At 59.4% G+C, this 57,671-nt stretch carries 40 protein-coding genes, 1 tRNA gene and 4 pseudogenes (1 of these 45 running past the window's edge); 25 read left to right on the top strand and 20 right to left on the bottom strand.

All coding sequences use genetic code 11. The features are described from left to right. Positions 1–2,612 carry the 5' portion of a DUF1549 and DUF1553 domain-containing protein gene (locus JIN78_RS03160; protein ID WP_200390480.1) on the bottom strand. Its footprint begins 136 nt before the window's first position, so only the first 2,612 of its 2,748 coding nucleotides appear in the window; it begins with the start codon at positions 2,610–2,612; its stop codon lies beyond the left edge, outside the window. Positions 2,613–2,785: 173 nt separating this feature from the next. Here JIN78_RS03160 and JIN78_RS03155 point away from each other — a divergent pair, with 173 nt between their 5' ends. From JIN78_RS03155 to JIN78_RS03135, 6 genes and pseudogenes are all read left to right on the top strand, one after another. Next, positions 2,786–3,202 carry a restriction endonuclease subunit S domain-containing protein gene (locus JIN78_RS03155; protein ID WP_200390479.1) on the top strand — a complete coding sequence of 139 codons (417 nt, stop codon included), beginning with the start codon at positions 2,786–2,788 and terminating at the stop codon, positions 3,200–3,202. Further along, on the top strand, positions 3,199–5,664 hold the full coding sequence (locus JIN78_RS03150; RefSeq protein WP_200390478.1) for an AAA family ATPase: 2,466 nt from the start codon (positions 3,199–3,201) through the stop codon (positions 5,662–5,664). The genes JIN78_RS03155 and JIN78_RS03150 overlap by 4 nt, the downstream gene beginning before the upstream one ends. Before the next feature lie 99 nt (positions 5,665–5,763). Continuing rightward, positions 5,764–6,039 (top strand): annotated as a pseudogene (locus tag JIN78_RS17920) (AlbA family DNA-binding domain-containing protein); the annotation flags it as partial. Between the two features lie 602 nt (positions 6,040–6,641). Then, positions 6,642–6,806: pseudogene (locus JIN78_RS17915) on the top strand (ATP-binding protein); the annotation flags it as partial. Between the two features lie 99 nt (positions 6,807–6,905). Next, on the top strand, positions 6,906–7,166 hold the full coding sequence (locus JIN78_RS03140; protein ID WP_200390586.1) for a winged helix-turn-helix domain-containing protein: 261 nt from the start codon (positions 6,906–6,908) through the stop codon (positions 7,164–7,166). A gap of 6 nt (positions 7,167–7,172) precedes the next feature. Further along, positions 7,173–8,296 (top strand): annotated as a pseudogene (locus JIN78_RS03135) (virulence RhuM family protein). 89 nt (positions 8,297–8,385) lie between these two features. Here JIN78_RS03135 and JIN78_RS03130 read toward each other — a convergent pair. Beyond that, on the bottom strand, positions 8,386–9,648 hold the full coding sequence (locus JIN78_RS03130) for a Glu/Leu/Phe/Val family dehydrogenase (protein WP_200390476.1): 1,263 nt from the start codon (positions 9,646–9,648) through the stop codon (positions 8,386–8,388). A gap of 153 nt (positions 9,649–9,801) precedes the next feature. Here JIN78_RS03130 and JIN78_RS17675 point away from each other — a divergent pair, with 153 nt between their 5' ends. Next, the gene (locus tag JIN78_RS17675; RefSeq protein WP_200390475.1) at positions 9,802–11,586 is read left to right on the top strand and encodes a transglutaminase-like domain-containing protein; all 1,785 of its coding nucleotides are present in this window, start codon (positions 9,802–9,804) and stop codon (positions 11,584–11,586) included. A gap of 148 nt (positions 11,587–11,734) precedes the next feature. Here JIN78_RS17675 and JIN78_RS18025 read toward each other — a convergent pair. Next, positions 11,735–11,800, bottom strand: a pseudogene (locus JIN78_RS18025) (hypothetical protein); the annotation flags it as partial. A 237-nt stretch (positions 11,801–12,037) separates the two neighbouring features. Between JIN78_RS18025 and JIN78_RS03120 the strand changes: the two are divergent. From JIN78_RS03120 to JIN78_RS03080, 9 genes are all read left to right on the top strand, one after another. Next, positions 12,038–12,202, top strand: coding sequence for a hypothetical protein (locus JIN78_RS03120; protein WP_200390474.1), 165 nt, complete (start codon positions 12,038–12,040; stop codon positions 12,200–12,202). Positions 12,203–12,890: 688 nt separating this feature from the next. Continuing rightward, on the top strand, positions 12,891–13,982 hold the full coding sequence (locus tag JIN78_RS03115) for a ribonucleotide-diphosphate reductase subunit beta (RefSeq protein ID WP_200390473.1): 1,092 nt from the start codon (positions 12,891–12,893) through the stop codon (positions 13,980–13,982). Positions 13,983–14,078: 96 nt separating this feature from the next. Further along, complete coding sequence (locus JIN78_RS03110) at positions 14,079–14,447, top strand: four helix bundle protein (RefSeq protein ID WP_200390472.1); 369 nt, start codon at positions 14,079–14,081, stop codon at positions 14,445–14,447. Between the two features lie 129 nt (positions 14,448–14,576). Continuing rightward, positions 14,577–17,828 carry a ribonucleoside-diphosphate reductase subunit alpha gene (locus tag JIN78_RS03105; RefSeq protein ID WP_200390471.1) on the top strand — a complete coding sequence of 1,084 codons (3,252 nt, stop codon included), beginning with the start codon at positions 14,577–14,579 and terminating at the stop codon, positions 17,826–17,828. Positions 17,829–18,083: 255 nt separating this feature from the next. After that, on the top strand, positions 18,084–19,709 hold the full coding sequence (locus tag JIN78_RS03100; protein ID WP_200390470.1) for a hypothetical protein: 1,626 nt from the start codon (positions 18,084–18,086) through the stop codon (positions 19,707–19,709). Between the two features lie 147 nt (positions 19,710–19,856). Beyond that, positions 19,857–20,819 carry a DNA cytosine methyltransferase gene (locus JIN78_RS03095; protein ID WP_200390469.1) on the top strand — a complete coding sequence of 321 codons (963 nt, stop codon included), beginning with the start codon at positions 19,857–19,859 and terminating at the stop codon, positions 20,817–20,819. Positions 20,820–20,823: 4 nt separating this feature from the next. Then, positions 20,824–21,402: an HNH endonuclease gene (locus tag JIN78_RS03090; protein ID WP_200390468.1), complete on the top strand. Its 579-nt coding sequence runs from the start codon at positions 20,824–20,826 to the stop codon at positions 21,400–21,402. A gap of 155 nt (positions 21,403–21,557) precedes the next feature. Then, positions 21,558–22,679: a transposase gene (locus tag JIN78_RS03085; RefSeq protein ID WP_267907003.1), complete on the top strand. Its 1,122-nt coding sequence runs from the start codon at positions 21,558–21,560 to the stop codon at positions 22,677–22,679. A 525-nt stretch (positions 22,680–23,204) separates the two neighbouring features. Further along, complete coding sequence (locus JIN78_RS03080; protein ID WP_200390466.1) at positions 23,205–25,781, top strand: right-handed parallel beta-helix repeat-containing protein; 2,577 nt, start codon at positions 23,205–23,207, stop codon at positions 25,779–25,781. A gap of 136 nt (positions 25,782–25,917) precedes the next feature. On the opposite strand, the gene rpsI is transcribed toward JIN78_RS03080, so the two are convergent. Both rpsI and rplM read right to left on the bottom strand, forming a co-directional pair. Next, entirely contained in the window at positions 25,918–26,313 is a 396-nt protein-coding gene (gene rpsI / locus JIN78_RS03075) for a 30S ribosomal protein S9 (protein ID WP_200390465.1), read from the bottom strand. Positions 26,314–26,348: 35 nt separating this feature from the next. After that, positions 26,349–26,780 (bottom strand): 50S ribosomal protein L13, encoded by a 432-nt coding sequence (rplM, locus tag JIN78_RS03070; RefSeq protein WP_200390464.1) that lies wholly within the window; start codon positions 26,778–26,780, stop codon positions 26,349–26,351. Between the two features lie 268 nt (positions 26,781–27,048). Between rplM and pyk the strand changes: the two genes are divergently transcribed. Beyond that, positions 27,049–28,461 (top strand): pyruvate kinase, encoded by a 1,413-nt coding sequence (pyk, locus tag JIN78_RS03065; protein WP_234037759.1) that lies wholly within the window; start codon positions 27,049–27,051, stop codon positions 28,459–28,461. Between the two features lie 84 nt (positions 28,462–28,545). On the opposite strand, the gene JIN78_RS03060 is transcribed toward pyk, so the two are convergent. The 4 genes from JIN78_RS03060 to JIN78_RS03045 form a co-directional block, all read right to left on the bottom strand. After that, positions 28,546–29,877: a sugar porter family MFS transporter gene (locus tag JIN78_RS03060; RefSeq protein ID WP_200390463.1), complete on the bottom strand. Its 1,332-nt coding sequence runs from the start codon at positions 29,875–29,877 to the stop codon at positions 28,546–28,548. An 84-nt stretch (positions 29,878–29,961) separates the two neighbouring features. After that, complete coding sequence (locus tag JIN78_RS03055; RefSeq protein WP_200390462.1) at positions 29,962–30,624, bottom strand: FAD:protein FMN transferase; 663 nt, start codon at positions 30,622–30,624, stop codon at positions 29,962–29,964. 71 nt (positions 30,625–30,695) lie between these two features. Further along, a complete protein-coding gene (locus JIN78_RS03050; RefSeq protein ID WP_200390461.1) occupies positions 30,696–32,360 on the bottom strand; it encodes an FMN-binding protein in 1,665 nt (554 codons plus the stop codon). A gap of 18 nt (positions 32,361–32,378) precedes the next feature. Then, complete coding sequence (locus JIN78_RS03045) at positions 32,379–34,265, bottom strand: FAD-dependent oxidoreductase (protein WP_200390460.1); 1,887 nt, start codon at positions 34,263–34,265, stop codon at positions 32,379–32,381. A gap of 55 nt (positions 34,266–34,320) precedes the next feature. Between JIN78_RS03045 and JIN78_RS03040 the strand changes: the two genes are divergently transcribed. Continuing rightward, on the top strand, positions 34,321–34,881 hold the full coding sequence (locus JIN78_RS03040; protein WP_200390459.1) for a 3'-5' exonuclease: 561 nt from the start codon (positions 34,321–34,323) through the stop codon (positions 34,879–34,881). 117 nt (positions 34,882–34,998) lie between these two features. Here JIN78_RS03040 and JIN78_RS03035 read toward each other — a convergent pair whose 3' ends face one another. Continuing rightward, the gene (locus tag JIN78_RS03035) at positions 34,999–35,262 is read right to left on the bottom strand and encodes a Txe/YoeB family addiction module toxin (protein WP_200390458.1); all 264 of its coding nucleotides are present in this window, start codon (positions 35,260–35,262) and stop codon (positions 34,999–35,001) included. Beyond that, entirely contained in the window at positions 35,259–35,501 is a 243-nt protein-coding gene (locus tag JIN78_RS03030; RefSeq protein WP_200390582.1) for a type II toxin-antitoxin system Phd/YefM family antitoxin, read from the bottom strand. Before JIN78_RS03030 ends, JIN78_RS03035 begins: the two co-directional genes overlap by 4 nt. Before the next feature lie 112 nt (positions 35,502–35,613). On the opposite strand from JIN78_RS03030, the gene JIN78_RS17180 reads away from it, so the two are divergent. Both JIN78_RS17180 and JIN78_RS17495 read left to right on the top strand, forming a co-directional pair. After that, on the top strand, positions 35,614–38,505 hold the full coding sequence (locus tag JIN78_RS17180; RefSeq protein WP_234037758.1) for a PD-(D/E)XK nuclease family protein: 2,892 nt from the start codon (positions 35,614–35,616) through the stop codon (positions 38,503–38,505). Beyond that, the gene (locus JIN78_RS17495) at positions 38,498–41,761 is read left to right on the top strand and encodes a UvrD-helicase domain-containing protein (RefSeq protein WP_267907001.1); all 3,264 of its coding nucleotides are present in this window, start codon (positions 38,498–38,500) and stop codon (positions 41,759–41,761) included. Before JIN78_RS17180 ends, JIN78_RS17495 begins: the two co-directional genes overlap by 8 nt. Positions 41,762–41,978: 217 nt before the next feature. Here JIN78_RS17495 and JIN78_RS03020 read toward each other — a convergent pair whose 3' ends face one another. The 3 genes from JIN78_RS03020 to JIN78_RS03010 all read right to left on the bottom strand — a co-directional run bounded on the left by JIN78_RS03020 (position 41,979) and on the right by JIN78_RS03010 (position 45,487). After that, positions 41,979–42,941: an alpha/beta hydrolase gene (locus JIN78_RS03020; protein ID WP_200390456.1), complete on the bottom strand. Its 963-nt coding sequence runs from the start codon at positions 42,939–42,941 to the stop codon at positions 41,979–41,981. Further along, entirely contained in the window at positions 42,935–45,076 is a 2,142-nt protein-coding gene (locus JIN78_RS03015) for a TonB-dependent siderophore receptor (RefSeq protein WP_200390455.1), read from the bottom strand. Before JIN78_RS03015 ends, JIN78_RS03020 begins: the two co-directional genes overlap by 7 nt. 334 nt (positions 45,077–45,410) lie before the next feature. Beyond that, a tRNA-Thr gene (locus JIN78_RS03010) sits at positions 45,411–45,487 on the bottom strand. Between the two features lie 159 nt (positions 45,488–45,646). Here JIN78_RS03010 and JIN78_RS03005 point away from each other — a divergent pair. The 4 genes from JIN78_RS03005 (at position 45,647) to JIN78_RS02990 (ending at position 50,961) form a co-directional block, all read left to right on the top strand. After that, positions 45,647–46,339 (top strand): hypothetical protein, encoded by a 693-nt coding sequence (locus tag JIN78_RS03005; RefSeq protein WP_200390454.1) that lies wholly within the window; start codon positions 45,647–45,649, stop codon positions 46,337–46,339. Between the two features lie 126 nt (positions 46,340–46,465). Further along, positions 46,466–49,819 carry a PVC-type heme-binding CxxCH protein gene (locus tag JIN78_RS03000; protein ID WP_200390453.1) on the top strand — a complete coding sequence of 1,118 codons (3,354 nt, stop codon included), beginning with the start codon at positions 46,466–46,468 and terminating at the stop codon, positions 49,817–49,819. Positions 49,820–49,888: 69 nt separating this feature from the next. After that, positions 49,889–50,536, top strand: a complete 648-nt coding sequence (locus JIN78_RS02995) for a histidine phosphatase family protein (protein ID WP_200390452.1) — start codon at positions 49,889–49,891, stop codon at positions 50,534–50,536. Continuing rightward, a complete protein-coding gene (locus JIN78_RS02990; protein ID WP_200390451.1) occupies positions 50,536–50,961 on the top strand; it encodes a YchJ family protein in 426 nt (141 codons plus the stop codon). The genes JIN78_RS02995 and JIN78_RS02990 overlap by 1 nt, the downstream gene beginning before the upstream one ends. 2 nt (positions 50,962–50,963) lie before the next feature. Here the strand turns inward: JIN78_RS02990 and JIN78_RS02985 are convergent, their stop codons facing one another. From JIN78_RS02985 to rpsN, 4 genes are all read right to left on the bottom strand, one after another. Beyond that, positions 50,964–52,955, bottom strand: a complete 1,992-nt coding sequence (locus JIN78_RS02985) for a sulfatase-like hydrolase/transferase (RefSeq protein ID WP_200390450.1) — start codon at positions 52,953–52,955, stop codon at positions 50,964–50,966. Positions 52,956–53,110: 155 nt separating this feature from the next. Then, a complete protein-coding gene (locus JIN78_RS02980) occupies positions 53,111–54,514 on the bottom strand; it encodes a hemolysin family protein (protein WP_200390449.1) in 1,404 nt (467 codons plus the stop codon). Continuing rightward, positions 54,511–54,771, bottom strand: coding sequence for an FmdB family zinc ribbon protein (locus tag JIN78_RS02975; protein ID WP_200390448.1), 261 nt, complete (start codon positions 54,769–54,771; stop codon positions 54,511–54,513). Before JIN78_RS02975 ends, JIN78_RS02980 begins: the two co-directional genes overlap by 4 nt. 65 nt (positions 54,772–54,836) lie before the next feature. After that, on the bottom strand, positions 54,837–55,106 hold the full coding sequence (gene rpsN / locus JIN78_RS02970) for a 30S ribosomal protein S14 (RefSeq protein ID WP_200390447.1): 270 nt from the start codon (positions 55,104–55,106) through the stop codon (positions 54,837–54,839). Positions 55,107–55,238: 132 nt separating this feature from the next. Here rpsN and JIN78_RS02965 point away from each other — a divergent pair, with 132 nt between their 5' ends. Continuing rightward, on the top strand, positions 55,239–55,658 hold the full coding sequence (locus tag JIN78_RS02965) for a DUF5069 domain-containing protein (protein ID WP_200390446.1): 420 nt from the start codon (positions 55,239–55,241) through the stop codon (positions 55,656–55,658). 9 nt (positions 55,659–55,667) lie between these two features. Here the strand turns inward: JIN78_RS02965 and JIN78_RS02960 are convergent, their stop codons facing one another. Both JIN78_RS02960 and JIN78_RS02955 read right to left on the bottom strand, forming a co-directional pair. Beyond that, entirely contained in the window at positions 55,668–57,059 is a 1,392-nt protein-coding gene (locus JIN78_RS02960) for a PP2C family protein-serine/threonine phosphatase (RefSeq protein ID WP_234037763.1), read from the bottom strand. 14 nt (positions 57,060–57,073) lie between these two features. After that, complete coding sequence (locus JIN78_RS02955; RefSeq protein WP_200390444.1) at positions 57,074–57,622, bottom strand: STAS domain-containing protein; 549 nt, start codon at positions 57,620–57,622, stop codon at positions 57,074–57,076. Positions 57,623–57,671 lie beyond the last annotated feature (49 nt).

The raw sequence follows: 57,671 nt of genomic DNA, 5'->3' as shown, positions 1-57,671 counted from the left end.
TCCTCCCCCTCCCGCTGCCGTCCCTCAACCGCAAAATCCCAACTGGTATGCCCCGAGTTCTGGCCCTCGGGAGCCAGGAGGAGAAAGGAAATCGCCTCCCCGCTTTTCACCGGGACCGCTTCATGCTGAAAACTCCGCTTAGCCCCTGGAGGAAGATCGCCCCCGGCCAGGTGGCGCCCGTCATTTCCCCGGATTTCCCACGCCAGGGTATCTCCGGTTGCCGAGCTGCGGCGAAGATTCCCCCGCAGCCGAATCTCCCCCGCAGCGGTCGCCCGAAAGCGCAGAATGAGAGCATAATCGCGCAAGGGATGACCGCTCTGCGCCCCCGCATGCAACCACCGCAACGGAGCCTTCGACAGCCCCGGTCCCGTCTTCCAGACTCCGTCGGCAAACAAGGGGAACGACTTTTCCTCCCCCAGCTCCCCTTCCTTCATTGGCGCATAGCGCACCTCCCAATAACCACTCAGGGGCGGCAAATAGTGCTCTTCCTCCGCCGACTGCAACCACTCAACCGCCCTTCGCCTTTCTCCCGCACTCGGGGACCGTTGGAAAATCCGCTCGTATATCCAGTCCACTTGCGCCCCCGCCTCCGCCAGCGCCGCGAGCTCTGGAGCCGCCGCCAGATGCCGGGCCGCCGCCATCACCCCCTCTCCGTTGAGAAGATAAAGGGACTGCTGAGGCACAATCGTTTCCACCCGCCTCGCCGCATGTAAATCAGGGTGCGGCAAATCAAAGGCCACAAAGTCGGAATCGAGCTGATAGCGGTCCACAAACGCATACAAAGTGCGCCGGGTAGCCATCCCCTCCTCCCCCAAGCGGGCGGCCGGACCTCCCCGCTGGGCCAGATTCAACCTCCCCGCTGTCACCAACATCCGATCCCGCATAACCTCAAAGTCGAGCCGTTGCGGCTGCCAACGCCAATAGAACCGATTCCCCTCATCGCGCTCCCGGTTCCGCGCAGAACTCATTGCCGACAACCGGAAAGCGCGAGAGGAGAGAAGATGGCGGTGCAAAGCCTTGCTCGAATACCCCTGCTCTTGAAAGTAAAGAGCCAGATAGTCGAGCAAAGGCAAAAGCGGAGGCTCGGGCACCTCATAACCATAGTCACTGGGCTCGGTCAATGCCTGGCCAAAGTGCCAGTTCCACACCCGGTTCACATACACCCTAGCAGTCAGCGGATTGCCCACTTCCGTTATCTTTTCCGCCAGCGAAAGACGAGGACTCTTCCCCTCCCCAAACTTTTCTCCCCCCAAGAAAGACAACCAATGACGCTCGAAGGCCTCACTGCGATTATTGGGGTCACCACGCAAATAAACTTGGGCCGGAAGCCAGTCCTTGCGATCCCGCACCACCATCGCACGCGGCGGCGAGCCCGCATGCTCCATCTGCAGGGCCGCCCGCTCACTGCGGAAACGCGCGTTCTCCTGATTATCCTTGGTGTCATAGAATTGACGCACCTTCTGCTCATCGTAGGACAAGGGACAGGACGACTCCCCGCGCAATCGCGCCAAGTCCCCCTCCTCGGCCTCCGCCCATTCCCTGGCCAAGGCCAGCGCTGCCTCCGCTCGCTCTGCCGGCTTCGCCATCGCCTCCTGCCAAGCCTGCAACCGAGCCACTCCCGCGCCCTGATCGCGCAGGAAATCTCGCCAGCGAATCACCGCCTTGGGCCGATACCGACCCCGCTTGAAAGCCTCCCCGGTCGCCTTCCCTTCATCCCAATCCTCCTGCCCGGCCTGCCAGGCAAGCTCCAGATACACCGCCAGGGACTCCGGCTCACGCAACTGCGCCACAAACTCTCGCCGGTAATTCAGATCATTCTCATCAATCGCCGCCATCTGCTGCTGAAAGTCCTCAAAGGCGGCCTGGTCATCAGGTTGACCAATGACGGGCTTCTCCTCAGGCTCCCGCAGGTTCTCAAAGATGGAAAAGAGCGAATAATAATCCTCCGTCGTGATGGGATCGAACTTGTGCTCATGGCAACGCGCACAGGAAACCGTCGTGCCTAGAAAGCCCCGCGTGACCACATCCACCCGATCATCAATGGTCTCCACCCGCCCCGCCCGCTGCCCCACGGTCAGAAAACCCAACGCAGCCAGATTGGGGTCCTCCTCCTTCTCCGTCAAGTGGTCCCCCGCTATCTGCCAATGAACAAACTCATCAAAAGGCAAATCCTCATTAAAGGCCTGCACCAGCCAATCGCGATAAGTGTAAGCAAAAGGATAGCGATTATCGCGGTCAAAATTATACCCCTGCGTATCCGCATAACGAGCCACATCCATCCAATTGCGCGCCCAGCGCTCGCCATAAGCCGGAGAATCCAAAAGCTCCTCCACCAATTGGAGATACCCTTCCTCGCTTGGCTCTGCGGCCAATTTTCGCAGTTGCGCCGCCGACGGCGGCAGTCCCGTCAAAGTATAAGCCGCCCGCTCCAGCCACTCCCGGGGAGTCGCTAACTCATTCACCGCCAGCCCTTCTTCCTTCCGTGCGATCGCCAGCAACTCATCAATGGGATGCCCCTCGCCCTGCAAGACCGGGGCCTGCGGAGGCTCATAGGCCCAGTGGCCTTGCCCCCACAAAGGCAGACAGAACAAAAGGAGAACCAGGACAATCATAACGAGCAAGAGACAGAACGTCGCTTCCCCCGCCCACATTTCAAGAAGCCACCCCAGGAGGAAGAAGAAACCTCCCCTCCTCAAGCCCTCAAATAAATCTCCCTTCCCCCTTCCCTCTCTCGCTCAACTCTTGTTAACCTCTGGCAACCACTCGCCTACCCCCCACTCCGTCCATGCCCTCCCTCAACAAATCCACCCCCAAGCACATCGCCAAACCCGAAGCCGCCGCATTTCAAGAAATCAAAGTGCTCGGCTGGATTCCTGGGCGGATGGGAAACAAGCGGCTATCATCAGAATACATTCGACAGTGGACTGAATCAAAAATGGACGACATTAAACGAGCAGCAGGCAGAAGCACATTTGCAGAAAACAGCAAAAAGGCCTTCCGACCTTTCGAGATTGTCGCTCTGAGCCAATCTGTTGCAGCTGCTTACACGGAGACAACTGGAGCGATCTACGACAAGATCTTAGATGGCGTGTCGGTGTCACAATCCCTCACAAAACTCCGCGACACCATCCTCCCAAAACTCATCTCCGGCGAGCTTGGCATCTTCGACAGCAAACAACTTACCAAGGAGACATTGACATGATTAAGAAGTTTCGGCGAATCACTAACCTCGGAGTTTTCGGAGCCTTCCAATGGGATCAGGAAGTAGTAAACGCCAACGGACAACCCCAATGCTTCCAGCATATCAATGTAATCTACGGCAGAAACTACTCTGGTAAGACGACACTCTCTCGCCTCCTAAGGGCGCTTGAAACCCAGTTCCTTTCAGAGAAGTTTGAGGGCCGGGAATTCGAAATTGTCTTTGATGATGGCTCGGTAACAACTCACGAAAACTTCAATGCTTACGTCGGAAAAATTCGCGTTTTTAACGAAGACTTTGTTCGAGACAACCTCCGCTTCATTAATAACCCAGACGAAGCGGTCGAGCCATTTGCGCTGATCGGTGACGACAATGTCGCCATCCAAGAGCAAATCGAAGCAATTGAAGCAGAGATTGGATCGAACGAGGAAGGCCAAGAGACAGGCCTCTTCGCGAAGTTGAAATTGAAACGTGCAGCCAAAACACAAGCTACCAATTCCCACCAGACCGCGCAGAACACTCTGGAGTCGCAACTGCGAACGAAGGCCACGGCTGGAAATGAGAGCATTAAATACAATTCAGACAAGTTCGGCGACCAGAACTACACAATATCAAAACTTCGAAATGAAATAGACCAGGTTCTCAAAGAGGAATTCGATCCGATTTCAGATGAGAAGATTGCTTCCAACGAAGAACTTCTAAAGGAGGAGGTAAACGATGATGTCGCTGCACTGGAATACCCGTCATTGTCATGGGATCAACTCGTGACAGAGACCGAAGAACTTGTCACAAAAGCAGTAGCCCAATCAGATAAGATCGAAGAGCTGGCAGCTAAAGCCGTCTTGAATCGATGGGTAAAAGAAGGACGGGATCACCATCGATCAAAACGCAAGACCTGTGCATTCTGCGGAAACGAGATTCAAGAATCACGTTGGGAGCAGTTAGATAAACACTTTGATGAAGAGTCCGAAAAGCTCGAAGAAGCGATTGATCAGCTCCTTGAGTCCATCGCAAATGAAAAGGTCAAGTTGGAAGGAGTTTTTGAGATTGATGAGAAGACCTTCTACTCGAAGTTCAGAAGTCGCCTGACCGAAATCAAAGAGGCACACCAAGAAGCTGTCGCCAAATACTCGGACTCGCTAGAAGAACTAGCCAAGCAGCTACAAGCGAGAAAGGACGACATAATCCACTCGAAGGATTTCCAAGGTCAGGATGACCACTGCGATCTGATTCGCGCAGCCCTCAGCGACTATGAGACTCTTCGAAAGGAAGCCAATGAATACAGCAGCTCTCTAGGAGAGGATCAGGCAACTGCCCGCACAGAGCTTCGCTTAAAGACCGTTCATGAGTTCGCTGTCAACGTCAACTACAGCGATCAGAAAGCCGAGATTGATCGGCTCGCCACGCTCCAGCAGGAGGCCTCAGACGCGGCGTCTGGTGTTGAGCAGACTATCTCGCAGAAAAAGCAGGAGATCGAAGTGAAGCGTCGTGAGATGAACGACGAAGAGAAGGGTGCAATAAAGGTAAATGAATACCTCAACGACCACTTTGGCCACAGCTTCTTGACTCTCGAGGCTCAAGAGAATCAAGAGGATGAGCTTGGCGAAATAAGTGTGCGCTTTGTGGTAATGCGAGATGGCGAAAAAGCACACCATCTAAGCGAAGGAGAAATAAGCCTTCTAGCATTCTGCTACTTCATGGCCAAGCTGGATGATGTTGAGACCCGTGGAACCAATCCAATTATCTGGATCGATGATCCGATCTCCAGCCTCGATTCAAATCACATATTTTTTATCTTCAGTCTGATTCAGACAGAAATTGTTCTTGAGAACCGATTCGAACAGCTCTTCGTGTCGACCCACAATCTCGACTTCCTCAAGTATCTAAAAAGGCTTCGAGGATCATTTGTAAACCACCATCAAAACAAACAGCCATATGAATGTCGTTTTTTTGTGGTGGAGCGTCATCTGAGAGTGTCGAAAATTATCGTAATGCCTGAATACCTTCGGGAATACGTGACCGAATTTAACTATCTCTTTCACCAAATATACCTCTGCTCAAAGATTGAGAGTGTGACCGACGATAACTACTCGATCATTTACAACTTTGGAAACAACGCTCGGAAGTTTTTGGAGATCTTTCTCTACTACAAATACCCCCATGGATCGAGAGATCGAAGCGGAGAGATTCATCTGGAGAGCATGAGGAAGTTCTTCGAGGGGCACAGCATTCCGACAATTCTTACGACACGAGTTAGCAACGAATACTCTCACCTAGCTGGATCATTTGAGCGCGGATCAACGCCTGTTGATGCGAGTGAGATACAGGAGGTGGCTCGGTTAATGGTTGAACGGTTAAGACAAGATCGTGATCAATATGATGCATTTTTGGCGAGTATCGGCGAGCAGCCTGAGAGTGAGGCAAACGAGCAAGAAACCGAAGCAGCAGGAAGTGCCACCTCATGAAGTTCACCGAAGCCCAACCCTGCGCGCTACGCACGAATGCTGAATGCTGAGTTATGAGTAGCGAAAAGAAAGACATCACGGCATCAACAGATCATTAAAATGAACCCACACTCCAAAGAATCCCAAAACACCGAATGGAAGGAGTCATGGCATGACGACTACCTGAAGTGGATTTGTGGCTTTGCCAATGCGGAGGGTGGTCGGATTTTCATCGGCAAGGATGATGCGGGTAAGGTGGTCGGGCTGCCCAAGGCGGAGAAAATGCTGGAAGACTTGCCCAACAAGATCCGTGACAAGCTGGGGCTGATGCCGAAGGTCGACCTGCAGGAGGAGAATGGCAAAGCCTACCTCGAAATCACGGTGGCCCCCTCTTCGGTTCCGATCTCGCTGCGCGGGGTGTATTACTGGCGTTCCGGTAGCGTCAAACAGGAGCTGAGAGGTGCCGCACTCAATGACTTTCTGCTCAAGAAAATGGGGCTGACCTGGGATCGAGTCATTGAACCTCAGGCGACACCAGAGGACATCGATCCTGCAGCCATGGACCGCTTCAAGCGCGACGCGGCCAAGGCGGGCCGTCTGCCAGACTTATCCGATTTATCTGATCAGAAGATCCTGAAAAAACTGCGTCTCACCACCCGCGAAGGCCTCACCCGAGCCGCGCTGGTGCTTTTTGGCAAGGACCCGGGCGAGTTCTACCCCAACCTCTTTGTCAAAATCGGCCGCTTTGGCGACAGCGAAGCAGACCTCAGGTTTCAGGAAGTCAGCGAGGGCAACCTCGTATCCATGTTTCCCGACATTCTCGAGCAATTGGAGCGAAAGTTCCTCACCAAGCCGGTGCGGTTTGAAGGCATCCACCGCATCGAAGAACTGGAATACCCGGTCGAGGCTCTGCGGGAAATGCTGCTCAATGCCCTCGTCCACCGCAACTACCTTGGCAGCATGACCCAGATGAAGGCCTACGACGACCCTCTCACATTATGGAACGATGGAACGCCGGGAGCCTGCCCGAAGAACTCAGCATCGAGCAGCTCTTCCAAGCCCACGAATCCATCCCCCGCAATCCCCTCTTCGCCGAGGCCTGCTACAAAGCAGGCTACGTCGATTCCTGGGGGCGGGGCGTCGAAAAGATCAGTGAAGCCTGTAAAGCCGCAGGACTCGCGGAGCCGGTATTCCAAGAACGCTCCGGCGGTGTTTTGGTAGAGCTTTTCCGAATGCCGGAGAAAAGTTCGGAAAAGAGTTCAGTGAAAACGCCGGTGAAAACGCCGGTGAAAACGCCGGTGAAAACGCCCGATGCTGTGATCGAGATTCTTAGAAAAGATTCAACTCTCACCCTCCAAGAGGTCGCTATTTTGATCGACAAGTCACTGAGCGCAGTGGAACGAGCGGCAAGAAAGCTACGTGAAGAGGGAAAGCTTAAATACAAAGGTCCACAGAAGGGCGGTTACTGGGAGGTCCTCGACTCAGGAAATTCACCGAAGCCCGAGAGCCCAAACGATGAATGATCCCTTATGAATGAAGAATCCCCAGACACGCCCAGCGGCGAGTTCCTGCTCTACACCACCGAGGACGGGAAAGCGGGGGTCGAGTGCCGTTTCGAGAACGAGACGATCTGGCTTTCACAAGCCTTGATGGGCGAGCTCTACGATCGCTCGAAAAAGACCATCAGCGAGCATCTGAAAAACCTTTTCGAGGAAGGCGAATTGGGGGCCGATTCAGTTGTCCGGAATTTCCGGACAACTGCCGCCGACGGCAAAGCCTACGATGTCCAGCATTACAATCTGGAAGCCATCCTCGCCGTCGGCTTTCGGGTCAAATCGCCCCGTGGCACTCAGTTCCGCCGCTGGGCAAATACTCGCCTGCAGGAATACCTCGTCAAGGGGTTCGCCATGGATGACGAGCGGCTCAAGAATCCGGACATTTCCGGGACCTCCGCCGTTCCAGACTACTTCGACGAGCTCCTCGCCCGCATCCAGGACATCCGGGCCAGCGAGCGACGCATGTATCTGCGCGTGCGCGAGATCTTCGCTCTCGCTGCGGACTACGAGCCCTCCCGCAAGGAATCGGTGAGGTTTTTCCAGATCATCCAGAACAAGCTACACTTCGCCGCGACGGGCCACACTGCGGCCGAACTCATCGCCGAGCGCGCGGATGCCTCGCAACCGAACATGGGGCTGACGGTCTGGAAGGGCGAGATCGTCCGCAAAACGGATGTCACCGTGGCGAAGAACTACCTGCACGAAGACGAAAAACACCGAAGGCTTGTAGGTGTTTTGGACGGAAGGCGCTTTGCGCCTGGAGCCCGTAGGGTGAGAAGCCGTGAGGGGCTTCGAATCAAATCGACGAGCTGAACCGCATCGTCGTGATGTGGCTGGACTTCGCCTTTAATCAGGCCAAACGGCGCAAACAGATTTTCCTCCGGGATTGGCAGACGAAGCTCGATGAATTCCTCCGGTTCAACGAGCGGGACGTGCTCGACCACGCGGGCAAAGTCACCAAGCAAGAAGCCGACGAGTCCGCGAAATCACAATACGATGGCTTCGCCAAGCGCCGCCGCATCGCCAGGGAGGAACGCGAAGCGTCTGAATCAATCAAAGCCCTGGAAGCTCTCAGCAAGGAGGAAAAGCCGGAATGAAATTCACCCAGGTCCTCACTCGCACCCACCATCGGCGAGCGTTCCGAGACTGAAAATGCCCCCCCCATGCCGCAGTGAGTTGGTCTCCCTCACGGATACAGGCCACGGGTCTTTTTCACGTCGGCCACTTCTTTGATTCCCAGGGCAAGGGCGGCGACGCGGTGACCACATTTGCGGGCCTCGGCAAAGGAGACGAGACGATCAAAGGTGGTCGCCATCTGGGTCTCAAGCTTGGAGATGACCTCGCGCTCGGTCCACGAGAAGCGCTGCAGGTTCTGCACCCACTCGAAGTAGCTCACCGTCACGCCACCGGCATTGCACATGACATCGGGGATGAGAAAGATATCGCCACGCTCTTCGATGACGGTATCCGCTGCGGTGGTGGTGGGGCCATTCGCGCCCTCCGCCAGGACGCGGCATTGGAGCTCGGCGGCCATTTTCTCGTCAATGGCCCGCTCCAGGGCACAGGGGGCGAGGACGTCGACTTTCTGAACCATCATTTCCCAAGGATCGATGGGCTCCGATTCGGGGAAGTCGACCACGGTGCCATTCTCGGCGGCATACTTCCGCAGGCGACAGATATCGAGTCCCTCATCATTCCAAATCGCGCCTGAGGCATCGGAAACCCCCTTCACCTTCACCCCATCAAAGAGCAGGGTCTCGGCGGCATAGCTGCCGACGTTGCCAAAGCCCTGCACCACGGCCGACGCGCCTTCGCAGTCGATGCCCAGTCGGGAGAGGGCGCGAGTGGCGGTAAAGGCGACGCCGTGACCGGTGGCTTGGGTGCGCCCGGCCGAGCCCTGGAGCTCGAGGGGCTTGCCCGTCACGACCCCGGGGGTGAAGTGCCCGGCCTGGGTGGAAGCGGTATCGACAATCCAGGCCATGGTTTGGGCATTGGTGCCGACATCAGGCGCGGGGATATCAATATCTTCTCCAATGAAAGGCAACATTTCCTGGGCAAAGCGGCGGGTGAGGCGCTCTTGTTCCCCCAGCGACATCTGGTGCGGATCGCAGGCGATGCCGCCCTTGGCTCCCCCGAAGGGCAAGCGCATGAGGGCGCACTTCCAGTTCATCCACATCGCCAGGGCGGCGACTTCGCCAAGCTCGACATCGGGGTGGTAGCGGATGCCGCCCTTCACCGGTCCCCGCGAGAGGTGGTGCTGCACGCGATGGCCAAAGAAGACCTCGGTGCGCCCATCGTCCATCTTGACCGGCATGGAGAAGGACAGGAGGCGCTTGGGCCACTTGCAACGCTCGGCCACGGCCTCGTCCAGCTCCAAAAATTCCGCTGTTCGATCGAATTGGCGGGCGGCCTGACCAAAGGTGCTGTTCGCGAGCAAAATCTCTTTCATTCCCCCCACTCTAGGACCAAAAGGACGGTGGGGTAAAAGAAATTGTGAGACAACTCCCCGGCGAGGGAGAGCGACTACGGGCCCCGGGGCCAAGGTCGCCCCCGGAGGACTCCCTGCCTTGCCACCACTCTCTCTTTCTGCTATTTCCAGACCGTGAAAAGAACGCTCGTTTTCCTCGCCAGCCTCTGCGCGCTGGGCAGCTCGCCCCTCCCCGCCGCCACTCTGCCCCCGCTGGTGGAACAGGAAATCCTGGGCGAACAATTGCTCTCCTATCGCTACGACCTCCTGCGGGAGAGCCTGCGACAGGATGCCGACTCTCTGGTGGAAAATCTATCGGCCCGCGCGCTCTCTGCCGCCCTGGAGGAGGATGAAGTGCGCACTCGTCTCCTTCTGCTCAGCATTCTCAACAAGCTCCCGGCCGAAGCGATCAGTGACCGCGACTGGACGGCGGAGAATCGCGGCTTCCTCGGCTGGCTCTTCCTCTCCCCCGATCGTCTCGGCATGTTGCTCAACGAATTGCGCCCGGAGGACGATGCCCTCGCCGTGCTCACCAACTGGGCCGAACTCTGGCGCCGCGAAGAAAACCTCACTTACCGCGAGCAATACGCCCCGCTCGCCCTTGCCCTGGCCCTCATCTACGACCAGCCCGGGAGTGTCCGCACCAGCAGCGACCACACCTACCAATCACTCGACCGCGACGAGCGCTACCGCTACTTCGTCAAGGCCTCCGAAGGCAACGATCTCGATACCTCCTGCGCCCGCATGACTCCCCGGGAGCTCGTCCGCGTGGTGGACCTCAAGATTTCCCGTTTCGAAATCGACTGGTCCCTAAAGAAGATGCGGGAATCCCGCAAAAACTGGGGCTCCACCTACGGCGAGGTGGAATACCTGATGGAGCGCGCGGTCAACGGCGAGAATCCCTACGACTACTACATCCTACCCGAGATTCTCGAAAAAGGGGGCATTTGCCACGACCAAGCCAACTTTGCCAGTGAGTCCGGGAAAGCCCGCGGCATCCCCGCAGTCTATGTCCACGGCACCGGCAACCGGGGAGCCCACGCTTGGGTGGAATACATGCCCGATGACGAGAGCTGGCAATCCTACGGCAGCCAGGGAATCGTCAACGGCTTTGTCTACGACACCCAGCGAGGCAAGAGCGTCTCCTCCCGGCTCATCTGGCTGGAGAGCAGCGAGGACTACCGGGCGGAGAAACGGGTGCCCATCCTCCTGATGCTGGAGCTGGCCCGCAGCGCCCGCGAGCAAGGCAAGTGGGAGAGCGCACAAACCCTCTTGCAGGAAGCACGCCGCATGGCCTCTCTCGTCGTCGACATCTGGCTGGAAGAAGTGGAGCTGACCAAGGCCCGGGAAGGACAGGCTGAGGACTGGAAAAACCTCCTCGCCGACATGGAGCGCAACTACGACGAGCACTCCAACATTCTGGAAGACATTGCCTCCATCCGTAAGGAACACCTCCTCCCCACCCTCGATGAGAACGAGATGATCAAGGCCCTCGAAAGCGAGATTCGCAGCGTGGCTCGCAAGAATGGCAGCGAGGGAGACCTTGTCTCCGATGCCGTGGCCTCGCTGGCAGAAATCCTCGTCGCCAATGAGTCCGGCGAGGCCCTGCGCAAACTCTACGCCAGCTCTTTCCGCCGTTACGGGGAGGACTTGGAGCTCTTTGAAAAGCTGATGAAGAGCTACCAGAGCTACGGACGCCGCCTTCCCCTCGTCGCGCCGGAAATCCCCGCCGACCTTGAAAAATATTACAAGCGGATGGCCGAGACCAGCTCCAAGGAATACTTCCGCGGCGAGATGGAGCTGAAGCTCTACCAACAAGTCGGCAATGCCTACCGCCAGGCCGGCAATGAAGAAGAAGCGGACTCCATCGCCAAGAAAATCGAACGCCGCCGCAGCCGTCTCGAGCGCAGCGCCCTCTGAATGACCACCGCCCGCCCAATCCCTTTAGCCTCCCGCCTCAGGCTCATCCTCGCGCTGGGCCTGGTGGCCTGCGGTTGTTTTGAATTCGCGCTCAGCCCCACCCCTTCAATCACTCTTTGGCCGTTCCTTCATTCCGCGTCTCATCCCTTCATTCTAATGATTCTGGCGGGACTTGTCCGTCCCCTTCGGCCTCACCCATACCCAGAAACCTCCCGTGAACAAATCATCCCAGCCAAAGCCGAGCTGAAAGACCTTTGCTGGTGGAGGAGGGTCCCGCCTCTTCTCTTCTCCATTGCCGTAGTGGCCCTGCTCATTACTAGGGAAGGCTCGGACTCTCCAGCCACAATCCACACAACCAAGCTCGTCACAGCCCTCGCATTCCTCTCTTTTTACTCCTGCCTTTTCTACCGCGACTACCTGAGGCTTCTTCGCGATTGACGTTTCGCACCGCATGATTGACCTCTGCGCCGGAACCTGTCAGCGTGCCCTCATGCTCAAGCTCCTCGTCGCCGCCGTCGCCGCCAGCCTCCTCCTCTCTTCCTGTGCGCTCCTCAGCAATGCCCTCAAGGTCCCTGGCCGCACCGTGCAGTCCGTAGGCCGCACCTTCGGCTTCTGATTCCTCCCGTTCCTCACTCCTCTCTTTCCCACCCGGTCCTCGCACCGGGTTTTTTTGCGCCTTGCGCAAGCGAAATCAGCGAACAAAATTTTTCCCCTTTTCCCTCATCTTTCAGCAAAAATGCCCTTTCTCTCCCCCGCGCTTGTGTCATACTGACTCATTCACTACTCACCAGAACAAAAAAACCAACACAAAACGAATCCCTGTATTTCCGGGCATTGCAGAATTTCGCCCAAAAAGTCAAGTTCCTTTGGCCAGCACCCGAATTCATAATTTTATCCTGACAATCAATGACAGGCGTGATTTTTCTAAGAAGAACAAGTCACCGCCCAAGAACTTTTTAGAAAAACAGCGCAAGCAAGTGGAGCCGCGCGTTCCACGCAACTTTTCCCGCCCCTAGCCCCCGGGGTCGATTCTGTTAGAAAAGGCCCGCAAACCCTCACCGAGTCAATCATTGCGCCCCTTTGCACGAAATGCGACAAATGCGGCAGAACCGTAAAACCACCACATGTAGTATGTGAATAATTTGTGGACTACTAGATAAGCAAAATCGCGTTGACCCTCAATCCCCTTTTCCGCTAGTCTGACGGTGCTTCTGCGAAGGCGACCCAAGTCACCCAACCCCTTCCCCAAGCAAGAAAGAAATCCCCCACCCCGTTCCCCCCCAATTCCTCACACAGCTAGAAAAATGTCCGCTCACACCACTACCTACACCGTTGGCAACCGCTCCTTCGTTCTCGACCGCGACAAAGCCGAAGCCGCCATTGCCGCCAAAGCTGTCATCAATGGTCGTGACACCATGTTCTTCAACATCCTCCCCCTGAAATACCAGTGGGCCTACGACCTCTACAAAACGATGAAGAGCAATCACTGGGAGCCGGAGGACATCCAGATGCAGACCGACATCCAGCAGTGGCGGGGCAGCGAAATCACCGACGAGGAGCGCTGGATTATCAAGATGGGCATCGGCTATTTCTCCGCCGCCGAAGGCATCGTGGGCGACAACATCCTCCACGTCGTGCGCGAGCTGGTCACCGCCCCGGAGCTCAAGCTCGTGCTCGGCCGCCACGCCCATGAGGAAAACATTCACGCCGACAGCCTCGTCTACATGATCTCCTCCCTCGGCATCAATCCCCACGAATGCGAAGCGATGTTCGAGGACGTGCCCACTATCAAGGCCAAGAACTCTTTCGTCGTCAGCAACTCCCGCTCCTTGCGCCGCGATGTCGACCTCACCGTGCTGGAAAACAAGCAAGCCCTCGCCAAGAACATTTTCCTGTTCGGCCAGGTGATGGAGGGCACCCAGTTCTACGGCCTCTTCGGCATGATCCTCAGCCTCTATCGCCAGAACAAATTCCCCGGCATCGGCCAGATGTTCCGCTACACCCTGCGCGACGAGTCCAACCACATCGAGGTCTTCCGCAATCTCCTCAACACCCTCATCACCGAGAACCCCGACATTTGGACCGCCGAATTCCAGGCCGACCTCCGCAACACCATGGCCGAGGGCATCCGCCTCGAGAAAGAATTCATCCGCGACTGCCTCCCCGTCTCCGCCGTCGGACTCAGCGCCGAGGAGTTCGAGCAATACATCGACTACATCGCCGATCGCCGCCTCCTCAACTGCCGCCTCGAGCCCCTCAAGCCCGGCACCGAAAACCCCTTCCCCTGGCTCTCTGAGTCCATGGACCTCAAGAAAGAGCAAAACTTCTTCGAGGGCAAAGTGACCGAATACCAAAAGTCCAGCTCCCTCCTGGCCGCAGATGATGATGAGCTTTAAGAGTTTGCGAGTGTGGCAGTTTTTCAGTTTGTCAGGGATTTGCGCTGGCACTGACTGCCGAACGACAGCCTGAAAAAGAGCGAAAGAAAGAACACCATGCCCCTGAAGACCTTTGAGAACTTGGAAATCTGGAAACGTGGTTGCCGGCTTGCCGTCGACACCTATCTGGCAACCGAGGGCTCGCAGGACTTCCGCCTCAACGGGCAGATGCAAGCGGCAGCGGTCTCCATCTCCTCAAACATCGCCGAAGGAGCCGAACGTGACAGCGACAAGGACTTTGCCCGTTTTCTGCGTTATGCCAAAGGCTCCTGCGCCGAACTCCGCACCCAACTCTTCATTGCCCAACGCGTTCGCAAAGAACTGGGCAGACCCGAGCTTCTCAATGCGACCCACCTCATCCAAGAGACCCGCGAACTCGCCTCCATGATTCAAAGCCTCATCAACACCCTCCAATCCCGCCCCTAAAAAACCCCACCCACACAACTCCACCCACACAGCCCTCGTCCCCTCAAAGCCCTGACAAACTGAAACACTGACAAACTCGCAAACTTTCCCGCCTCCCAACCATCAACAACCCCCACCACGCCAAAAACAATGTATCGCTCCATCACCCTCGAAGAAGACATCGCCCTCAAGGAAGTCATCTCCAACCGCTTCCAAAACACCAACAGCGACTTCCGCAGCTACAGCTGGCGCGAAACGCTGCCCTCTTCGGAGCGAACGCCGGTCCCGCAGATCACCGTCACCAAGGGCAACGCCGAAGAGCACTTTTCCCTCGCCGATGTCGCCGATGCCATTGGGGAATCCCTCACCGACCTCCTCATCGCCCGCCGCACCCCCGAGGACAGCATTTTTAACGAAGAAAACCGCACCTTCGTCTCGGCCGTCGCCAATAGCGTATCCAAGAGCCTGATGGCGCAGGTGCAAAAGGGCAATTCCCTCAAGCTCTCCCAAAACGACCTCTACCTCCTCATTGAGAAAGCCCTCATCGAGAACGACGCCCACGACGTGGCCAAGTCCCTCGTCTTCAAGCGCAATATGGAAAACAACGGACAAATCGACCTCGAAGGCGAGCCCCAGACCATGCCCGTGCGCCTGATCCGCCGCAGCGGCAACGTCGTGCCCTGGTCGGAGAGCAAGATCGAGTCCGCCGTGCGCAACGCCTTTCTTTCCTCCAAGGAAGACCCCACCCCCGCCGGGAGCGTGGCGCGAGCCGTCACCCAGATTGCCCGCCAAGGTGACCAGGCCTTCGTCCACATCGAGGACGTGCAGGACATGGTGCAGAACGAGCTCATGCGCCAGGGCTACTACAAGGTGGCCGAGAGCTACATCCTCTACCGCGCCGAGCGCTCCCGCCTGCGCGAACTGCAGGGAGCCCCCGAGGAGGACCCCAACCAGGGATCCTTCGTCACCGTGGTGCGCGATGGCAGCGCGGAATTCTGGGACGGTCTGGAGCTGAAAAAGCGCATCCAGTTCGCCTGCATCGGCCTCAATCTCACCCTCAGCGAAGACGACCTCGAGCGCGAACTGCGCCGCTCCATCGGAGCCGAAATCACCGCCGAGAACCTCCAGAAAACCATCGTGCTCAATGCCCGCGCCCTCATCGAGCGCGACGCCGACATGGCCAAATTCGCCGGTCGCGTCCTCCTCACCTACATCTATGAAGAGGTGCTCGACTGGTCCATCATGCGCGACGGCATCGAAGGCCTCAAGGAAGCACACCAGACCGCCTTCAAGGCCTACCTCAAGCACGGGGTCAAAATCAAACGCCTCAGCCCCGACCTCATCGACGGCCGCTACGATCTCAAGAAACTCGCCGAAGCCCTCGACCCCTCCGCCGACCTCGACTTCGACTACCTCGGCATTCAGACCCTCTACGATCGCTACCTCATCGTCGACAAAACCGGCGAAAAGCCCCGCCGCATGGAGACACCCCAGTTCTTCTGGATGCGCGTCGCGATGGGCCTCTTCAAAGAAGAAAAAAGCGAGCGCGAAGACTGGGTGACCCGCCTTTACCAGCTCTACAAAGGCCGCCGCTTCTGCTCCAGCACTCCCACCCTCTTCAACTCCGGCACCCTCCACAGCCAGCTCTCCAGCTGCTACCTCTACAAAGTCGACGACAGCATCGAGTCCATCATGCAGCGCGGCATCGCCGACAATGCCTACCTCTCCAAGTGGGCCGGCGGACTGGGCGGCTCCTGGACCGCCGTGCGCGGAACGGGCGGCTACATCCAGGGCACCAATGGCGAGTCCCAGGGCGTCATCCCCTTCCTCAAACTCCATAACGACCAACTCATTGCCGTCAACCAAGGCGGCAAACGCCGCGGCTCCGGCTGCGCCTACCTTGAGACCTGGCACAACGACATCGAGGACTTCCTCGAGCTGCGCAAAAACACCGGGGACGACCGCCGCCGCACCCACGACATGAACACCGCGAACTGGATTCCGGACCTCTTCATGAAGCGTATGGAAGCCCGCCAGGACTGGACCCTCTTCCGCGCCAACGAAACCCCCGACCTCCACGACCTCTACGGCCGCGCCTTCGAACTCCGTTACAAGGACTACGAAAAACAAGCCGCCGAAGGCAAAATCTGGAGCCGCCAAATCCCCGCCATCGAGCTTTGGAAAAAAATGCTCTCCATGGTCTTCGAGACCGGCCACCCCTGGATCACCTTCAAGGACCCCTGCAACGTGCGCAGCCCCCAGGACCACGCCGGCGTCATCCACAGCTCCAACCTTTGCACCGAGATCACCCTCAACACCAGCGAGGAAGAAACCGCCGTCTGCAACCTCGGCTCCGTCGTGCTCGATAGCCACCTCACCGACGATGGCGCCCTCGACCACGAGATGCTGCGCGAGACCATCACCGTGGCCATCCGCGCCCTCGACAACGTCATCGACATCAACTTCTACCCCACCCAAGCGGCCGCCACCGCCAACAGCCGCCACCGCCCCATCGGACTCGGCGTCATGGGCTTGCAGAATGCCCTCTACAAAAAAGGCTACTCCTTCGCCAGCGAGCAAGCGGTGGAATTCAATGACGAGTTCATGGAAGCCATCTCCTACTACGCCTACGGAGCCTCCAGCGACCTCGCCGGCGAGCGCGGCACCTACCAGAGCTATCAGGGCAGCAAATGGGATCGCGGCCTCCTCCCCCAGGACACCCTCGACCTCCTGCAAGAAGAACGCGGCCAACACCTCGACGTCCCCCGCGGTGGCAAAATGGACTGGCAGCCCGTGCGCGAGAAGATCGCCCGCCACGGCATGCGCAACTCCAACGTCCTCGCCATCGCCCCCACCGCCACCATCAGCAACATCATGGGCACCACCCCCTGCATCGAGCCCAACTACAAGAACCTCTTCGTCAAGAGCAACCTCAGCGGCGACTTCATCGTCCTCAATCGCGAGCTCGTCAACGACCTCAAGGCCGAAGGACTCTGGAATCAGGACATGCTCGACCAATTGAAATACTTCGACGGCGAGCTCACCGACATTGAAGGCATCCCCGAGCGGCTCAAGCAGAAGCACCTCACCGTCTTCGGCATCAGCTATAACTACCTCATTGACGCCGCCGCCCGCCGACAGAAGTGGATTGACCAGAGCCAGAGCGTCAACCTCTTCCTCGCCGCGCCCGAGATGAAGACCCTCAGTCACATGTATCGCCGCGCCTGGACCACCGGCATGAAAACCACCTACTACCTCCGCACCCTCGGAGCCAGCGGCATCGAAAAGAGCACCGGCTCCGCCCAAAAGGCCCCCGCCGCCCGCTCCTACACGGCCGCCGAACAAGCCGCCTGCTCCATCGAAGCCCAGCGGAATGGGGAGGAATGTGAGGCTTGTCAGTGAATCTACCGTCAGTCCTCCGAAGCTCTTGTCTTTTGAAGCCTTGGTGAAGCCTTGGCGTAGGGGGAATGAGTGGAGAAAGAACCGCAGCCTAAAAAGCAACCTGCTCCATCGAAGCGAGAGTAAAAATGAGGCTTGTCAGTAGAGGAGCTGCCGCTAGTCCGCCGCAATTCTTGTTCGCCAAAACCTTGGGAATACCCCCACACTCATAATCCGCCAAGTCACTGTTTATTCGTAACCAACTAAAATCTAATTCGAATGAATCGACCGTCCCCTCAATCACTTAAAAATTGGCTCGAGTTCAATGACTTCAACTCCTCGAAATTCACCTCAGGAAAGTGGATTCCTTTAAAGATAAACATTACGGATGAACAAGACGACACGAGAATCTATTTCTCTCTCGAGACGTTGATTGTTTTCGATGAGGACCGAGAAAAATACGCGCACCTTTCGTGGCAGGATATCGGATTACATCGGGAAGAAACAACAGCCTATGTTGATGAAGACCGCTTTTACTCTCCTACCGATTACTACGATTACCAACACGGAAAAGTCACTGGAATAATGCCGATTACCGACCTTTGGCATGAAGATGGAGAGCGTGTATGGGACCTTAACCAAGAAATAGTGCTCTCTTTGCGACTTCTCCGCCAAGGCGACACTTGGGTTCGTCCGTCTGAGAACTATCTCGAAGTTGCCCAGCTAGTGCGTAATGACGAATCGGGAAAACCTATTGAAATAAGAATCAAAGCCGATGTCCTTCGCGACTATCTTAAGGCAAGGTCGACTTCGCTTTTCAGCGCGGGTTTCATGTGCCGGGAATTCAAAGGCAATTCTCTGCACGACGTCGATTGGCAAGAAGAACATATCAACATCGACAATGATACTCAGGAGTGGCACGGTTATAAGGGAAAGACTGATGACGATGAAGAATTAAACTTCTTATTCGGTAAACTCTGGTGGAAGGATTGGCTGGAAAAAAGCAGCGTTTCTACTCGCGTTGCTGGGGACAAACACCCCGACCGAATAGCCTTCTTCGTAGACAATCAAAGCGAAGACACGAAAAGCCTCGAAGAAATTAAAAAAGACTTCCAATTTCTTTGCTTCGAACCGTCTCTTGTTACATCGATTCTAAAGGAGCAAAGGGCCTTTATCGAGTGGTGGGCCTTCGATGCTGGCAAACTGGGTATCGGCCATTCGGATTTCACATTTGGAGTCAACGAGCTTGGCAAGGTTGTCATTTTTGCAAAGGACCTCAAAAACCTTCCCCATTGGTTCCTCAAGAAGCTAAAATCTTACAACATCATTCCTGAAGGAGGAATAGGAAAAGCTCTTTATGATTCGTATATCCAAGGATGGTTTTCAGATTCAATAGCACCTGAGAACTTACTACATAAGTCGTTAATCGAGCTAAATTCAGCCTTCATTTCGAGATTCGGATGCCCACTCTTTAATGAAATTCCAGCGGAGCGAGAGTTTCTTAAACATATCCATCGATTCGACTCGGATAACAAAGAAGATTTTTGCCACCTTGCCAAGGAGCTGAACAAGCTAACCAATGAGGCTATAAACGGGGCTAATATCTACAAAAATCTAGGTGAAGAGGGACAAACCAAATTCAAAGGAAAAAAGGCTCAAATCAGAAATATGCTCGCAGCCCTCATCGATGAGCTAGGTGGAGATGGCCGAGAAGAAACTAGAATTCTAGCCGGAATCAACGACCTCAGACAACTCGATGCTCATTCAGGCAGCTCTGGCTACGAAAGAGCACTCAAGATTCTCGGTTTCGAATCTCCTCCTGACGATCTTCAGGGTGCCGCAATCTTAGTGTTTGAGGGGCTCACAAAGGCAGCGGACCAAATAACTCGATTGGTGCTTGCCTGAAAAAAAGCTTAAAAAGGGCAAGAAAACGGGGTCAGTCCGTGAATTGTAAATCTGATCACCTCACCACACCTCCATGCTTTTTTCCGAATTCTTACCAAATTCGATTTCCAGATTGACCGGCAGCCTAGAAACTGATTATTTGAACATATGATTCTCACATCCATAGAAATCTGTGCGGGCGGCGGGGGGCAAGCTCTCGGACTGGAGCAGGCGGGCTTTGAGGCCCAGGCCCTGGTCGAGCTCGACGGCCCTTCTTGCGCCACTCTTCGCCACAACCGCCCCCAATGGAAGGTATTCGAGGGAGATGTGCGCCACTTCGAGGCCACCGCCTACGATGGCGTTGATCTCTTCGCCGGCGGCGTCCCCTGCCCTCCTTTTTCCATCGCGGGCAAACAACTGGGCAAAGATGATGAACGAGACCTTTTCCCCGAAGCGCTTCGCCTCATCAAGCAATGCCATCCGAAAGCTGTCATGCTCGAGAATGTGCGCGGCTTCCTCGCAAGCAATTTCGACGAATACCGCGCCCACCTCAAAGGCAAGCTGTCTCGCATGGGCTATCGCACCGACTGGCAACTGCTCAATGCTTCGGACTTTGGGGTCAGCCAGCTCAGACCCCGCGTCGTCATCGTCGCACTCCGCAAGGACATCGCCCCCCACTTTCAATGGCCCCTCGGACTCAACAAACTCCCCCCCACGGTGGGAGAAGCCCTCTATGACCTCATGGCTCAGGACGGCTGGAAGGGAGCCAACGCTTGGAAGAAGCAGGCCAACGCCATCGCCCCCACTCTGGTGGGAGGCTCCAAAAAGCATGGAGGAGCCGACCTGGGGCCAACTCGTGCCCGCAACGCTTGGGCCAAGCTCGGAGTCAACGGCAAGAGCCTGGGTGACGCCTCGCCGGAAAGAGACTTCGAAGGAATGCCGCGCCTCACGATTCCCATGACCGCTCGAATCCAAGGTTTCCCTGACAACTGGAAATTTATGGGCAAAAAGACAGCTGCCTATCGACAAATCGGCAATGCCTTCCCTCCCCCTGTCGCCAGAGCGGTTGCCGAACAACTCAAGGCTGCCATCGTCACCGCGCAAACCCAGGAGAAAACCAAAGCCGCTTAACGCTATGGCTCAATCAAAAGGACAAGGAGGAGCTCGTGCCAAACTCCGAGCTCACTTCCTCGCCAATGTCGGGATCGTCCTGCACGCCGACGACCTCCGCCAAGTCGCCGGTATTAGCGAATGGGCCAGACGCATCCGCGAGCTTCGCAACGAAGAGGGCTACCAGATCCTCACTCATAACGACCGCAGCACCCTCAAACCCGGCGAATACCTCCTCGAAAGCGCCAAACCCCAACCCGCCTTCGAGCGTAGCATCTCCAAAGAGCTTCGTGCCTTCGTCCTCGACCGCAATGGCTTTACCTGCCAAATGTGCGGTGCCGTCGCCGGAGAACCCCATCCCTACGATCCCAATCGTAAAACCCGCCTCCACCTTGGTCACATCCTTGACAAATCGCAAGGTGGCAAGGACGAAGCCTCCAACCTTCGCGCCCTTTGTTCGGTTTGCAACGAGGGAGCTTCCAATCTCACCCTGGATCGGCCCAGTATCTCCAAGCTGCTGATCCAGGTCCGTCGCGCCAAGAAGGAAGACCAGCTTGCCGTCCTTGATTGGCTGAAATCCAAATACGAAAGGCCCACCCCATGAAACTCTCTTCCATTGAACTCTTCTCCGGTGCAGGCGCGACTAAAAAGCTAAAACAAGCTAAAAAGTGCCAAGCTAAAAAGTGCCTGCCCTAAAAAGTGCCTGTCCCTTTTTAGGAAGTAATTGACACGCCGTCTTCCTTTGCTCACCCTCCCTCCATGCGCCGTCCTCGATTCCTTGCCCCCAGGTCTCACCCAGTCGCCTACTACCACTGCGTTTCCCGCATCGTGAATCGCGACTTTGTTCTCGGAGAAATGGAGAAGGCGAAATTCTCAGAGTTCATGCGCCTTTATGAACGCCTCTACGGCCTGCGCATCGTTTCCTATTGCCTGATGTCGAACCATTTTCACCTCCTGGTCGAAGTCCCGCAACGCCCTGCCGATGAGGCTCTCCCCGACGACGAGGGCTTGATTGCCCATGTCGAGAAATGCTTGGGTGGAAAGGCTGCCACCAATCTCCGCTGGGAACTGGAGCACTATCGAGCTCAGAGCAATAACCAGGCGGCTGAAGAATTGCGCGAGAGCTGGTTTGCCCGCATGTGGGACATCAGCCAGTATATGAAAATCCTCAAACAACGCTTCACCCAATGGTTCAACCGCGTCCACCAGCGCCGGGGCACGCTCTGGGAAGACCGCTTCAAAAGTGTTCTCGTCGAAGGAAAAGGCCCCGCCCTCAAAGCCATGGCCGCCTACATCGACCTCAATCCCGTGCGGGCCGGGATTTGCGAAGACCCCAAGGATTACCGCTGGTGTTCTTACGGCGAAGCAGTCGCAGGCGGCAAAAAAGCCACCCGAGCTCGCCAAGCTCTCATCTGGCTGGACTCTTTCACTATTGGGATGACGGGCGAGGCTCGGGAGCGCAGCTCGATTCAGGGACAAGAGGGCCCCTGCTCCCTTGATGATTCCTTGCGCCGCTGGCGTTGCTATCTTTTTGGCATCCCGGAGAGCGAAGCCCGTCAGAAAGAGGAACTCGCCCATGAGCAGTCAGGGGGCAAAGCCCACCTTTTCCGGGCCCGCATCCCCCGCCAGAAAGCCCTCGAAGTGCTTGAAAACGGAGGCCGCCTCGAAAAAGCCGATTATCTGCGGTGCCGGGTGCGTTACTTCATCGACGGCGGGGCCCTCGGTTCCAAGGCTTTCATCGAAGAAGTGTTCCAAGAAGCCAAATCCCATTTTCACTCCAAGCGAAAGACGGGCGCGCGCTCCCTGCGTGGCATGAAAACCGTTCCCAAGCCCGACCGCCTCTACAATCTGCGCCAACTCGGCAAAGACGCTCTCGGTTAGTCCTTAGCTCTCTCTTTCCGTGCCATCCGGATGCGGAAAAAGCTCTGGAGCAGTGGACGGGTCGAGAGAGGGTCATGAAGCGACTCCCCATTACCCCCCAATGGACTGGGCCGAGGTCAGACCATGACTCTCGCGGCAGATTGGGAGAAAACCCGGGCTGATAGCGACGGCCCATAACGGAGTCAGATGCCCTCAAAACCACCTCCCCTGAACTCGCGGAGACGCTCTCAAATAAGGGAGAAGAACAGCGACAATCCAGCTCTTCAGATAGCCTTCTTCACTTTTGTGACCCATGATTCCAGATAATACCCACTCAAGTTTTCATCTGGTAAAATAAGAGGACCTTTTTGCTGAGAAAATGCGCTGCACGAGCGGCTTCATCCTTTTACGAGTTGAATCCCTTCTTTGGTATGAGGTTCTCATCCGGGTGTCAATATTCCTGACACAAGAAAGGTTCAATACGGGTTTATAAAATTCCACCACTTGGAAAGTGACTTTCCAAGAAATATGTGGGTTACTATACAAATGGCAGCGCAACAACGTCTTCTTCTCTTTTTCTTCCTCGGGCTGCTCAGCCAGCCGCTTTCTGCTCTTACGGCCACGGTCACCACGGCGGAGGACCAATTCGACTTCCCTTCCGGCCCCGAAGTCTCTCTGCGTGAGGCGATACGTGATGTGGGCAGTACCGGGGGAACAGTTTGCTTTTCACCCCATCTCTCGGGAGCAACGATTCAGGTGGAAGACTCGGGATTGTCCTTGGGGAGTAGTGGCGGCCAAATCGTCTTCGACGGCGCCTCGACAAACGGCCTTCCTCCCCGAATCCAAGCGTCCGAAATCTTTGCAGGTTCTTCTCTCTTCAGCGCAAGCAACCGTGAGCTGCGCTTCAACGACCTCATTATTGATGGAAACCAGACTCTCAGCACGGGTATCAACCTCGTGGGAGAGAAGCTCAACCTCATTCGGGTCGAAATCGAGAACTTCACCAGCATCGGAGCCAGTATCCGAGATGGGGAAGCCAACTTCCTGGGCTGTTATTTCCACCACAATGCCGAAGGCTGTCGAATGAACAACTCCGCTGGAGAAATCGACCGTTGCCTCTTCGCCTTCCATTCCACCCGCTCGGCTTACATTGGTCAGCTCGTCGAAAGCCATCTTCTGCGCATCCGGAACTGCACTTTCGCGGAGAATCGCGTTTTTGGCACTCAGGGAACCCTGGCCCTGGAAGGGGAAAACAGCTCATCCGCCATCATCCACTGCTCATTCGTCGACAATCATGGCGCAGGCTACTCCGGGCCTGCTGGCATTCTCTTTCAAGGAAACCTCTTCGCCCGGAACTCTGCGGAAGGCTCCACCGGTCCTCCCACCAGTATTGTCGAAACGGGAATCTGGGGCGCGACATCCGCTGGCTACAATCTCTGTGACGACACTCCGGCCTCTTTCGACCACGAGACCGATCAAACCGGCCCCACCGGGGTCGCCGTTTCCCGCCTTGGCAATTATGGCGGAGAACTCATGTGCTGCTTCCCTTATCAAAATTCCCGCGCCATTGAGGGAGGGATTCCCGACCGGGGGTTTCCGCTCCTGACCACCGACATTCGCGGCTTTCCCCGCAAGGTCGCGGCCAATTCCAATGGCCTGACGAACATCATCGACATCGGTGCGGTGGAAACCAATCCCGACGGCACCATCGAGGTCACCAACGACTTTCCCACCGGTGCCGGGAGCTTCCGGGACGCCGTTCTCGCCGCCACCGACGAGACTAACCACATCGTCCTCAAGACCCCCATCACGGACCGGACCATTTCTCTTCTTTCTACCGTCACCTTCAGCGGCGAGCGCAACTACAACATCGATGGCTCGGGCGGGAACTACCGCCTCATCATGAACGATGCCGATGAGGACATGATCGCGATTGGCGACGGCCTCACAAACGGAACCACCGTCTCCTTCGACAGCATCGAGTTCTCTGGCTACGAGGCGAACAGCGAGATTCCCAACCGCGGCGTGATGGCCGTCGATCCCTTGTGCGGACTCTCCCTGCACCAATGCGATATCACCGATAATACCGCCGCCGTGCACGGAGTGATCGAATGCCAGGGCGACCTTTTCCTCAACGAGACGCTGTTTGAAAACAACAATCAGACTTCCACCGTCGGGGACTTCGGGATTGGTGGGGCCGCGATTCGAGCCAGCTCCAGCCGCATCACCGCTTGGAACTCCTCCTTCATCGGCAATACCGCCACGGTCACCAATATGCGCGGAGGGGCCATTCGAATGGACAGCCTCAGTCGCGCCAGCTTCCGCCGCTGCACCTTTGCGCGCAATGAAGTCCGCCACGGAGGTTCCGCCATTTATGCCGAGGACAGCGCCTTTGGAAGCATCACCCTAGAGCTCGACCAATGCACTTTTGCCCAAAACGAGGCCGTGGATGGCGCCGTCACCTTTGAGGACCGGATGCGGGTCCACGTCTCGGGATGCCTTTTTGCCGAAAATAGGAACGGCTCGGAGCTCATCACCCGTCCCGAGCGGCGTGATTTCCACGCGATGGAGCCCGAGAGCGTCATCCTCACCACCGGCTACCCGAACTGGACCGATGCTCCTGCAGTGTTCCAAGACTTTGCCGGTCCCGACCAACGTGGCCGTATCCTCAAAGTCGCTCCCCCCTACGAGTCTGGTGGAAAAGTCCCCGTCGTCCGCCTGCTCGAGGATTCCGAGCCCGCCATCACCGAGCTCGACCAACAAGCCGGCATCCCCGTGCTGCGTGACGCGCTCAATCGGGTCGCCTTCGAATCTCTCTTCGTCCCCAATTTCGGGAGCCTGACCTACATCCAGCCGGGCGCGGTGCAAGAGCGAGTCCCCTTCGCCGATCTCTTCGAGATCCGCAGCGTGGGAGACCCGGACAACAACCAGATTCCCCTCTCTTTCCGTGGCCGCAGCGGAATCCAATGGCGGGTCGAAACCACCACCGACTTGAGCTTCGGCTTCACCCCCACCGACCTCGTCGTCAGCCCGAATAGCGTCATCACGAACTCGGTCCAGGTCCCCATCCCCACGCCCAATCCGGATCGGTTCTTCATTCGCTTTGCGGAAGAGAGGGATTAGGCGGCCCACAGATTCGGGGCCCGGAGGCGATGAGGAAGGCCCGCCGAGAGAGCTTCCGCAACAGACTCGATCCCGCACGAAAAAAGCCGCTTCCCCGAGAGGAAGCGGCTTTTTGGTAAGGAATGGGAAAGGGTGATTAGCGCTTGGAGAACTGGAAACGCTTGCGGGCACCGGGCTGACCGGATTTCTTCCGCTCCTTGGCACGAGGGTCGCGGCGAAGAAGACCAGCGGCCTTCAATGCGGGGCGAAGCTCGGGATCCACTTGCAGGAGGGAGCGGGCGATGGCCAGCTTGACCGCGCCAGCTTGGCCGTGGAGGCCGCCGCCTTTGGTGGAGATGCGCACGTCGAACTTGTTCATGAGGTTCGCGACCTGGAAGGGCTCGAGCACGTGGCTCTGGAGCGGGAGGGTGGCGAAGTAGTCTTCGAAGCTGCGACCGTTGATCTCGATGACGCCAGAGCCTTCGGTGAGATAGACGCGGGCCACGGCGGTCTTGCGGCGACCGGTGGCGGTGAATTCATTAGCAGTTGCCATGAGTAAAAGTGGTAAAAAAGTTCAGTGGTTCAGGGTTACTTGACCTCGTAGGGCTGGGGATTCTGGGCTTCGTGAGGATGCTCAGGTCCGACACACACCTTCAATTTCTTGATGATTTGGCGGCCCAACTTGTTGTGAGGGATCATGCCCCAGATGGCGCGCTCGAGGAGAAGCTCGGGGCGGCGCTCACGCACTTTGCGGGGAGTTTCCACTTTCTGATTACCGACGTAGCCCGTGTAGCGGGTGTAGATCTTCTGCCACTCCTTGTTGCCGGTGAAGCGGGCTTTCTCAGCGTTGATGATGACCACATGGTCACCAGTATCGACGTGAGGGGTGAAGATGGTTTTGTGCTTGCCACGCAAGAGGCGGGCAGCTTCCACGGCGACATCGCCGAGCACTTTGTCGGTGGCATCGATGAGATGCCACGCGCGCTCGACCTCTTCGGCTTTTGCTGAGTATGTTTTCATAATTGAATGGGAGCAAGGGCTCTTAGACCATTTCCTACCGGAGCCATCACGGCGCAGGCGGGCGCGGAAGCTAGGAAGTCTTCCCTCCCGTGTCAATCTCATTCACAGGAGGAGGCAAAAAAATGAGAGACCGCCCGTTCTCGGGCAGGCTGGCGAACGCGGCAAGGGCTTCAGGATTTGATGTTTTTCCACAAAGAGGGGCAAAAAATCCCCTCTGTCCAAATCCCGACTCGGCACGGACTCTGCATTGGGTTAGACCTCCGCCGAAATGAAGCCCGTAACGATGCGCCGCACGCGCCTGCTTGCCACTCTAGGACCCGCCTCAGACAGCGATGAGATGATCGAAAGCCTCCTCGATGCCGGGGCGGATTGTTTTCGCATCAATATGTCGCACGCCAAGCACGAGGTGGCCCGCGACACCGTGCGCCGCATCCGCCGTCTCGCGGTCGGGCGGGAGTATCCGGTGGGGATCCTTTTCGACCTGACGGGCCCTTCCATCCGCACGGGCACACTGGAGACTCCTTACCAGCTCAAGGACAACGATCGGGTGGAATTCCGGGTGGAGGGCTCGGAGCCCAAGCTGCCGATTTCCACCACCGTGAACTACGGTGGTCTGCTGGAGGATGTCAAAGTGGGCAACACCCTCATCGTGGACAATGGCACGCTGATCATGAAAGTGGAGTCCATCGCCGATGATCGCCTGGTGGCGGTCAATACCACGCCGGGGGAACTGGGCTCACGACGCCACATCAATCTCCCCGGCACGCGGCTGAATCTCCCCGCGCTGACGGACAAGGACCGCAAGGACCTCGATCTGGCGGTCGAATGTCAGGCTGACTTTGTGGCGGGCTCCTTCGTGCGCGATGCGGGCCATGTGCGCGAACTGCGCGCGGCGATGAAAGAACTGGGAGGGCACGCCCAAATCGTCTCCAAGCTGGAGGATCAGGAGGCCATGCGCAATCTGGATGCCATCATTGAGGCCTCGGACGTGATCATGGTGGCTCGCGGCGACCTCGGTATCGAGGTTCACATCGAGGAGCTGCCCATCCTCCAGCGAAAAATCGTCAAACGCTGCCTAGAGAAAGGAAAGCGGGTGATCGTGGCCACGCACATGCTGGAGTCGATGATTTCCAATCCCACCCCCACGCGGGCGGAGGTCACCGACGTGGCCAATGCGGTCTTCGAGGAAGCGGATGTGCTCATGGTCTCGGGCGAAACCTCGATTGGCAAGTATCCTGCGGAGTGCCTGCACATTCTCAACCGGGTGGCCCGCCGCATTGAGCGCTCAGGCGGGCTTGGCTTTGCCAAAAATTCCAGTTTGCAAACTGACAAGCAGAAGACCATTCGCTCGGCGGTGCAACTGGCCGACTCCTTGCCGGGAGCCCTGCTGGTCGTCTTCACCCGCTCGGGAGCCACTGCCCACCACACCTCGCTGATGCGTCCGCGTTCGCCAATTTTCGCCTTCACTCCTGACGAACAAGTGAGGCGTTTCCTGACCCTGTCGCGCGGGGTGCGCTCCTTCTGCATCAATTTCGAGAATCTGCCCCGGCTCACCATTGCCAAGGGCATCGATACCTTGCGGCAAGAACGCGACATCGCTCCTGGCACCCCGCTGGTGGTGGTTTCCGACACCTTGCAGGATGATCGGGCGGTGAACACCATTCTCTTGGAACACGCCTGAATCAAGCCGACCAGCACCTCCGAAAACAAGAAGCACCAGCAAACGCTGGTGCTTTTTTATCGCTCTTTCTACTGAGCCTTCGCGTTAGGAAACCCCAAGTTTTTTCTCGATTTCCTCAAGGGGCACACCCTTCGTTTCCGGCACCATGGTGAGGACCCAGACCAATTGCAGGGCCATCATGAAAGCGAAAAATCCAAAGATGGTCGCCGGAGGAATACTCGCGACGACGTAAGGAAAAACCAAAGTCAGGGCGGCCGCAAAAACCCAGTGGGTGGCACTTCCCAGAGACTGCCCGGCAGCCCGGAATTTATTGGGAAAAATCTCCGAAATCAGCACCCAGATCACCGCGCCCTGCCCGACGGCATGAGCAGCAATAAAGCCAAAGATGCAGACAGGCACGATGCCAAAGGTCTCACTGTGAAAAGCCCAGGAACAGAGGCCCAGAGAAACGATGTAGCCCACCGAGCCAATCAGCAAAAGAGTCTTCCGACCCAAACGGTCGATGAGATAGAGGCCAAGAAAGGTAAAGACGAGATTGGTGATCCCGATACCGATCGACTGCAAAAGAGCAACCTGGTCGCCCATCCCTGTCAGTTCGAAGATGCGGGGGGCAAAGTAGAGAATGGCATTGATGCCAGAAAGCTGGTTGAAGAAAGCCACGAGAAACGCCAACAAAATCGGGAGTTTAAGCCGAGCAAAGGGCAATCCTTTGGCTGCGGTATCCTTTCCCGCGCTTTGCTCGATTTCTGTAACCAAGGCCTCGATAGTCGCGTCATCAGCCTCGGGATTCACCTGAGCCAAAGTCGCTTTCGCTGCCGAACGTTCGCCTTTACGAGTAATCAACCAGCGAGGGCTCTCCGGAATGCGCAAGCACATGCCAGTGTAAATAAGAGCGGGAATGGCTTCCACGCCAAGCATCCAGCGCCAGGCATTTGCGCCCATGCTTTCTCCAATCAGCCAGTTGGAAAGATAAGCAACCAGGATTCCAAAAACGATATTGAACTGGAAGAGTCCGGTGAGACGACCGCGCTTGTCCGGGGGAGCGATCTCCGAGATATACATGGGCCCCGCCACCGTGGAAACACCGACCCCCACCCCGCCCAAGAAGCGGGCGATGATGAAGGAATTGACCTCGGGGGCAAAGGCAGAGCCAAGAGCTGACAGGAGGTAAAAAATGCCGATCCAGAGCAGGGTCTTCTGGCGGCCGAAGCGGTCACTGGGCCAGGCCCCGAGAATCGCGCCCAATACCGTACCCCACAACGCGGCCGAAGTGGCGAACCCATGCGTCCAGCTATCCAGACCCCAGAGACTTTGGATTTTTTTCTCCGCGCCAGAAATCACTACGGTGTCGAAGCCAAAAAGGAAGCCGGCCAGCGCAGAGGTGAGGGCCCAGAGAAACAGTCGGTTTTTATTCATAGTTGCCAAAGATACATTCAAACAGGCTGACGAGTTTCGCCAAGGAAAAGAGAGGGGCAATCAACAGGGAAAACGGAACCCTTTTCACTGATTCCAGAACACCTGCCCCGGGAAGGAGGCCGGGGCCTCGTTCAAGACGAAGAGCGCGGTGGCCCAGGCATCGGCCTCGGCACAGGTGGGGAGGACGACAGAGACCGACCGGGCCGCCCCCCCGACCACCGCGCCATCCCGTCCATCGCGCAGGTGAAAAGGCTGGTGGTAATTCCCGCTCGTGGCGAGGGCTTCATCGCGCAACCAGAGCGTGCGGGCGGCGCGCGACGAGCCGGGATGAGGGCTCTCGATAGTTACGGGCCATCCTTTTTGCCCGACGAGGGAGCCTCGGGCGAGAACCTCGCCCCCGAGCTCAAAGACGAAGTTTTCCAATCCCTCAGCCAGAAGGCCCTCGCCCACCCGATCGACCGCCCAGCCCTTGGCGATTCCGCCCAAGTCACAGCCTCCCGCCCAGGCCACGTCGAAGACTCCGCCAGTGGCCACTTTGATCTTTTCCGCAAGGGCGAGCAGTTCATGCAACTCCGCCGAGGGCTCGACCTCGCCCCGGAGCCAACGGGAAACCTCGCTATCTTCATCCCAATTGGAAAAAGAGCGCTCCCCAGCCTGCAAGCTCTCTCTCACCAGCTCTTCGTAGTCTTTTTGCCCGGATTCGCGCACCACCAGCCGCCAGGTGGTGCCCATGGCCTCCCCGCTCATCACCCGTAATGTCGATTCCCTCTCGGGTTGGCACCCGGGGATCAGAAAGAGCAAAAGCAACAGCCCACGCATCAGCTCCCCCTTCCTGACCACCAGACCACGATCCAAACGAGCCCTGCCAGTCCCCCGGCCCACAGATCCCGTCGCGTCAGGCGACTCCGGCTGGCCGTGAGATTTTCCAGCAAATACCCGGTGGGGCAGCCATACTTGCAATAGGCCTGCGGCACGAGAGGAGCCACCACCAGAGAGGCCAACCACAGCGCGGCGGGGAGAGAAAAGGCGAGCCCGAGGCTCCAGACTTCGAAGGGCTCCACTTCGGAAAAGCCTCCTTGCCAAGCGGTGGTCGCGGCGAGGAGAACAGCCACCAGCAGTAGCCAGCGAACTTGCTTGAGGATGCGGTGGAGGCGGGGTCCCGGCACCCAGCGCCGCCGGGTGGCGCGAAAGAGAAGTCCCTGCAGAGCCCCATGAGCACAAAGGCGAGCGCAGTAGAAGTTTTTCCCCGTGGCGACTGGAACCAACAGGGCGACCCCTGCCAGCAAGACGAGACCGGGGAAATTCGCCCAAGGCAGCCCGTCCCGGCTCCAGCCCACCAGCGACCCCATGCCGAGAAGAGCCCCCAGCCACAGGCCTCCCACCGCGATGGCCGTTCCTTCCAGCGCCCAGCGCACCGCCTTTTTCCCTTTCCACCGGGACCAAGCCAAGAGCCCGGCTGCACTCAGCCAGAGCAGGATCGCCCAATCGCGCCCTTGCCACCAGAGGGGTCGAGCCTCCTCGCGCAACCATTCGCGGAGGAGAGCCTTCACGGTCTCCGCCACCGAGCCCGAGGTCACCGTCGCTCCGCTGACGACCAGCACCCGGTCACCCGCCTCCGGATTCCCCGCAATTTCGCTCCCCCTTTTACCGCGATAAGCCTTGCTCCACTTCAATTCCTCACGGACGTCACCGAGGTAGGGTTCGTTGTCCCGCGAGTCGGCCAGATGCACCTTTTGCACCACTTCCCCGGTGGCATCGAGGATGAGCCAGACATCGTGGGGAGCATTGAAGCCCCGGGGCGATGCCGGACTAGGGCCGCTGCGCAAGAGATACCCCACGGGATTCTTCCCCGCAGCGAGGAGCTGGTAGCAGCCCCGCTTTCCGGGAACCGCCCGCCAGGAATCCGCTTCCGGCACCAGGGCTTGCACATCTTCGTGGCTGGGTTCCTCCGCAAAAAAACCGCTGCTGCTTTCGCCTAAAAAGCGCGCCCGCATGGCCTTGGCGATGGCCTCACTGCTCAAGGTCGCCCCGCTGACCACGAGGGGTTCCTCCGGCAAATCACCTTCCTTGCGGCCCAGCCACTGCTGCCAGAAGGGCTGGTCTTCCCGAATCCGGGCCACGTGGCTCCGGGTATCGGCGCTTTGCAAAATCTCCACGCCCGAGACCCGGCCTGCGAGGTCAAAGAATACCAGCAAGTGGGTCGAACCGTAGTAGCCCGTGATGGCATCGGAGGCGGGGCTCGTTGGGGTCACCCGGGCCAGCACTTCCCCTTCCGGTCCGAGAACATCCGCAACCTGTCCCCGACGCGGACTCAAGGCCACCGCTGCCGGGTAACGCTCCCGGGCCTTGGCGAGAATGGCGGCCTCGTCCCAAACCCGCTCCTTTCGCCGCGCAGAGGCAAAAATGGCCCCGCAAAGCAGAGCCAGAACCAGCAAGCGGTAGACTCCGACGATGATCTTTCGTCCACGACTCGAGCGGGGCATGAGGGCGGCAAAGGGCAATTACTTCAGCCCGTCGGCTTTTTCCAAATCGGCGGCCAAGTCGCTGAGTTTCTCGTAACGGTGGGCTCCCGGTTGGCGCATGAGAAATTTGAGCTCCGGCAGATGATTCTCATACACTCCGCGCGGGAGAGTATCGTGGACCTGGCACAGCGCGGCCGCCTTGCCCACCACCACTCCCATCATCCCGATGGTATTCATCACCCGAATGGTCCCGAGGGCTTCGTGAGTGACACTGATATTGCGCCCTGCGGTGAATAGGTTCGGCACATTGCGGGAGTAGAAGCAGCGATAGGGAATGGGATAGCCCACCTTGCGGTCCACTCCCCGATCATGGACGGCTTTGGAGATGAAGGGGCGTCCTTGCTCGGTTCCACCCTTGTAGGTGTCGTGAGGATAGTGGAGGTCGATGGACCAGGTGGTCAATACACAGCCATCGGGAAACTCCTTGCCTCCCAGAATTTCTTCCTCGGTCAAAATAACATCGCCGAGCACCTGCTGAGTCTCGCGGGTGCCCCCGATATGCGCCAACCACCCCAGGCGGGCCTTGGCGTAGGCGGCCTCGGCCGGATCACGCTCCGCGTAAGCCCCCTTATTTTTCATCGCGCTCCAGGCACTGTAAACGGCCAGCAAATTCCAGTCGCGAATCTTCTCCAAATCATTGATAGGATGCTGGTCAAAGCCGCTTTCCCAGAACCACTGCCCGTGGAAGCGGACGGGGAAAGGAAAGTCCTCCTCCGCAAGATCGAGCATCCAATCCTGGTGGGGAAAGGCCACTTCCTCTTCGCCATTGTGCCACATCCACATGTTGCTCATCCCCATGCGACCGCCCTCCTCCATACGGGTATCCGCCCCGGCCTTGGCCGCGATCCAGCCGTGACCGGTGCAATCGGCAAAGAGCGGAGCACTGAAGCGCCGAACCTCACTGGTGCGGGTATCAAGCCCCAGAACAGCAGCGATTTTTCCCTCCTCCATTTCAACCCCGAAGGCATGTTGATTGAGAAAGAGGGTGATGTTGTCCTCCGCCCTCACGACAGCTTCCTTCTTGGCATCGCCAAACTGCTCGGCCGGAGCCGGGGAGGCCTCCGCCTCGTCGGTGAACTCCTTGATGATGTCGGCAAGCGGGTATTCCGAGGGCGGGAAGGTGCCCTGGGCCCAGACCCGAATCTCCGAGGAACCGTTACCACCCAGGACTTGGCGGCTCTCGATGAGTGCGACCCGGCACCCATTGCGCGCGGCGGAGAGAGCCGCTCCCAGACCTCCATAGCCCCCGCCCACCACGACCAAATCATAGCCGTCCTCCGCGATGGGCTCCTCGGGCAAAGCCAGCAACTCGCGGCGCCATTGGGGCAAAATGGACGAATCCTCCGGCGGGGTATCTCCTTCCTCATTGCTGAGGTAGAGCGCGTCGAAGCGGCCGTTGAATCCGGTCAGATCCGTCACCGTCACCGGGTGCTCCCCCACCGCAAGAGCGATTTCGCCCGCCCGCTCCCAAGCCCAGGCCGGTTCGCCCGCCCCGAGCTCGTGGTCGATTTTCTGGCCCGCGATTTCCAAGGAAAAGCGCCCGGCTCCCTCGGCCTGACCCAGCTGCTCCGACCAATCCAGCGTGCGCACCCAGACTTGGTAATCTCCGCCCTCGGTGACCGCGAAGCTCCCCTTGGCAGGCCCCACCGGCTCTCCCATCCCGTGCGCCAACAGGTAAGGCGAACCCATCAGCTCGATGAACTGGGTATCGAGCTTCCACTCGCCCCGGTCGGAAAGAGACTCTGCTTCCACGAGAATTCTTTCCGCCGACAACAGATTGGCAGTCAGCACCGTTCCGACTAACGCACCCCAGAGAGACTTCCGATCGATCATGGTCATCATTACGGAGAGGATGTCTCTTTCCATCGGCAAAGTGTAACAAAGATTGCCAAAAGCGGGCCCCAGCGCCATCAGTGCCGCGATGACCATTGCCGAGACCACCTTTGCCGCGCTGGACTTCGAGGCTGCGGGTGCGGTGCCCGGCCAGCCCGATGTCCCCATCCAGATCGGCATCGCTACCGGCAAGCCTGGCGAAATGCCCGTCCTCTACGATAGCTTCCTGGCCATTGATCGCCCGGTCACCCCGGGTGCCCAGCGCGTTCACGGCATCAGCAACGAGCAGTTGGAAGAGGCTCCCACCCTCCTCCAGCTCTATCCGACTCTGCAGCAGCACCTTGCCAACCGCCCCCTGGTGGCGCACGCCCATGGCACCGAGAAGCGCTTCCTGGCCGCCCTTCCCGGCCACCCCTTCGGCCCGTGGATCGACACCCTCAAGCTCGGCCGCAAGGTCTATCCCCAGGCCCCCTCCCACAAGCTCGGCCGCCTCTGCGACAGCCTCCTGCTCAGCAAACGCTTGCGCACCCTCGTGCCCGATCGCGATTGGCACGACGCCCTCTTCGATGCCGCAGCCTCTCTCTTGATCCTCTTTCACCTCATCGAAGAACTGAATCTCGCCGACCAACCGCTGGAGGTCCTGCGATAAGGTCCCTGGCTCCACCCTCGATGGAGTGCGAGCAAGAACTCAGATTTGAAAGTCAGAATAGCGGGAAAGCTGACTCCTCATGACGGGCCGTGGGTGTGTGCCGCTTGGGCTCCCGGTCTATTCGTAGTGGGTCCAGAGTCTCAGGACTTTGACCGTGGATTCATCGGCCAAGACTTGGTAGACCAACCGATGCTGAATATTGAGGCGTCGTGAGTAAGCGCCCTTGAGGTCTCCAACCAAGGCTTCAAAGGGTGGTGGATCAGCGAAAGGATCCTTCTCAATCAGCGCTAACAAATTCTTGGCCTTCTCCGCGAGATAAGTGCCTTTGAGCTTCTTCGCGTCTTTCCGGGCCTGCCGGGTATAGACCAGCTTGTAGCTCACAAATCAATCTCCTCGCTGCAATTCTCGATAGGCTCAGACATCCCTTCAACGATGGACTCCCGCATACCGGGAATGCCGAGGAGATAAAGAGTCTCTTGAATGGCGCGCCAATCGCCCTCAGCAACCAGCACCGCGTTGCCGCGCTTGCCGGTGATCTGAATCGGTTCGTGCGAGGTCTGGGCAGAATCGATCAGCCTGTATAAATCTGAGCGAGCCGATGTGGCGGTGACTGTCTTCACCCCCAAAACGTGCGTTATCACGAACGGTTCAACAAGCTGATTTTTTAGTCGAACAATCTAAACTGGCAACGATATCGGTTTTCCTCGCGAACATTTCTGTCATCAATGAAGTATGGCCAGTCCCCAACAAACCGAATTCGATCTTAACCAACCTCCCTCCGTTGAACGGATCTTTCTCGGCTGGCACGAGCCCCTTCTCCCTCTCGCCGTTCGCTATCTCGCGCGTGACTGGCAGGGAGGCGTGCTCGATCTCTCCGACCAAATCGTGGTCGTGCCCACCCGCAATGCTTCCCGCCGCCTGCGCGAGGCCCTCGCCCTCCATGCTGCGGAGCGGGACAGCGGCGTCCTGCCCCCCATCCTGCTCAATCCCGACGACTTGCTCGTGCCGCGCGATCCCGAGTTCCCCCTCGCCAGCCAAGCGGAATCCCTCATCGCCTGGGTGGAGGTTCTGCGCACCATCGAGCCCACCGATTTCCCCGCGCTCTTTCCCAAAGAGATCCCGGCCCAGAGCTTTTCGTGGGCCCTGCACACCGCGCGCCAGTTCCAGCAAGTGCAGTCCTTGCTCGGGGAGGCGGCGCACCATGCCAGCTACGCGGCCAAGGTCCTCGGCGAGCACGATCTGGAGCCCGAGCGCTGGCAGGAGCTGGCCCATCTGGAACAGCTGACCCACCGCCACCTCCTCCAGCAGAACCGCCTTCCCCGGCAACAGGCCCGGCGCCTGGCCCTGGAAAATCCCGCCCTCCCGCCGCAGGGAAAAAGTCTTCTCCTCCTCGGTCTCCCCGATCCCCCTCCCGCGCTGGAGACCCTGTTGGAAAACCTCGCCGCAAAGCTCCCCCTCGCAGTCGCCATTCACGCCCCGGAGGAAAAAGCCGCGCTCTTCACCCGCTGGGGGCTGCCACACGAGGACTGGCTACAAGGCCCGCTCGACCTCCCCGAGGAAGCTCTCCAGCAGGCCCGCCACCCCGCCGAGCAGGCCGGGAAAGCTGCCGCCCTGGTGAGCGAGCACCCCGAGCCCCACCTCGTCGCCGCAGTGGGAGTGCCCGACCCCGAGGTGCTCGCCCCCTTGCAAGAGGAGCTAGCCCAGCGTGGGCTCGCGAGCTTCGATCCTGCGGGCACGCCTCTCTCCCGCCAAGGGATCTGCCACCTCCTCCGGCTCTGGCGCGAGTTCCTCGGCCAGCCCGCCCTGAGCACCTTCCGCGAGCTCCTGCGCGTGCCCGGCGTGGCCGCCGCAGCCGGTTCCTTCGAGGTGCCCGAGGGCAGCACCCCCTTCCCCGCCAGCCAGGTTCTGAGAGCCTTTGACGACTTTCACGAAGCCCATCTCTGCGAGTCGCTGGACGATGCCTGGGCCGTTCTTCCCTATGATCAAAGGAAATTCGGAGCGGTCATCGGACGGGCCTTGAGCTGGGCCCAGTTTCATTTGCGAAATGGCGAAAGACAGCCTCTCGGGGAGAGCCTCCCCTCCCTCCTTGCCGACATCTATGCCCACACCGACTTGCCTGCGGACGAGGGCTTCGCCACCACCGCCCAGCTCTGTCAGGAAGTTCTCCAGGAATTGCAAGAGCTCCCCCTCGCCGGGATCTCCGCGAGCGAGAGCTTCCAGCTCTACCAAACCCTCTTGGAGCAACAGACCATCCCCGATGCCCGGCCGGACCACGCCCTCGACCTGCCCGGCTGGCTGGAACTTCCCTGGGAAGACGCCCCTCATCTCGTCCTCACTGGCTGCAATGAAGGCTCCCTCCCGGAGAGCGTGCAAGGCCACCCCTGGCTCCCCAACCGGGCCCGCATCCTCCTCGGCCTCCGTCACAATGCCCACCGCGAAGCCCGCGACCGCCATCTCCTCACCAGCCTCCTCGCCGCCCGCCAGGCCACCGGCCGCGTCGACCTCCTCTTCGGCCGCACCACCAGCCAGGGCGATCCCCTGCGCCCCTCCCGCCTCCTCCTCGCCACCAGCGCGGAAGACCTCCCCGCCCGCGTCAACCTCCTCTTTCGCGAGAGCGACAATGCCCCCCAGCCGCTCCCCTGGACCCTCGGCTGGCAGCTCACCCCACCCGCCCCCGGCGACCCCCCCGCCACTCTCTCCGTCACCTCCTTCGCCTCCTACCTCGCCTGCCCATTCCGCTACTACCTCAAGCACCAGCTGCGCATGCAAAGGCCCGACCTGGACCGCAGTGAGCTGAATGCCCGCGACTTCGGCACCTTCACCCACCACATTTTGGAGAAATTCGCGGACAGCAGCGCAGCCTCCTCGGAGTCCGCCAAGGAAATCGCGGAATGCTTCGACGACCTGGTCTCCCAACAACTGGTCGAGACCTACGGCGAGCGCCTCTCCGCCCCCCTCATCCTGCAAGCCAACTCCATCCGCCAGCGACTGCGCTGGTGGGCCCACCTGGAGGCCCGCCAACGGGCCGGGGGATGGCGCATCCTCACCACCGAGGCCCCTCTGGCCCCCGCCGACCACCCTTTCCAATTGGAAGGTATGACGCTGAAAGGCTACATCGACCGCATTGAGGAACACCCCGAGGAAGGGCTCCGCATCCTCGACTTCAAGACCAAGAAAAAGCCCACCCCCGTCATCAAGGCCCACCTGCGCAACCTCAAACGCTCCGAAACCCTCAGCGACTTCCCCGCCTGGCAACAGCTCAAGGAAGGCAAGCGCGAGCAGGTCTGGAGCAATCTGCAAATCCCCCTCTACCTCCTCGCCCTGCGCGACCGCTACCCCAAGCGCCCCCGCACGGCGGGCTACGTGCAACTGGGTGCCACCAAGGGAGACGTCCACCTCGACCTCTGGGAAAGCCTCGACCACGAGGTGCTCGATGCCGCCGAAGACTGCGCCCGGGGAGTCGCCCGCGCCATCCGGGAGCAAATCTTCTGGCCCCCGACCCAACGCGTCGAACACGACGACTTCGAGGAGCTCCTCTTTGCCAAACCCACCGAGGCCGTCCAGCCCACCACCCTCTCCGCCACCCGTCCTGTGCACCCGACAGCCAGCCCCGCCCATGACTAACGAAATCATTCTCGCCTCCGCTGGTTCGGGGAAGACCTACCAACTCACCAACCGCTATCTCGCCCTCATGGCCCGCGAGCTTCTGGCCGGGCGCGAGCCCCAGCCCGAGAAGATCCTCGCCCTCACCTTCACCCGCAAAGCCGCCGGCGAGTTCTTTGACGAGATTCTCAAGAAACTGGCCCAAGGAGCCACCTCCGAGGAAAACGCCCGCAAACTGGCCGGCCCCTCCGACCCCGCCAGCAACCCGCTCCACCCCCTCCTCAGCCAGCTCACCCAGGCTCATTACCGCCAATTGCTCGTCATCTTTGTCCGCCGCATGCCCCGGCTCTTCCTCGGCACCCTGGACGCCCTCTTTGCCAACATCGTGCGCAGCTTCCCCGCCGAATTCGGCCTCACGGGTGACTTCGACATCCTCGATGACCACCAGGAGAGCCTGGCCCGCAGCGAAGCCCTCCGCCGCGTCTTCGAGCAAGCCTTCGACGAGCACTCCCACAGCGCCTTTTTCGAAGCCTTCCGCCTCATCACCGCAGGCCAGGAAGAAGCCGCCGTGCAGGGCCTCCTCGACCGCTACATCCAGGGCAAGCACGCCCTCTTTCTCACCGCCGCCAGCCCCCAGCTCTGGGGCAACCCCGATCGCATCTGGCCCCGGGGCTGCCCCTGGCTCGGCCGCCCCGGGGAACCCGCGGCCGAGCTAAGCGCCCTCTTCGCCCACTTCGAGGAACAAGGCCTCCTGGAAAAGCAATGGGAATGGTGGCGGCAATTCGAACGCGAACTCCTCGCCCACACCCCGGGCACCCCCTGGGAGGGACGTCTCAATAGCATCCTTGGCAAGATCCTCGCCCAGTGGGACGAAATCCAAGCCGGGGAAACCGCCTTCGCCATCAATCGCAACAAACAAACCTTCGACGCCACCGCCTGCCGGCACCTCGAAAATCTGACCACCCACCTCGTCGGAGCCGAGATCGAGAGCTGCCTGCGCCGCACCCGCGGCACCTGGGCCCTCCTCCAGGAATACGAAGAGAGCTACGCCCAGCTCATCCGCAGCAAGGGCCAGCTCACCTTCCAAGACATCACCGTCCTCCTCGCCGGCCCCGCCGGCAGCTCCGTCCCCCTGCTCAGCCAACAGGCCGATGCCGAGAGCCGCCTACGCATCGACTACCGGCTCGATGCCAACTACCACCACTGGCTCCTCGACGAATTCCAAGACACCTCCTACCTGCAGTGGGAAGTGATCCAAAACCTCATCGACGAAGTCATGGACGACCCCTCCGGCGAGCGCTCCCTCTTCCAGGTCGGCGACACCAAGCAAGCCATCTACGGCTGGCGCGGCGGCGATACCCGCCTCTTCGACGACATCCGCCGCCGCTACCAGGACCGGGGCCCGCGAGCCCTCACCGCCCGCGACCTCAGCGTCTCCTGGCGCTCGGGCCACGACGTCATCAGCCCCCTCAATACCATCTTCAACGATCGCCGGGCTCTGGAGAAGCTCGGCTTCCCCCGCGCCGCCCTCGACCGCTGGCACTGGTCCCCCCACCAGGTCGCCCCCCCCAATGACCAGCTCCCCGGCCTCACCGCCTACTACTCCCCCCTCCCCACCGGGGACAAACCCGACCCCGAGGACAACCTCGCCCTCATGCTGGCCCTCCTCGAGGAGATCCAGCCCCTCCAGCACGGCCTCTCCTGCGTCATCCTCGTGCAGAGCAATCAAAAAGGCCGCGAAGTCGTCGACTACATCCGCGCCCACTCCCCCTCACGCCTTCCCGTCATCTCGGAGTCCGACGTCGCCATCGGCATCGACAACCCCGTCACCCTCGCCTTCCTCCAGCTCTTCCAGCTCGCCGCCCACCCCGGCGACCGCTTTGCCCGCCAGCACCTTGCCATGACCCCACTGGGCTCCCTCCTAGCAAAGGAAGACCCCACCCTCGAAGGTCTCGGCGACCTCGTCCGCACCCGCCTCCATCGCGACGGCTTCGAGGCCACCCTCCACCACTGGGTCGCCCGCAGCGAGGCCGCCGCCCTCCTCCCCGACGAGTTCTCCCGGCGCCGCCTCCGCGAGCTCGCCCAGGCCGCCCGCCTCTTCGACGAGGCCGGCGACCGCTCCATCGACCGCTTCCTGCACTATGCCCGCGCCTACACCCTCCGCGAAGCCAGCTCCACCAGCGCCGTGCAAGTGATGACCATTCACAAGTCCAAAGGCCTCACCTTCGACATGGCCATCCTCCCCCAGCTCGACGGCAACGCCCTCATCCAAGCCCGCGAAGGCATCGCCGTCCACCGCGACCCCGCCACCCGTGAGGTCGACTGGATCCTCGAGCCCCCGCGCAAGGCCATCAGCGAGACCGACCCCGTGCTCGGCGCCCATCTCGAAGAGCAGGAGGCCGAGAGCGGCTACGAATCCCTCTGCAAGTTCTACGTCGCCCTCACCCGCGCCCGCTACGCCAACTACCTCATCGCCAGCCCCCTGCCCGCCAAGAGCCGCAGCCGCAACTTCGTCCGCCTCCTTGAGGAAACCCTCGTCAACGCCGAGCCAGAGGAAGAAACCCTCGCCGACCTCCGCTACCTCGTCCGCTACCAGAGCGACACCCCACACACCCGCCGCGATTGGTGGAAACACCTCCCGACCAAGGAAAAAAAAGAAGAGCCCGCCCCCCCCGCACCCGCGCCCCGCGCCCTGTCTCCCCGCCTCCGTCCTGCCCGCCGCACCCCCTCGCGCAAAGCCGACTGGCAGCCCGCAGGAGCCCTCTTCGCCACCCGCGACACCACCGCCCGCCAGCTCGGCGAAGACGTCCACGCCCTCTTCCAAGCCCTCTCCTGGCCTGACCAAAACTCCCTCCCCCCAGGCCCCGCCAGCCCCGCCAGCCCCGCAGCCCGCCAACAGGTCGCCCAGGTCCTGCGCGACCCCGCCTGCCTGCGGGCCTTACAAAAGCCCCCCCTCGCCAGCGGAGAAACCGTCACCCTCTGGCGCGAGCAGGACTTCGAGATCCTGCTCGACGGCCGCTGGATCTCCGGCACCATCGACCGCGTCACCATCATCCGCGCCCCCTCCGGCCAAGCCCTCTCCGCCGACATCCTCGACTTCAAGACCGACCAAGTCGCCGACCACGCGGAAGCCCGCCAGCGCAGTCGTCACTACGCCGAGCAAATGGCCCTCTACCGCGCCGCCACCGCCCGTCTCCTCCACCTCCCCCTGGAAAAAGTGACCACCCGCCTCCTCTTCACCCGCCTGCCCCTCCTGCTGGAGGAAAAGGAGCAGTGAGAGCGGGCCACAGGGGCACTGACCCGGCTCAAGGAGCGCCGCCGTCCCGGCGGTGAACAAATCTCCTCCCGGCGGGACACCGGGGCTCCTTGGGGGCCTTCTTGCACCCCGATAGTCCCTTGGTGACAACCATCCTGCGCATCAGTCCCCTAGACTGCCTCTGCAGAAGGACAGGCCGCGTGTGCCGCGCTGCCCGCCGGGGTATGCTATTCAGCGGTCACTCCTTTTCGCCAGCCTCTTGGGGAGGAAAAAGGAAGGGCAAGGCGCGGCTGAGTGACATGGGGATTGCGGACTTATGGCTCTCGCCTGCGAAACTCGCATACTCCACCTCGAAGCCAGAATGGTCGAGGTCGTCGAGACGCCAGAAGAGCTCGCGCGCATTGTCGACCATCCGGCGGCTGGTGACTTTCAGCCGGTGCTCTTCACGGGCATCCTCGTCCGCCCAGTTCGTCTCCACCCGCGTCAGGGATTGCTCGCCCTCGCCCACGGTCAGGAGCAGACGGGCGGCGGCGGGTTGGGCGCGAAAGGCCTTTTCCTGCTCTAGAATCGAGCGGCCATTCCACCAGATGGAGGGGCTGCCCGCCACGTAGGTGTGGAAGGAGTCGGGTGCGGTGAAGAGAGTGTGCAAGACGAAGACCCCACCGAAGCCATTGCCGACGAGAGCCTGCTGGCTCGGGTCGACAGGGTAGCGTTTCTCGATTTCGGGCTTCAGCTCGTCCTCGATAAAGGCCCGCAGCCGGGCGGCCCCGCCGTATTCCCTCGGGGGGTAGGGCTGGCCATTGCGGTAGGTCTCCGGCTGGCTGGTGGGCTCCGCCTCAGGGGTGTATTCGTAGTCCCGCTGCGAGTCCCCAACGTAGCCAATACCGACGATGATTCCGGAGGAGATACCGTTATGCTTCCGCAGCTTGGCCGTGCCGGCCTGCACCCGATAGAGGGAGGACGCGAGCGGAAAAAGAGCATTGCCATCCAGGAGATAGGCGACCGGAAAGCCCCCGGCAGGGGCCTCTTCCTCCGGGAGAGAGACCATGATGCGGTATTCTGTGCCGGATGCGGCCACCATTTCCCACTGCACGCAGCCGGGCTGCTGATAGGGCTGCGCGGGGGCGTCGTCCTGCCCGAGGACGGACCCGGAGAAGGTGCTCAAGGAGAGTAGAGTAGAGATGAGAAGGGACTTTACCATGTGTAGTTGAGGTTGAGATTGATTTGGCGAGCAGGACCGTAGTTCGCGGAGGTCGCGGTCTCGGCCTTGGCGACGTAATCCTTGTCCGTGAGGTTGCTACCGGTGAGGGAGAGGCGCGCGCCCTCCAGCGAGTCGGAGAGCTGGCCCAGGTCGTAGCGCAGGCCGGCATCCAGGAGAGTGTAGGAGGGAAGCTCGTAGAGGTTGCCATTGTCCCCTGCCCGGGATGAGACATGCCGCACCCCGACGCCCAGGCCCAAGCCAGCAAAGGCTCCCTCGCGGCACTCGTAGTCCAGCCAGAGGGAGGCCGACCAATCGGGCACGCTAGCAAAATCGTTGCCCTCGTTGCCGTCATTGTCTTCGGTGATTTCCGCATCCAGATAGGCCAGGCCTCCGATGGCGGTCAGGCCGGGAAGAAGCTCCACCTTGCCCTCGAACTCCACCCCGCGGATGGTGACTTCCCCGGTTTGCTCCTGATAGGTGGGGTCGTCATTGTCCCGGGTGAGGAGGTTGCTCTGCTCGAGATCGAAGTAGGAGAGCGTGAAAAGCCCGGGCCAAGCCTGCGGCTCATACTTCACCCCCACCTCGAACTGCCGCCCCTCGGAGGGATCGAAGGCGGAGCCATCAGCATCGGTGCCCGCAAGGGGCTCGAAGGAGGTGGCATAGCTGAGATAGGGAGAGAACCCGCTCTCAAAGCGATGGAGCAAGCCCGTCTGCCAGGTGAAGCTCTCGTCCTCGGTCACGAGGGCGTCGTCGGTGAGACGATTACGGAGATTGGTGGTGGTATCATCCCAGCGAGCCCCCGCGGAGAGGTGCCAGCCCTGCCATTGCAGCTGATCCTGCAGGTAGAAGCCCCGCTGATAGGAAACGGTTTCCTGGCTGACCTGGGTGCGAAAGGCGCCGGAGACCCCGCTATAGACCGGGTCGTAGACGTTAATCGCGGCCACGGAATTGGAGCCGCTCCGCTCGTGATCCCACTCGGTGCGCAGGTAGTCGAACCCCACGGAGGCCTCGTGCTCAACCGGCCCGGTGGAAAAGTCAGCCCGCAGACGGGAATCGATGGTCAAGCTCTGGGCATCACCCGCCCCCTCGACAGCCCGACGAGCCATCATCCCCGTCGCATCCGGGGCCGTGCGACCCGCCACCACACTCTGATAGAGGGTATCGACGGAGGTGTAGCGCGCATTTTGCTGGAAAGAGAAGACCTCGCTGAAGCGGTGATCGAACTCATAGCCCACCGCGAATTGCTCGCGGTCGTAGGTATTGAAGTCCGGCTCCCCGATAAAGTTCTCGCGGTCGATTCTTCCCAAAGGAGTGGCAAACAAAGTGCCCTCCACAGGCAGGAACTGATAGGTGTCTCCCCCTTGATCCTTCTGATAGCTCGTGAGCAGCGTGAGGGAAGTATCCGCCCCGATGGTCCAGGTGAGGCTGGGGGCCAGATAGATGCGCTCCAGGTCGGTGTGATCGACCTGGCTCTCCCCTTCGCGGTAGAGTCCGGCAACACGATAGAGCAGCGTGCCCTGGTCATCGAGCGCACCCGTGACATCCGCGCTCAGCTGCCAGGTGTCAAAGGAACCATACTGGGTCGAGAAGCTGCGCTGGCTCTCCCGCTGGGGGCGTTTGCTCACCATATTGACCAGTCCGCCGGGCGCCACCTGCCCGAAGAGGACCGAAGCCGGGCCCTTCAAGACCTCGACCTGCTCGAGCCCGAAGACATCAAACTGCGTCGTGGTCCACTGCCCCCCAGTGGGGACGCGCAAGCCGTCCAAATAAGTATTGGAGGTGAAGCCCCCGGCCTCAAACCCCCGGATCATGATGTCATCGATGCGGCTGTCCACGCCGCCCACCCCGGTCAAGACCCCCGGCACATAGGCCACCGACTCCTGGACGCTCTGCGCACCCCGGCGCTCCAGCTCTTCGCGCGTGACCACCGATATCGAGCGTGGATTCTCTATCAGTGGCACAAGAGACTTCGTGGTCGTCGGCGAGGAGGCGGGATTGACGAGAGAAGCATTTTCCGCAGCGACCACCACGCTATCGGACAAAGTATCATTGGTTTGGGCGAGAAGACTCCCCCCCAATCCCCAAGCAACAACCAGCGGCGAAGTCAGGGAACGACGATCGAAAGACAATTTCATAACAAGGCGCGTGGACGAGAGAGCAACACTCTCGGCCGTCCCTCGTCACTTTTCCTAACGAGCGAACGAATTAAACATTAGCAATCCCGGCAAAGACAGTTAGCAATCCACGGCAACTGACTCAAAGGGATGAATTTAACGAAGAAATAGCCTGATCAGTTAGCGATGAAATGACATTTTGCCGCAACGAGCCGCTAGTCGCACTCTGCAAAGCGACAAGATTTCCCCGAAAACTCTGATTGGCTGTTGGTTCTCACGTTCACCCCGCTGGCAGACTTTAAAGAGTGGGGTGGAAGACTTCCTCATCAACAAGGGAGGAATCCCGAGAAAAAAATGGAGCCGGCTATCGGATTCGAACCGATGACCCTCCGATTACAAGTCGGATGCTCTACCAACTGAAGCTAAGCCGGCCATTTCCCAAAGCGGCAATTTCCGTTCGGGGCGGGGAGTATGCCTCTTGCCCCTGATGAGGCAAGACCAAAGCGCGCCTTTTTAGCAAAAGTTTTTTTCCTTCGCTAAGGGGATGCAGGATTGACCCCCGGGGGCGTCTCGATCAGGAAAGAGCTGCCGATGCCCGACTCCACTCTCCGCCCCAGTCATTTGCGCGAAGCCCTCCGTTTGGGTTGGGGAGGGGCGAAGAGCAACTTGCTCCCGGGGGCCTTGTTGTGGACGGTGGGGTTGGTTCTGGTGATCGCTTATTATCAATCCCCGGTGGTGGCGCAGACCTTCGATCACATCGGCATTTGGAAGAACCGCTACTCCCCTTGGTTTGCGATGGTGTCGACCGCGCTGTTTGGCAGCCTCATCCCCTGGCTGGCCCAGCTGGCCTTTTTGCCCCGGGAACGGAGGATGCCCTTCCGGCAGGTTCCCTGGCTGTTTCTTTTTTGGGCCCTGCACGGTTGGCAGGTGGACAAACTCTATGAGCTGCAGGCTCACGTCTTTGGCAATGCCATTGATGCCGCGACCATTGTTCGCAAGACCCTGGTGGACCAGTTTGTGTGGGTTCCCCTTCTGGCCGTGCCCCAGGTCTTGCTGAGCTATCTCTTCATCGAACATGGGCTCTCAGGGAAGCGGTTTGGCGAGGCCCTGCGGCGAAAGAGCTATTGGGAAAGGGCGATTCCCCTCATGATCGCCAACTGGGTGGTGTGGGTGCCCTCCGTTTCTTTGGTTTACCTGTTTCCCTTACCTTTGCAGTTGCCGCTGATGAACCTCATCCTGGCCCTCTGGTGCCTCATCATCAGCTTCTTTGCGAAGAATGGCTGATTGGCCAACCCTGCGCTACGCGCTTCCTCCAGACGGGGCCTGCTCTTGCCTGTGCCGGATATCGTCAAGGCGTTGCCGAGTTTTCTGAAATTTACTTTGTCAATCCTTCGTAGCAAAATTTCTCTTATGTTAACTCAAACGCTGATCACGCTCTTGGGGCTCTCGGGAGTCGCTTGGGCCCAAACGGATGCCCGTTATGTGCGGGTGGAGTTGCCGGGCAAAAGCCGGACGCTCACTCTCGCGGAAGTCGAAATTTTTTCCCAAGGGAAGAACATTGCAAGCACGGGCAAGGCCACCCAATCCTCGACCTCCCACGACGGGGTGGCGAGCCGGGCCCTCGATGGCAACAAGGCCTCTCAATACGCCAGAGGCGGCCAGACCCACACTCGCATAGGCGAAAGCAATCCTTGGTGGGAGGTGGACCTCGGCCGGGAAGCGGCGATCGATCGCATCGCGATCTGGAACCGCCACGAGGAAGCGCTGGGCAGTCGTCTCGAGAACGCGCGGGTAATCCTCCTGGATGAGCAGCGCCAGGAAGTCGCGCGCCACGGCAATCTGACAGCGCCGGAGTCGAGTGTTTGGATCGACTATACCAAGGAAGGTCAGGTGAGCTATCGCTCGGCCGATGGACAAGTCCAAGAGGTGGTCATCGTGCCTGCCGACTATCGCGACCCGGCTCCTTTTCAATTTCAAAAAGGAGACACCATCGCCATTCTCGGCAATGGCCTCGCCGACCGTATGCAACATGACGGCTGGACGGAGACTCTCATTCAGGCCGCCAGCCCTGGCCGCGAGCTGAAGTTCCGCAACATGAGCGTGAGCGGGGATCGGCTGAACAACTACCCTCGTTCCAAGGGATTCACTCCCATGGACAAGTATCTCCAACAGGTAAAGGCCGATGTGGTGTGGGCGATGTTTGGCTACAACGAATCCTTCGACACCAGCCCGGAAGACTACGGGGCCCAGCTTGACGCCTTTGTGGCAAAAACGCGCAAGGCCCGCCCGAATGGAGAGAGCTTTCCTCGTATCGTGCTTTTCAGCCCTATCGCTCACGAGAATCTCAACACCCGGAATCTTCCCGATGGCAAGGCCAACAACAAGCGGCTGCTGGCTCTGACTGAAGCGACCCGCCAGGCGGCCGAGCGCAATGGCGTGGCTTTCGTTGATCTCTTCAACCCCACCCTCAGGCTGTATGCCGACTCCAGTGAGCCACTGACTCTCAATGGAATTCATCTCAACAGCTTTGGCAACAAGCAAGTGGGCGAGGTGATTGCCAGTGCCCTCCTCCAGCAGGAAGTGACCGCCACAGAGGAGCACGAAGCGGTTCGGCAAGCAGTCCTCGACAAAAACTGGCATTGGCACAACCGCTACCGGGCGACCGATGGCAACGACATCTGGGGCAGCCGGGGCGGATTGCAATTCGTGGATGGTCAAACCAACCGCGACGTCTTGGAACACGAGCTGACAATACTGGATGTGACCACAGCTAATCGCGATAAACGCGTCTGGGCCCGGGCAGCAGGCCGCGACCTTCAGGTCGATGATTCCAATGCCCCCAAGCCGATTCCGGTCGTTTCCAACGTGGGAGGAGGCTCGCGGAGCTCGAGTGCCGAGAAAGAAGGAAGCCTGAACTATCTCGACGGAGAAAAAGCGATCGAGAAGATGCACTACCCGGAAGGCTTCGAGGTGAACCTCTTTGCCGATGAAAAGAAATTCCCGCAGCTGGCCAATCCGGTGCAGATGCAAGTGGATGGCAAGGGACGGCTCTGGGCCGCAGCCTGGCCCACCTACCCCAAGTGGGAGCCGCTGAAGGAGATGAACGATGCTCTCCTCATCTTTGAAGATCACGACAAAGATGGCGTGGCCGACGAAGTGAAGGAATTCGCCAAGGTGCACAACCCCCTTGGCTTTGAGTTCTGGAATGGCGGAGTGATTGTGACCAGCCAACCCGACATTCTCTTCCTGAAAGACACCGATGGCGATGATGTCGCCGATGTGCGCTACGTGCTCATGCAGGGCATTGGCTCCTCCGATACCCACCACGCCGCCAACAACCTCATCTTTGGCCCCGACGGAGGGATCTACTGGCAAAGTGGGATCTTCCTCCAGCACAACCACGAAACTCCATGGGGGCCCAACCTGGCGACCGGAGCAGCCGGGATGTATCGCTTTGATCCCCGGCGCTACACGGTATCATTTGTGGCCAACAACGGCCCCAACCCACATGGCACCAGCTTTGACCAATGGGGCTACCTTTACGCCAACGATGGAACCGGCGGGCGCTCCTACCAAGTCCGACCCCATGGGGAAGGCTTCCGGATGTTTCCACTGGTAACCAAAGAAGTGCGCCCGGTTTCGGCTGATGCCATCATTTCCAGCACTCACTTCCCGGAGGAGATGCAGCAGAACTTCATCCTGTGCAACACCATCGGCTACCTCGGCTTGAAGCAATACAAGCTGCATCGCGAGGGCTACCCGGAGAAAAATTACGGCTTTGGCGAAGTCTGGGGCACGCCCACCGACGAGCTCCTCTACAGCGAGGACGGCAACTTCCGCCCCACCGACGCGGTCTTTGGGGAAGACGGGGCCCTCTACATCTCCGACTGGCACAACGTCATCATCGGCCACATGCAGCACAATGTGCGCGACCCCAACCGGGATAAAAAGCACGGCCGCATCTACCGCATGACCTACCCCAGCCGAGAGCTGCAGAAACCCGTCAAGATCGATGGAGCCAGCCTCGCGGAGCTCTTGGAGAACTTCAAGCACCCCGACATGAATGTGCGCCACCGCACTCGGGTGGAGTTGAGCGAACGCGACACCGAGGAGGTCATCGCAGCCACCCGCAGCTGGGTGCAACAATTCGACCCGACGGTGGCCGAAAACGGCATCCCTCTGCTGGAAGCCCTCTGGACCTACCAGCAACACAATGTGCGTGACGAAGAACTGCTGGAAGTGGTTCTGCGCTCGGCGGATCCTCATGTGCAGGAGGGAGCCAGGATGGTTGCCCATTGGTGGGGACCGGCCGATCCCGCCAAGGGCCAGCAACACATCGAAGAAGAAGAAGAGATGGTGGTGGTAAAAGGCGGCATCCTCTCCGATACCCCCGAACTAACCACCATTCAGATCAACACGGTGGTGGAGAAGCTCCAATTCGACGTGAGCGAGCTGACTCTTGAAGCGGGCAAAGCCATCAAGCTCACCTTGGCCAACCCGGACTTCATGCCCCACAATCTGGTCATTGTGAAACCCGGCACGGCGGATTCAGTCGCTAATGCCGCCATCGCCTTGGGAGCAGACGGCTTCAAAGCCCACTTCGTCCCCGAGAGCGACGACGTTCTGTATGCCACCAAGCTGCTGGGCAACAAGGAAATAGAGACCCTGGAATTCACCGCTCCCAGTGAACCGGGCGATTACCCCTTCGTCTGCACCTTCCCCGGCCACGCCCAGATCATGCGCGGTATTTTGCATGTGAAGTGACCTGGCAGTGACTTCGGATCATTCCGCAGTCGATCTTTTCCCTTCATGGGGTTAGACGGCTGCGGACTGATGACCGAACTCTACCTCATTCGCCACGGCGAAACGGAATGGAATCGCGCGGGATTGTGGCAAGGCCATGAGGACTCGCCACTGACGGAAAACGGCGTGGAGCAAGCGCAGAGCCTGGGGGCCCGCTTTGCCCAGGAGGAATTGCACTTCGACGCCATCTACTCCTCTGACCTCGGGAGGGCCTACCGCACCTGCGAGTATCTCGTCGAGCCCTTGGGACAGCGAGGCGACATCAAGATCGAAACCGATCTCCGGGAGCGCGCCCTCGGCAACTTGCAGGGCCTGACCTTTGCCCAAATCGAAGCCGAGCATCCGGAGGACGCCGTGCTCCATGCCTCGGGCGATCCCCACTATGCGCCGGAAGGCGGGGAATCCTGGGCCGACACCTTTGCCCGCGCCTCCGCCGCCCTGCGCCGCATCGTGCGCCGCCACGACGGCCAACGGGTGCTCGCCGTCTCCCACGGAGGGGTGATCGGCATGGCCCTGCGCGATGCCCTCGGGCTGAACTTGCTCCCCCCCCGCCGCTTCCAACTGCCCAATACAGCAGTGAACATTTTCCAATTTGCGGATCACAATTGGACCCTGCGGACGTGGGGTGATACCGCCCATCTCAAGAACGTCACAGTCCTCGACGAAGTGGTGAAGTAATGGCTGGCGCAGAATATCATCCCCGGCCACGCGACCTGGAACCCTGCCCTTGCAACCGCGAGCGCAGTTACCTGGAGTGCTGCCGCCCCTTTCACAAGAACCGCAAAACCCCGGCCACAGCCGAGGAACTGATGCGCTCGCGCTACAGCGCCTACTTCTTCCGCCTCGTCGACTATCTCGTCGCCACCACCCACCCCGACAAACGGGAAAAAAATCTCGCCCGGGAGCTGGCCCGGACCATCGACCAGCCCCGCTGGCAAGGGCTCACCATCCTCGGGGGCTCCAAGGGCGGTCCCGCCGACAAGACCGGCAAAGTGGAATTCGTGGCCAGCTATCGCATCGACGGCGAAGAGGGAGAGCTGCACGAGCACTCCCGCTTCCGCCGCTACAAAGGCAAATGGATGTATCTCGACGGGAAAGGCTGAGCCTATTCCGCCGCTCGCAGGGAAAATGTCTCCAAGCCCGTGAAGTCTCCTCCGGGGGCTTTCACCTGCAATGCCAGCGGCTCTCCCTCCCGGGGGTCCCGCACCAAGACCCGGATGGGATGCCAACCCACCCCGAGGGTGATCGCCTCCTCCCCGCTAGTTACTCCACTGGCCAAAACCCGGCATTCGTGGACAAAGAGCATGCTCTCGCTCCCCCCGGAGGCCCGGAAGTGATAAACGCCCTCCTCTTCAACCCGGAAGTAACCCTGCAGCAGAAGACCATCGGCCGCGAGGGCCTTTTCCGGAAGAGAAGGCTCGCTCAGGCGGCGCGACCCAGCCGGGCTCATCTTGCGAAAGTCGGGCAACCAAGGCCAATCTCCCGCGAACCAGGAACAGGTCAAGCCGGGCTCCCCGGAGGGAGCCGCAGCCAAGGCCGGGATGGGGGCCCCGTCGTAAGGCCGCTTGGCCGAGGCATTGGGACGGCGCTGCCGGAGCGCGGCCGCCTTCATGCGGGGCTGGAGCTCCTCACCCAGCGCGGTGGCGGCTAGATTTTTCCGCTCCCCGGGGTCCTCCTCCACGTCGTAGATCTCGAAGTCGTCCTGCGCGGAGCTCACGTCATAGCGAATTCCCTTGTAGCCATCGACAAAGACGACCTGCATTTGACCGCGCCTGCGCTGGCGTTTTTCCTCCGGAAAGTCCGGATAGCCCGGAGTCTTGCCGCGATTGAGGTATTCCATGTAGGGCGCGGGGTGAGCCCCTTCCGGCTGGGAAGCAGCCAAAAGAGCAGGCAAAAGGCTCGCCCCATCGCTGAAGGCGGGGGCGGGAAGGTCGGCCGCCTCGGCAAAGGTCGCCAACCAATCCCACTGTCCCGAGGGGGTGCGCATGGGCTCGCCGGCAGGAATCTTGCCCGGCCAGCGCACGATGGTGGGCTCGCGCAGGCCGCCCTCCCAAGTGTCGCGCTTGATCCCGGTCATCCGCCCATAGCCTTGGAAAAAGGTAGGGTCAAAGGTCTCCCGAAGATAGGACTCGCGGGAGGGGCCATTATCGGAGGAAAAGATAATGAGGGTCTCCTCCTGCAAGCCCAAGTCGTCGATAAGCTGCACCACGTCGCCGGTGGCTTGATCGATACGGCGAACGAGATTGGCATAGCGTTTCTGCACATTGGGCCAAGGCTGCTCCGCAGTCTCCGCATTGTTATCGTGGTCCCAAGTCGCCTCCGCCACCGCAGGATGCAGATAACTGTCCTGACCTCCCCGGGCGGTGTTGATCATCTTCCCAGGTTGCCCGGTCCATTGCAAACCACCTTCCAACCCGGCTCCCTCCGGAAAAGGACAAGGCGGATTGTCGAGAACGGCGTGCGGAGTGTCGTAGGAGAGAAAGAGAAAGAAGGGCTGCTCCTGGTTCTCACTGACGTGATCCACGATCCACTTTTTGGCCCGCGCGGCGAACAAGTCCGTCGTGTAGCAGAGGTCCAGCTCCTCGGAAATCTCGCGCCCGTTTTCCCAAACCTCCTTGGCCTTCTCCTTGGGATAATGCTGGTGACCGTCGCGGTGGCGGACATAGCCGAAGAAAAAATCAAAACCCCGCCGGGTGGGATAGGACTCCCAATCCGCCTCTTGGGAATCCTCCGGACGCTTGCCTTGCAACCCCCATTTGCCAATCGCGGCGGTGGCATAGCCCGCCTCTTGCAAAACGGAACCCACCGTCCAGGTATCGGGAAGAGCCTTGTCGAACTGATTGTCCCGGACCGTGGCATGACCTTGGGTGAGCCCGGTCAGAAAGGAAGCCCGCGAAGGCGCACAAACGGGCGCCGAGCAATAATGCCGGGTGAGCATGCGGCCCTCCCCCGCCAATTGGTCCAGCGCGGGCGTTTCAAAATAGGGCACACTGCGGTCCTTCCGCGCCGCGCGCTCATTCTGGTGAAAGACGCCCACATCGCCATATCCCAAATCATCACACAGAATGTAGACAATATGAGGTGGCTTTGCGGCCAAGGGAAGAGAAGCGAAAGCCCCGCAAAACAGCGGAACAAAGGAAAACCAGCGCGAAGTCGAACCGTTTAAGACAGCCATGCCCTATGTAGCCCGACTCAAGGGGCAAAATTACAACGAACAGCAAAAGAAGACGGTTTTTCTGTCAACTCCCGGCCTCAGGCCAGCGAGCCGACCTCCTCGGCGAGGTCCTTATCGGAGAGCCGCCGCAGATGAACCTGCCCCACCCGCCGACCATCCGTGCTGGTCACTTTGGCCTCAAAGTCGTCAATGCGAAGAATCTCGCCTGGTTCCGGCAAACGGCCAAGCTGTTGGGTGATGTAGCCGCCGATGGTAGTGACCTCCCCGGCGTCCAGCTCGAAACCCGCAAAAATCGTTTCCAGCTCGTTTACGCTGAAGGAGCCTTCCACGACAAATTCCTCCTCGTTGACCTGGGTGTAGCCCGCCTCCTCGTTGTCGAACTCATCCTGAATGTCGCCGACGAGCTCTTCCATAATGTTGTCCATGAAGACCAGACCCGCCGGATCACCGTATTCATCGACCACCATGGCAAGGTGGGCTCGTTCCTTGAGGAAAAACTCCAGCAAGCCATCGAGGGGCATGGTCTCGGGCACCACCTTCAGCTCCCGCTTGATTTTGAGGAGATCGGGGGCCTCATCACCGACCAGCTTGAGGATGTCCTTGATATGAATCAGGCCCACCGTGTTGTCGAAGTGCCCGCGCACGAGAGGAAAGCGGGTGTGCTTGGTGCGAATGGCCAGAGCGAGGTTGTCTTCGAAGGTTTTTTCCAGGTCCAAGGCGACAGCCTCGCTGCGGGGCAACATCACCTCCCGAACCAACATATCGTTGAGTTCAAGGGCATTGATGAGAATCTGTTTCTCCGTCTTGGTCACCTCTTCCGATTCGCCGCTTTCATGCACGAGGAGAGCGAGCTCTTCCGAGCTGTGGACCTCGCTCTCGTCTGCCGGATCGAGCCGGAAAATCCACTTGAGCAGGCGGTTGGAGGTGCCTTGGAGAAAGTAAATGGCCGGCCAGCTGCAAAAGTAGAAGAAATTGAGAGGGGGGGCGAGGAGCAGAGTGGACTCGAGCGGCTTGCGAATGGCCACCGACTTGGGGAGCAGCTCACCCACCACGACGTGGAGAAAAGTAAAGGAAATCAGGGCAATGAAGAAGGAGGTGCCGCTGATGAGGTTTTCGGGAAACCAAGGCAACATCTTGAGGCTGGGCCCGATCAGAGAAGCCACGAAGGGCTCGGCAATGAAGCCCAGGGCGAGGGAAGCCAAGGTGATGCCCAATTGATTGGCAGAGAGATAACCGTCCAGATTGCCAACCACCTTTTCGGCAGTCGGAAAGGGCTTGCCCTTGAGCTTGCCGGCCGCTTCCACCTGGCTGGGACGCACCTTGACGATGGCAAACTCCGAAGCCACGAAGAAGGCGTTGGCTAAGAGAAGCAGGGTGATCAAAAAGAGCGCCCACAGGGATTCTCCCAAGGACGGGTAATGTTCGGACACTTCCGCCGTGGCAGAAGCGAGGACGAAGCCTAGCTCGAGGGTTCCATTCACAGCTTCTCAAAAACTCCCTCATCGCGCTTCTGGAGCACGGTAAAGCCCGCCTTCTTGGCATCGGTGGGAGAGAAAGGCTTGGTAATCGTGGGCGTATTAACCCGGCTGATCACCTTGCGAACGGGATTTTTGCAAGAGAGGCAGAACTCCAAGGGAGGACGTTCCACCGGTCTCCGCAACTCGAAGCCCTTCGAACAGATACGACAACTCTTCTCCGGGTTGTCCGGCTCTGCAGAAAGGTATTCGTAGATAGGCATCAGGGGACGGAAGGGACGGGTTGTTCGCAATCCCTTTCCGAAAAACTATAACAGTCGGGAGGAAATTACCAGCTCGACTTGGTCACGCCGGGAATCATTCCAGCAGAAGCCAATTCGCGGAAGGTAATCCGGGACATCTTGAAGCGACGGAGGTAGGCGCGGCGACGTCCGGTGATCTCGCAACGGTTGACGAGGCGAGTCGGGCTTGCGTCACGGGGAAGCATGGAAAGACCGACGTAGTCTTTCTCTTTCTTCAGTTGGTGACGGAGATCAGCATAGCGGGCGACAGTCTTCGCCTTGCGCTCGTTTCGGGCTTTCCAGCATTTTCTAGCCATGGGGGCGGAGGAGATAAGGGTTTTCGCGATGATTTCAAGCCGTTTTTACCGTGCCAGCGCATTTTTTTCCGATTTTCGGCCAAAAGGCCTTCTTTCTTGCCGATAAGAGCCCCTTTTCGCCATTCTCGCGCCATGCCCGACACCTATCCTTGTTCGCCACGAGAGGAACTCGATGGCCTGCCCTATTTCCCCCGCCTCTGCGGAAAGATCCGCCTCTTTGCAGCCGGCGAACTGCACCCCGATCTCCATGCCAATCTCGGCAAAGGCATGGACCTGTGGACTTGCCAGTTTCTCGGGGTTTCCTATGAAACAATTCGCGACCATGTCCTCGCCGGAGCCAGCGATGACGACGCTCTCGCCCACGCGCGCGCTGTTGGCAAGGAGCGGAGCCCGGAAGAATTGGCCTGGTTCCGCGCTTACCTCCTCACCCGCGGTTTCCGCGACGACTTGGCGGAGAAGCTGGCCAGCCGCCTGGCGGAATTGAATCGCCCGGACACCAGCCATTTGCTCACCTTCTGCGATTATATCGATGCGGACGAAGGCCGCTTGTGAAGCCATCCGCTAGACCCGTTCAATCGCGACCAGAGTGATGTCATCAAACTGGTCGCGGCTACCGGCAAACTTGCGCAGCTCCTCGGGCAACTGCTCCACCACCCCTTCCGCACCCTCGCTGGCGAGGGCGGCAAAACGCTTGATGAGCCGGTCTTTGCCAAATTCCTGCCCCTTGGCATTCTCAGCCTCATTGACCCCATCGGTGTAGAATAAGAGAACATCGCCCGATGCGAGCTCGATCTCCATCTCCTTGAGCACGCGCTCGAAGACCGCCCCGCGATCAATCCCAAGCGCCAATCCACCGGGCTTCAGCCGCTCCACCTCGCCAGTGCTCTTTCGATAGAGCAAAGGAGCATCGTGACCAGCCCGAGCCAAGGTGACCTTGCCGGAGCCATTCTCCAGAACGGCATAGGCCGAACTCACAAACATATCCTCCCGCACATCGGAAAAAATCTGTCGATTCAGAGCCGAGAGAGCGGCCGCCGGGCCGTCGGAGACCACCGCGTGGGCCCGCAGGGCGCTGCGGCAGCTTGCCATCACCAAGCCGGCGGCCACGCCCTTGCCGGAGACATCAGCAATGACCACCCCATGACGATTCCCCGGCAGATCCACGAAGTCAAAATAGTCCCCACTGATAAGACGGGCCGCGAAATTCACTCCCCGCACGCGGTAGCCCGGCCAATCGGGGTTGCCATCGGGAAGGAGCACCTTTTGCACCTCCTGCGCGGTGCGGAGTTCGTCATCCAGCCGACGCTTCTCCTGCACCTCCTTGTGGAGAAGAGCATTGCCCAAGCCGAATGCCGATTGCTCAGCGGCCGAGCGAAAGACATCCCAATCGTTGTTGGAAAACTTTTCGGTCGCGCGCACGGCTACCAGAATAGCAAAGACCTTGCCCGCATGAGCCAGAGGCACGCCAAAAAAGTCACTCACCCCCGCAGGCAAGGCCGCCTCCCCCGCCCCCCAGCGGATTCCAGCCTCGTGCGCCACCACCTGGTCGAGAAACTCCCCCTTGCGGTCAACCCGCCCCAGGCGCAGCCATTTGGTAACGGCCTCCTCTCCCTCTGCCCGCACCTTGGCCGGAACCGTGATCAGGGGCGGACAGGAATCAGTAAGATGCCCGGGGGCGAATTGCTCCTCATGGACCAGATAGAGCACCGCGCCATCCGCCGCCACCACCTCTTCGATACCATTCACAATGGTTCGGTAGAGATGGGCCAAGGACCGCTCTTGCGCGATGGATTCCCCCAGATGGTGGAGGAAGTCGAACATCCGGTTCTCCTCGGCACCAAAAGCTTCCAGCTCCTCCTCGCGAGCCCGCAAGCGATGGCGCAGGACAAGAATCGGAATCAGCAAAACCGCCAAGCCGACCAGCAACCCCCACTCCAGACTGGTCATCGTCATCGCCACGGCGGCAGTCAGCTCGCCCTACGGGCCGCGCTCTCTTTTTCCAGGATTTCCAAGACCGCGTCAAATTTGGCGTGATTCCGCCCATCGACTTCACAGAGCTTGCGATGGGCTTCAAGAACTTCATCGGCAGCGGCAGCCTGATGCTGCTTGCCCGTCCAAGGAGTCAATCCCCCCCGAATTTCGTCCAACTTCCCGACCCATTTCGAGCCGCCGTCCTCACCCTCCAGCGTCATGAGGGCATCCAAGCCCAGATCGACCAGAGAATCACGATTGCGCTCGGACAAGCCGACAATGAACATATCGGCCCCGCACTCCATCAGGCGCCCGGCCAAACCAGCCAACGTGCCCATGAAGGTGGAGTCCATGCCGGAGCAAACCTCCAAATCCACCACCACATCCTCGCAACCGCCCTTCCTGAGATACTGGTCCACGTATTCTTTAAGGCGAGGGCTACTCATGAAGTTACCCTTGCCCTCCACGCGAACCCACTGGGAATCCCCAGTTTCGCCCACAGCTATGGAATCAGATTTCGCCACGCGTTCGAGAGTCGTCACCATTTGTGAAGGAGTTCACGCAAGGTAAGGAATTTCTCCCTTGCCGTCAATC

The organism is Roseibacillus ishigakijimensis, assembly GCF_016595415.1.
GTDB lineage: Bacteria > Verrucomicrobiota > Verrucomicrobiia > Verrucomicrobiales > Akkermansiaceae > Roseibacillus > Roseibacillus ishigakijimensis.
The sequence above is the reverse complement of the archived record's forward strand: the minus strand, read 5'-3'. Positions and strand labels throughout refer to the sequence as shown.

Bases quoted from the DNA above. Each gene is read 5' to 3' on its own strand.
- JIN78_RS03155 (WP_200390479.1), top strand. From the start codon at position 2,786: ATGCCCTCCCTCAACAAATCCACCCCCAAGCACATCGCCAAACCCGAA.
- JIN78_RS03150 (WP_200390478.1), top strand. From the start codon at position 3,199: ATGATTAAGAAGTTTCGGCGAATCACTAACCTCGGAGTTTTCGGAGCC.
- JIN78_RS03130 (WP_200390476.1), bottom strand. From the start codon at position 9,648: ATGAAAGAGATTTTGCTCGCGAACAGCACCTTTGGTCAGGCCGCCCGC.
- JIN78_RS03120 (WP_200390474.1), top strand. From the start codon at position 12,038: ATGATTGACCTCTGCGCCGGAACCTGTCAGCGTGCCCTCATGCTCAAG.
- JIN78_RS03115 (WP_200390473.1), top strand. From the start codon at position 12,891: ATGTCCGCTCACACCACTACCTACACCGTTGGCAACCGCTCCTTCGTT.
- JIN78_RS03110 (WP_200390472.1), top strand. From the start codon at position 14,079: ATGCCCCTGAAGACCTTTGAGAACTTGGAAATCTGGAAACGTGGTTGC.
- JIN78_RS03105 (WP_200390471.1), top strand. From the start codon at position 14,577: ATGTATCGCTCCATCACCCTCGAAGAAGACATCGCCCTCAAGGAAGTC.
- JIN78_RS03100 (WP_200390470.1), top strand. From the start codon at position 18,084: ATGAATCGACCGTCCCCTCAATCACTTAAAAATTGGCTCGAGTTCAAT.
- JIN78_RS03095 (WP_200390469.1), top strand. From the start codon at position 19,857: ATGATTCTCACATCCATAGAAATCTGTGCGGGCGGCGGGGGGCAAGCT.
- JIN78_RS03090 (WP_200390468.1), top strand. From the start codon at position 20,824: ATGGCTCAATCAAAAGGACAAGGAGGAGCTCGTGCCAAACTCCGAGCT.
- JIN78_RS03085 (WP_267907003.1), top strand. From the start codon at position 21,558: ATGCGCCGTCCTCGATTCCTTGCCCCCAGGTCTCACCCAGTCGCCTAC.
- JIN78_RS03080 (WP_200390466.1), top strand. From the start codon at position 23,205: ATGGCAGCGCAACAACGTCTTCTTCTCTTTTTCTTCCTCGGGCTGCTC.
- rpsI (WP_200390465.1), bottom strand. From the start codon at position 26,313: ATGGCAACTGCTAATGAATTCACCGCCACCGGTCGCCGCAAGACCGCC.
- rplM (WP_200390464.1), bottom strand. From the start codon at position 26,780: ATGAAAACATACTCAGCAAAAGCCGAAGAGGTCGAGCGCGCGTGGCAT.
- pyk (WP_234037759.1), top strand. From the start codon at position 27,049: ATGAAGCCCGTAACGATGCGCCGCACGCGCCTGCTTGCCACTCTAGGA.
- JIN78_RS03060 (WP_200390463.1), bottom strand. From the start codon at position 29,877: ATGAATAAAAACCGACTGTTTCTCTGGGCCCTCACCTCTGCGCTGGCC.
- JIN78_RS03055 (WP_200390462.1), bottom strand. From the start codon at position 30,624: ATGAGCGGGGAGGCCATGGGCACCACCTGGCGGCTGGTGGTGCGCGAA.
- JIN78_RS03050 (WP_200390461.1), bottom strand. From the start codon at position 32,360: ATGCCCCGCTCGAGTCGTGGACGAAAGATCATCGTCGGAGTCTACCGC.
- JIN78_RS03045 (WP_200390460.1), bottom strand. From the start codon at position 34,265: ATGGAAAGAGACATCCTCTCCGTAATGATGACCATGATCGATCGGAAG.
- JIN78_RS03040 (WP_200390459.1), top strand. From the start codon at position 34,321: ATGACCATTGCCGAGACCACCTTTGCCGCGCTGGACTTCGAGGCTGCG.
- JIN78_RS17180 (WP_234037758.1), top strand. From the start codon at position 35,614: ATGGCCAGTCCCCAACAAACCGAATTCGATCTTAACCAACCTCCCTCC.
- JIN78_RS17495 (WP_267907001.1), top strand. From the start codon at position 38,498: ATGACTAACGAAATCATTCTCGCCTCCGCTGGTTCGGGGAAGACCTAC.
- JIN78_RS03020 (WP_200390456.1), bottom strand. From the start codon at position 42,941: ATGGTAAAGTCCCTTCTCATCTCTACTCTACTCTCCTTGAGCACCTTC.
- JIN78_RS03015 (WP_200390455.1), bottom strand. From the start codon at position 45,076: ATGAAATTGTCTTTCGATCGTCGTTCCCTGACTTCGCCGCTGGTTGTT.
- JIN78_RS03005 (WP_200390454.1), top strand. From the start codon at position 45,647: ATGCCCGACTCCACTCTCCGCCCCAGTCATTTGCGCGAAGCCCTCCGT.
- JIN78_RS03000 (WP_200390453.1), top strand. From the start codon at position 46,466: ATGTTAACTCAAACGCTGATCACGCTCTTGGGGCTCTCGGGAGTCGCT.
- JIN78_RS02995 (WP_200390452.1), top strand. From the start codon at position 49,889: ATGACCGAACTCTACCTCATTCGCCACGGCGAAACGGAATGGAATCGC.
- JIN78_RS02990 (WP_200390451.1), top strand. From the start codon at position 50,536: ATGGCTGGCGCAGAATATCATCCCCGGCCACGCGACCTGGAACCCTGC.
- JIN78_RS02975 (WP_200390448.1), bottom strand. From the start codon at position 54,771: ATGCCTATCTACGAATACCTTTCTGCAGAGCCGGACAACCCGGAGAAG.
- rpsN (WP_200390447.1), bottom strand. From the start codon at position 55,106: ATGGCTAGAAAATGCTGGAAAGCCCGAAACGAGCGCAAGGCGAAGACT.
- JIN78_RS02965 (WP_200390446.1), top strand. From the start codon at position 55,239: ATGCCCGACACCTATCCTTGTTCGCCACGAGAGGAACTCGATGGCCTG.
- JIN78_RS02960 (WP_234037763.1), bottom strand. From the start codon at position 57,059: ATGACGATGACCAGTCTGGAGTGGGGGTTGCTGGTCGGCTTGGCGGTT.
- JIN78_RS02955 (WP_200390444.1), bottom strand. From the start codon at position 57,622: ATGGTGACGACTCTCGAACGCGTGGCGAAATCTGATTCCATAGCTGTG.